This window comes from Pseudomonas paraveronii (assembly GCF_963681955.1).
Taxonomy (GTDB): Bacteria; Pseudomonadota; Gammaproteobacteria; order Pseudomonadales; family Pseudomonadaceae; genus Aquipseudomonas; species Aquipseudomonas paraveronii.
The window spans coordinates 3,083,561-3,141,231 of sequence record NZ_OY817130.1 but is presented as its reverse complement, the minus strand read 5'-3'; the positions used below and the strand labels follow the sequence as shown (position 1 = coordinate 3,141,231).

Genomic DNA, 57,671 nt, shown 5'->3' with positions numbered 1-57,671 from the left:
CCGTGCGTCTCGGCCGGTGCTTGCTCACCCTCTTGAGCGACGAGCAAGGCCTGGGATTCAGTCAATGTGCCGCAACGAACCAGCAGTTCGAGCAGCGCGGCGTTGTCTTCCGGCAACGCGTCGAGATGCGCGCGACACGCTTGGACAGTCGCTTGCGGTGCGAGGATCTGTATGAGCGCGTCATCGCGAACAAAATCAAAGGCGCCGTCGATGACCTCCCGGGAGGCGTCGCTGGCCAGCGCGAGTTCAAACCCCAGGTAGTTGGTTTCCGGGTCCATTGACGCTATCGGCGGCAACGCCTCGAACAGTGTGACGGTATGCAGCAAACGCCCCAACGTGCTCAGGTAACGCAGGAACGCCAAGGGGTCCATGCCGTTACGCAACACATCCGGACCAAAGCGCAGGGACAAATGCCAGTGGCCGGGACTGTCCCCCCGGTCATCCGCCGCAGGCCTATGTTGAGGCGCAGGCGAAGCAGTCGGTACCGAGCCTTCCAGGTACAGAGCGAGCCGCTCACCCAGGCGTTGGCCCTGGACCTGCAACGGTTCGTCCAATCGATCAAGGTTGCCATCCTCGGCCAGCAGGTCGATCAATTGGCCAATATGGTCACGGGCGTCGAGAAACAACGCACTCAACGCCTCGTCGACGCGCACTTCCAGGCTGCGTACCCGATCCAGGACGCTTTCGGCGACATGGGTGAATTCAACGATGGGCATCAAGCCAAACAAGCCGGCCGAGCCTTTGATGGTGTGGGCCACACGGAACAGGCCGTTGATGGTATCCAGGTCCTGGGGCGACTTCTCGATCTGCAGCAGCGCATCTTCCATTTGCAACAAAAGCTCGCGACTCTCCGCAATGAAGGTCTGCAGCACGTCATCCATGTTCATACGATCATGCTCCAAGCGACTGAGCGAAAGGCGGATTGGCGAAGTAGTCGTCAAGACCGCTGAGCCGTATTGCTTCGGTCACGGCCACACTCGGGTTGCTCAGCAACAGCTGCGTGCTCCCTTTGAGCGACTCGCGTTTGATGAGGATCAACAATTGCAAACCGGCGCTGTCCAGTTCATCGACATTGGACAAGTCCAACTCGACTTCATGGGCCAGCGGAAACAACGACAACAACAGGTCTTTTTGTTCAGTGGCTGTGTAGATCGTCAGGGGGCCTTCCATGACCTGGATTCGACGCAGCATCGGGACGGTGCTTTTCATGGAAACCTCCTGGTCAGCGGTCGCTGGCCATCGCTATGGCAGGATCAACTTGGAGACGGCGGTGAGCATTTGCGCCGGCTGAAAGGGCTTGACCATCCACGCCTTGGCACCGGAAGCCTGGCCTTGCTGCTTCATCGCATCACTGGCTTCGGTGGTCAGCATGATGACCGGGGTGAACTTGTAGGCCGGCAGCAGTTTGGCGGCCTTGACGAAGCTGAAGCCGTCCATGTTCGGCATGTTCACGTCACTGACAATCAGGTGGATTTTGCGTCCATCCAGCTTGCTCAGTGCATCTCTGCCATCACAGCCTTCGATCACGTCGTAACCCGCGCCTTTGAGCGTGATGCTCACCACCTGCCGGATGGAGGCCGAGTCGTCGACAATCAGAATGGTTTTGCTCATCGGAAAAGCTCCTCTAGAAAAAGGTGATTTCGCTGGAATCAGCCTTGGCGTGCGTCTTACCGCCATGGATCGAGTGTTGCTCCGGCATGGTGTAGGCCGTTGAGAGCTCTTGCAGCCAACGATCACTGACCATCGGGGTCAGGGCATGCCCGCTCAGGCTCGATGCCTGGCGCTCGTCCAATTGCTGCTGCAGCTTGTCCAGGTCGCGGGTAATCAGCGTCAACATCTGGCTGACGCGGTCCTGAAACTGCAGGGCGACCAGCACCTGGGCAATCTCGTCGGCGACGTTGGCGCTCTGCTGCTGCAAGTCATGGCTGTTGCGCACGATGGTTTGGGCGGTACCGCGAAAATGTTCGATGACCTGCGAGACCACGCGCTCCGAATCCGCGAGGGTCAAGGTGTCTTGTTCGGCGTGGTGGCGGGACATTTGCACTGTGCGGGCGATGGCCGCGTTGACGGTATTGACGGTGTCACTGATCTTGCGCCCGGTCTCGCCGGACATGCTCGACAACTTGCGCACTTCATCGGCAACTACCGCAAAACCTCGCCCTGCCTCACCGGCTCGGGCGGCTTCGATGGCAGCGTTGAGGGCAAGCAGGTTGGTTTGGCTGGCGATGTCACCGACGAACTTGGCCATCTGCTGAAGTTGCTCGGTGAAGCCGGAGAGTTGCAGGACTTCTTTGAGTTCGTTCTCTTTATTCGAGAGCGCGGAGCGCAGGGCCAGAACGATGGAGTTGAGGTCATGCTGGCCGACTTCCAGCAAGTCGACCAATTGTTGGGAAGCGTCTTGCCCGCCGTTGCTGGCTACGCTGTTGCTGATGTTTGATGACAGCGTGCCAAAACGTTCGCTGAGCTTGAGGATGGAGGTTTCGCTGATCAGTCGAGCCGCTTCTATCTGTCTGGACCAGATCGGAAGTACGCTCAGACACACATCTGCCAAGCCGTTATCGACGGCCAATGTCGCCGAGGCCTCTGCCGGTTGATCGAGCTGCTGGCGCAGTCGGACCCAGTGCGCCTGGTAGCACCTGTTTGCCCAAAGGCCCAGGCCGATACACAACGCCAACAACACGCTCCCCGCCCCTACCGCCCACGCGCTGAAACCATTGCTGTAAGCGACCGCCAGCCCACCGAGCAGACCGGCCAAGGCCACGGGAAACAGTGTCAAAGCAGCCGAGGGGGGTGTGGTCTGTTCGTTCACGGTCTGTCTCCCAGTCAAAGCATCTCATCACCGGTTGATCGGCAGTTGGATTGCTTGAGGAGGATGATGGCCCAGTAATGGCACTCCAGCCATCAGACCATCCCTATTCTGGGGTAGGGATACCGGGAACCCGGGTAGGAAAATCCCTACCCGAGGGTGCTGACTACGAAATCCCCAGGGTCATGGCGAAGCGAACAATGTCCGCCGTAGAGCTGAAGCCCATTTTTTCCATGAGCCGAGTCTTGTGGGTACTGACCGTCTTGTTGCTGATGACCAACTGCTCGGCAATCTGGTTGACGCTCATGCCATGAGCCAGCAAGCGCAGAATCTGGAACTCGCGATCGGACAGGCTTTCAACGTAGGTCTGTTGCTTCAAGCCGCTGCTCTGCAGGGCAATCTGCTCCGCCAGCCCAGGGTCCAGGTAACGTTGACCGCTGACCACGCGGCGCATGGCAATCAACAGGGTCTCGGGGTCGCGGTCCTTGGTCAGGTAGCCGAGCGCACCGGCGCGCAGTGCGCGTTGCGCGATGTGGATTTCGTTATGCATGCTCAACACCAGGATCGGCAGATTCGGGTACTGGGCATGCAGGCGGGCAATCAGAATTTCGCCGCTGATACCTGGCATATTCATGTCGAGTAGCAGCAGGTCGATCTCGACCTGGCGCAACAGTTCGATCACTTGCGCTCCACTCTCGGCCTCGGCCACCACTTGGACGTCGGCGACCAGCATGAACAACTGCTTGAGCCCTTCGCGCATGATGGTGTGGTCATCGGCAATCAGCATGCGAATCATCAATACGTATCCTTGTGCATCGGAATGAACGCCTGCACCGTAGTGCCCTGTCCGGGATGGCTGAAAATGATGACTTTGCCGCCCAACATCAGGCCGCGTTCACGCATCCCCGCCAACCCCAAGGTCTGGCGGGTGACTGCGTCCGGGTCAAACCCCTTGCCGTTATCCTGGACCTCCAGCAGCCAGTGCGTTTCCTGCGGGCTCAGGGTGACGCTGACCTGTGTCGCTTCGGCGTAGCGCGCAATATTGGTCAACGACTCCTGCACGATGCGAAACGCGGCGGTGGCGTGCGTATCGGGGAGCGTCAGGGGAATCAAAGGCAGGTGCAACACGCAGGGAACCTGGGTCAAGGTGACGAATTCGGTTGTCAGCCATTCAAGGCCGGAGACCAGTCCCAGGTTCAAGGCGGACGGCCGCAGACTGGTAGAGACATCGCGCACGACCTGGATCGTCTTATCGGTCAGCACCATCAGCCGCTCGACCTGCGGGGTCAGCTCAGGTGTAGAGGCGCCGAACTGAAACCTCAGCAGCGATATCCCCATGCGCAGTGCCGTCAGGTGCTGGCCCAGCTCGTCATGGATCTCCCTGGCGATCAGTTTGCGCTCCTCTTCCCGCGCCGTTTCGCGGCGGGTCGACAGATCGCGCAATTGTGCATTGGAATTGGCCAGGCGCCGCTCGGCAGCGCGCAGTTTGGAAATGTCGCGCCCCACCGCCAGCACACTCACGACCCGCTGGCCGTCGACCTCCGGCACAAAGTGGATCAGCACCACTTTGGGTGCGGCCTTCAACCCCGAGAGCAGAAACTCTTGCTCGGTCGCTTTATTTTCCTGAATCACTTGGGCCACCAATTCGCGAAACAGCTGAGATTGGTGGTTCAGGGGCGCCACCGCATCCATGGGCATTCCCATCAGTTCCGGCCAGGCCCCGCCCACCCATTTGCGCAGTTGCGCATTGACGTAGAGCACCTCGCCATGAGCACTCAGACGAGCGATAGCATCCGGGCTGTTTTCGACCAGCGCGCTGATATCGTGCTGGCGTCCGAGTTCTTTCTGCCTGGCCCTTGTCAACAGGGTAATGTCGCGACTGATCACCAATATCTGCGGAGCCACACGTCCCGAATCCGCTACCGGCACCAGCGTAAAGTGCAGTTGACGAACTTCGTTGCGAAGCATCACGCCCTCATCGGACTCAACCACCCGCCCGGCGCTCGTGCATTGCTCGCACAGCGCCTGGATTTTTTGCGCGCTCAACCGACCAAAGATCGGCTCCAGGGGCTCACCGATAACATCGGCATGAGCTTTGCCCAGCGCGCGTAACAACGCGGGGTTGACCTCGACACAGCGCAGGCAACCGACCGCCGTCATTTCCAGCAGGCAAAGCATGTCCAGGGTATGGTCGAAAATGTCACGATAACGACGCTCGCGCTCGCGGAGTAACGACTCTGATTGCCAGCGTTCGATCGCAATCGCCGCAATGTGACACGTCTGGCGCACGCGCAGCATGTCGCTCTCATCCGGCCCGGTGCCGGGAGACTGGGACAACTCGAAAGTACCGAGGAGGTGTCCTTGCTTGTCCACAATCGGTTCGGACCAGCCGGCAGCAGACGCCTTACTCACCACAGCGCCAGTGCCGAGCTGCACCCTGCAGGACCGGTGGGGCAAGGCCAATTGCAGATAACCCACAAGGAGCCCCAGCGTTTCCTCCAGGGGGGCACCCATCGACATTTTTTCGAAAATGCCCAAGCGCGCATCTTCCAGGACTTGTTGCTTGCGCAACTCCGTAATGTCATGGGCCAGCGCCAGCACGCCGACCACCTCGCCTGTCGGACTGCGCTCGGCCGTCAGGCTGACCGCACAACTGACAGACTCGGTACTGTCCGCGAAGGTCCAACTGTCCAGGAATTGCGCCGTTTCGCCCGTCGCGACGACATGGCGCAGTTGGTTGAGATACTCACCCGCGTCCGCGCCAGGGCTGGCGCCTATCGACTCGTCATAAGACATACCGGTCAAGAGCAAAAATGTCGGGTTGACGTAAGTGCGCAGCAGGTTGCGATCGTAACGAACAATGATGTTGGGAGAGTTTTCTGCGAGGGTGAGAAATTTGAGTTCGCTGCCCATCAGCGTTTCGCGAAGCTGCCAGTTTTCGGTGATGTCCTCCAGTTGGGACACAAAGCAGGTCGGCTGCCCTTGATCGTCGCGTACCAACCCCACGGTCAACCGCACCCACACCACCCGTCCGTCGCGGTGGATATAGCGTTTATGCAATGTAGCCCCAGACCTTGCACCGCGCTTGAGTTCGTCGATCAACTGCTTGCCGACCTCGCGGTCTTCGGGGTGGGTCAGAGCCATGAACGTGGTGGTTTGCAACTGCGCTTCGCTATACCCAAGCAGCCTGCAAATGACGCCATTGGCCCGTAGCCAACGACCGTCCAGCGACACCAGCGCCAGGCCGGTGCCGGAGGAATCGAAAATCGACCTGAGCGGAATCTGCGAGTAGCTTTCGGTATCGGATTGCGCGGCCAACGGTCCCTGGCGGGCAATGACCTCGACAATAAAATAATCCTCGCGCCACAGCGTCAAGGTGATGTCCAGCCCGCACGCCTCCCTGCTCTGCGCCGAAAAACCAGCTCGCGTTTTCGCCGCTGCCTGTTCCAGCGCCGCGTAAAAAACGCCATGGTCTTCAGACCGCAGGAGGGCGATAAACTCGCCGCCCGCGGCCGGAGAAACACCATTTTGAATGTGCAGATGTGAGAACGCGCGATTGCCAGCGACAACCCGAGCGGCTCGGTCCAGCGCCACAACCGCAACTGACAGACAGCCGAGCACGCTCTCGAGGGTTCGCAACGTATCGTCGTCAACCATTGCCAGTGTGTCGCGAGCCATACGTCCTTGTACCTCGGTCTTTGACAGTGCTTAAGAATATTTGAAAGGCGTGCAAAACGCCTGGCAACCTTCTACACAGCGCTGGAAGTCGGAAACGACTGAACATTGATCTTTCTAGGAGAATAGAACCCTTCAATCGCGATTAACCGCCAACTTGTATATATCGTTTTGAGTGTGGCCTCAGACTCACTACTGGTTCTTTGCTCGAACTGTAGCTCAATCTCAAGCTTCAAAGAACTACGGCACGATAGAAGAGAAGGCAACCGACGCGAGCGACAGCCGGCACTGCTCGCCGAAGAGTGCCACGGCAGGCCGCCGACGCGCAGACTTTTGAGCGATCGAGCGAATGAAAAAAAATGATATCACAATGATATCATCGTCTGATACCTTTGAGCAGAACCAAGCAATTGCGAGGGTCATCGCGCCGATCTCAATCGTCGATGAACATCGTCAATAGAAATGAAAAAAACGGGTTAATACCCTGGTAGGACTGGCGAAGGGCCGCGGCTACAGAGTCGTTGTTGCGCGCGCTTTATATAACGCCCTTCCTCCACTGGCCGACGAGCGATTATATAAATCATCAGTGCAAGATGACTGCCATTACTTAGCGCCCCTGTAGAACTGAACTATTTTGCCACTGGCCGACGACTGACCGGTTGTGTGCTCAAGTTGATCTTGGCCTGGGCCGATAGGGTTGTGAGAAGGATCGATGCTTACTGATTCAGGGAGGAACTTATGTCGTCATACGGCAACTTGCAGCCCCCTTCCTCAGGCGGGTGCTTTTCTCCGCTTACCGCTCATACCCGCCGCCGGCGGTGTGTGAGCCCCGCTATTGCGCGACTCGCGCCCCGAGCCTGCGTCAGAACGACGGGCGATGGCCAATGAAGTAGCGACCATCCCCAGCAGACGAGTCAACGTCAATCAACCCGCCGACAACCAGGAAACGCGCCCGGCGTGCACCCGGGCAGACCGCTGTTTATTCGTTGAACGATAGCAATCCCGGCAATTCAGCCGACCGCACCGCACATGGAGAGGCCTTTCAATGAAATGGTTCTACGATTTAAGAATAGCCACCAAGCTCATCACGTCGTTTTTGCTGGTGTTGGTGCTGACGGCCCTGACGGGCGGGTTCGCCATCATCCAGTTGGGCCTGGTCAACGAGACTGCCACTGAGATGCGCGACAACTGGTTGCCCTCAGTGCGGGTTGCCTCCGGCATGCGTTTTTTTGTCGCCAACTATCGGATCAAGGAACTGCGCCATCTGATGGCCGACAGTCCGGCGGAACAGACGCAATATGAACAGGAGGCCGTCGATGCCCGCAAGGAAGTCGATACCCGCATGGCGCGCTATGAAAAAGAGCTGATCGCAGGCCCGGCTGATCAGGCGTTGCTCGATACATTCAAGAACGATTGGAACAACTACCTCAATACCAGCAAGAACCTGTTGGCCGAGTCCCGACTGGGTGCGAAGGAACAGACCAACGCCATTCTCAAAGGGGACTCGAAACGCGACTTCGAACAAGTCGCCAGCGACCTGGTAAAAATTATCGACTTCAACGACGCCGGGGCGACGGCCGCCAATCAACGCGGTAACGAAATCTATGCGAATGCGCGACTGTCAATCATCGCCGCAGTACTCGTGGCCCTGCTGGTGGGCATCGCGCTGGCGTTGTTTATTTCACGCATCATTTCCAACCCGCTGAGAAGGGCCGTGGATGTCGCCAGCCAACTGGCCGAAGGTAACCTGGCCGTGAAGATCGAAGGGGGCTCCAGGGACGAAACCGGGCAGGTGCTCACGGCGATGCAGGCAATGGTCGGCAAGCTTTCGCAGATTATCGGTGAGGTGCGCAATGCCGCCGACGGTCTGGCCAGCGCGTCGGACGAAGTCAGCGCTACAGCCCAGTCCATCAGCCAGACCACCAGCCAACAAGCTGCAAGCGTCGAAGAAACCAGCGCGTCTATCGAACAAATGAGTGCCAGCATCAACCAGAACACCGAGAACGCCAAGATAACCGACGGCATGGCCAGCAAGGCGGCCAAGGAAGCCGGGGACGGAGGCGACTCGGTTCAGCAGACGGTCCAGGCGATGAAAAAAATCGCGCAACGCATCAGCATCATCGATGACATCGCCTACCAGACCAACTTGCTGGCCTTGAACGCAGCGATTGAAGCGGCGCGAGCCGGCGAACATGGCAAGGGCTTCGCAGTGGTAGCGGCCGAAGTGCGCAAACTGGCCGAGCGCAGCCAGGTGGCCGCGCTGGAAATAGGCGAGCTATCCACCAGCAGTGTCGAAATGGCCGAACGGGCGGGCCGTCTGCTTGGCGAGATGCTGCCTTCGATCAACAAGACCTCCGATCTGGTCCAGGAGATCACGGCCGCCTCCGAAGAACAGGCAGCCGGCGTGTCGCAGATCAATTCGGCAATGAACCAACTCAACCAGGTCACGCAGCAAAATGCCTCCAGCAGCGAGGAGCTCGCTTCTACCGCCGAAGAAATGAGTACCCAGGCCGAACAGTTGCAGCAGTCCATGAGCTTTTTCACACTGGAGGCGGGTGATCGGGCATCGAACGTCACACTTGCCAAGCCTAGCCCGGCAAGCAGCGTATCGCGCGCGGTGGCGCGGGCACCGCGAGCGGTCCAGCAGAAAAACTTCCTCAAGAGCGCAGGCCCCGACGAAAGCGAGTTCACGCGATTTTAAGCGCCAACCGGACGCGATGCTTTTTCATGCAGGAGAGCGACATGGGCGCGTTAACCAATACCCGACAAACGACTGCGATTCAAAAGCAGGAGGCGCAGTACCTGACGCTCCTGCTCGGCGGCGAAATGTTCGCCATAGATATCCTGGGTATCAAGGAAATCATCGAGTACGGGCACGTGACCCCGGTGCCGATGATGCCCGACTTCGTGCGCGGCGTGCTCAATCTGCGAGGTGCCGTGGTGCCGGTGCTGGACCTCAAGGCACGGTTCGGGCAGCCGTGCACGAAGGTGACTCGACGCAGCTGCGTAGTGATCCTCGAAGCCAGCAGTGAAGACCGCCAGCCCCAGGATATCGGGCTTCTGGTGGACAGTGTGTCAGAGGTACTGGCAATTCCGGCGGACGAGATCGAGCCCCCTCCCAGCTTTGGCGCGCGCATTCGCCCTGACTTTATCAGCGGCATGGCAAAGGTCGCCGGCAAGTTCGTCATCGTGTTGCAGGTGGACAAGGTGTTATCCGTGGATGAAATATCTCAACTGGCGGACGCCGGCGACAGCCCCACCCTCCAGGACCAGTGAGCCACGAACAAGGAGTTCGGATTGAAACAGATCAATCTTGAAGATCGCGAATTCACCCAGTTCCAGTCCTGGCTCTATGGCGCGGCGGGCATCCACTTGTCCCCCATGAAAAAGGCCCTGGTTGCCGGACGTCTGTTCAAGCGCCTGCAGTTCCATGAGCTGGAAAGCTACGGCGCGTATTTCAAAATGATAATGGGCAAGGAGAACCCCGACGAGCTGCAGTTTGCCCTGGACCTGTTGACCACCAACGAAACGTATTTCTTTCGTGAACCCAAGCACTTCGAGTTCCTGCGCGAGCGGGTATTGCCCTTCGCATCGCCAGGCAAGACCTTCAGGGTGTGGAGCGCGGCCAGCTCCTCCGGCGAAGAACCTTACAGCCTGGCGATGACCCTTGCCGAACACCTGCGCAGCACGCCCTGGGAGGTCATCGGATCGGATATCAGCACCCAGGTCCTGGCCAAGGCCCGGAACGGGCATTACCCGATGGAACGCGCGAACAGACTGCCGCTACCCTTGCTCAGTCGATACTGCCTCAAGGGCATTGGCCGGCAGGAAGGCACCTTCCTGATCGACAAAACCCTGCGCCACCGGGTCAGTTTCGTTCAAGTCAACCTGATCGAGACCCTGCCCAAACTGGGCGAATTCGATGTGATTTTCCTGCGCAACGTGATGATTTACTTTGATCAGGAGACCAAGCGAAAAGTGGTCAGCCGCCTCCTCCCATTTCTGCGACGGGGCGGCTATTTCATGATCAGTCATTCGGAAAGCCTGAACGGCGTCAGCGATGCGCTCAAGCTGGTGGTGCCTTCGATTTATCAAAAGCCATGAGCTTCAACTGAAGTTGCGTGGTGGCACTGAGGTGATAGCCCGATCGCACGCAAATTTTCATTCTATTCGCTAATGCGCGCCTTCGGGTTGTCACGGTCACGCAGCACATTCTGCGTGTCCAAAGCCTCATCGAGGGTGCGCTGAAGCTCTTCATCATTCCAGGGCTTGCTGATGTAGCGGAAAATATACCCGTCGCTGATTGCCTGGGTGATCATGCTCATGTCGGCATAACCGGTCAGCAGGATATTCATGCACGCCGGATCGCGCTTATGCACCTCCCGCAGTAGGGTCGGACCGTCCATAAACGGCATGCGCGCGTCGCAGATAATCATGTCTATAGGGTGCAGTTCGAAAAGCCTCAGCGCCTGCGCCCCACTGGTGGCCAGCAGCAAGTCGTAAGGCTTGCCGCGCAGCAAGCGGCGCAGGCTGTTGAGGATACTTTCTTCGTCGTCCACCAGCATGACGGTGTGGCGTTTTTCGCTCAAGGAAGTGGTGTCCATGATCAGCTACCTTCAACAGCAGAGGCCAATTGGGCCTGTACCAGGGGCTGGCGCAATGGCAACCATGCGTGAAAGCAACTACCCCTGCCCGGCTCACTTCTGACGGTGAGCCTTCCATGGTGTTTGACCATAATGCTGTACGACAGCGACAGGCCAAGACCCGATCCCATGCCCACCGGTTTGGTTGTGAAGAACGGTTCGAATATCCGGTTCTGGATTTCCAGCGGGATGCCATGACCGTTGTCGGTGATCTCGACGAAAACGCCGCCGTCTTCCCTGCCACTGCTGATGATGATTTCGCCGTCGGCGCCGACGGCATGGCTGGCATTGATGAGCAGGTTCAGGAAAACCTGATTGATCTGTGATCCCATGCACTCGATGGGTTCGATATCGCCGTAGTTCTTGATGACCTGAGCCTTGAACTTGATCTCGTTCCAGATAACGTTGAGGGTGCTATCCAGCCCCTTGTGCAGATCGGCCAACTGCCATTCGTAACTGTCGACATGGGAGAACTCGCGCAGGTCCTTGACTATACGAGTGACGCGGTCCAGCCCGTCGACCGATTCGGTGAGCAATTCGTCGATGTCCTGACGCATGAAATTGTAATCCGCCTTGTCCCGCATGGCCGCGATCTCAGGATGAGCATGGGCATGCGTTTCGTCACTGGCCTGCTCATAGGCATCGAGCAGCGCGAAAATATCCACGAGGTAACGGCGCAGGCTGTTGACGTTGGAGCAAACAAAGCCAATCGGGTTATTGATCTCGTGGGCCACCCCCGCAGCCAGTTGCCCTATCGCCGCCATCTTCTCGGACTGCAGCAACTGCGCCTGGGCGTCTTCGAGCCGTGCGATAAGCAGTGCCTGGGCGCTCTTTTCCTCTTCTAGCAACTCGTTAAGGTGCGTCAGTTCGAGTTGGCGGGCCGCGGTGTCGGTCGTATCACTGATCGCTAGGCCTACACCCAGACTGCCGCCATCGGCGTCCTGCACGGGGAAGAAGGTGCAGTTCTGATACATGTGCCGGACCATGCCGCTGATGGGCCGGGTGCTTTCGAAATTGAATAGGTGCGGCCGTTGCTGCCAGGAGGTAAAAGCAAAGTTTTGCAGCGTGAAGACACTGTTGATCTTCTGCCGGGTCCAGACCTCCGGCAGCTCCGGAAACGCTTCGAACAGCGTGCGACCCACCAGCTCCTGGGCACTGCGGCCGCTATTGATGGACATAAAGTTGTTAGAGAACAGCACCTTGCAGTCCTGATCGACGAGCAGCACGCCCATATTGATCGCCTTGAGCATCGACTCAAGGGTTTCCCGGGAAATTGCCTTGTTGTCTGTCATGAAGACGCCCTTTTCAAAGCTCGTAAAGCAAACGATCGATCGCCCGAATGACAACACCGGCTGTGCGTTCGGTGATGCAGATCAGCAGGTCGCACGAGAATTGATGAGCCTGAACCTCGAAGCGGATTTCTAACACCATCGCAAGGTGTTCGTTCAGGTTCAATTCATCCAGTGCGTTCGTGGGCTCTTCTCTGTGGACCAGAATCGACGGCGCGTCATAGCTCACTTGTATCGCCACCTGCCTGGCCAGGCCACTGATGCAGGCGCCGGACAGGATGTTGGTGACATCTAACATGAGCTCTTCCTGCTGCGCAGGGCCGTCGTCGTTATAGCCCAGCAGCTCGGCCAGCTTATCGGCCCCCATTGAGCCAAAGCACACGAACACCTCGCCGCGTAACTCACCCAGAAAAGACTGGCGGGTGACAATCATGAAGCGTCGGCGAAGATGCTCCGGAATCGACAGTTTGTTCTGTTCGCGGATCAGCGGGTGAATGAACGGAACCGAAAGCGTAACCATGGTGTTGGTCAGCAGGGCCAGTCGCTCGGCGGCCTGCCCCATGGCAATATTCATCAGTTCCTGCAGGGCATCACGTTGGTCTTCGGTGAGCGCGGCCAAGGTTTCCATCACAGCACTCCTATGAGGTGCAATGCATCGAGTACAGCTTCAGCCGTAACGGGCTTGGCGACGAATGCAGCAGCGCCCAGCTCGAATACTCGCTGCCTGGCCAGCGGCTGGATGTCTGCGCTGATCACTACGACCACCACGTTGGCGTCTTCACGCTTGAGGGCTTCTAGCGTCTGGAAGCCGTCCATGACCGGCATGGTCAGGTCGAGAAACAGCAGCTCCACCAAACCGGCGTGATACGCCTCCATCACCTCGGCACCATTACAGGCCTGGCGAATATCTTCGGTCAGTGATTCTGGCAGGGATCGCAAGACCAGCTTGCGGGACATGGATGAGTCATCGGCGATTAGCACTTTCATGGCGCACTCCACATTTATGAAGTGTCCCGCAGCCTCGGTCGAGGCCGCAGAAACTAAGATTCGTCAGAATCTTTTAACCACTCTAGCCTGAAGAATATCAAAGAGCCATCAGCCAATGCGGATACTGCCCGATTGATTTGAGACGCATGTAGGGCATTCCCTACAAGATGCCTGGCCAAGCCCGAAAACGCGCTATCCCAAACCTCTGACCGCCTCGATCATCTTGACCAGGACGGCCTGCGCATCGCCGTACACCATGTTGCAGTTTTCTGCGTAAAACAGCTGATTCTGAATACCGGCATAACCCTTGCCCTCCCCGCGCTTGACCACATACACGTGATGAGCCTTGTCCACATCAAGGATCGGCATGCCATAGATGGGCGATGCTTTGTCGTTGCGCGCGGCGGGGTTGACCACGTCGTTGGCGCCGATCACTAGCACCACATCGGTGTCGGCGAAATCGCTATTGATGTCATCCAACTGGAATATCAGGTCGTAAGGCACGCCGGCCTCGGCCAGTAACACGTCCATTTGTCCCGGCATACGCCCCGCTACCGGGTGTACCGCGAATCGCACAAGCACGCCGTGGGCTTGCAACAACTTCACGAACTCGTAGAGCTTTTGTTGCCCCTGCGCGACGGCCAGGCCATAGCCGGGCACGATGATGACTTTATTGGCGTAACGCATGGCGACGCCTGCATCACTCGCCGCCGTCGGCTTGAGCTCACCCACGATCGCTGCGCCTTTACGAACCGGCTGATCGCCAAAACGTGCAAACAGCACATGCGCGACCGTGCGGTTCATGGCTTTGGCCATCAGCAATGTGAGCAGTACGCCAGCGGCGCCAACCAGCATGCCGGCGATCATCATGGCCGGAACCTGCAACACAAAGCCTTCAAGGCCGACCGCCAGTCCGGTGAAGGCGTTGTAGATGGAGATAACCACCGGCATGTCGGCACCGCCGATGGGCAACGTCATCAGCACCCCAAACAACAACGCACAGCCGAAGAACACACCGATCAACCACAGGACGTCGTTTAACGAACCGTGTGCGGCCTGCATGACGACCATCAGCCAAGCGCCTACACCGAGCGTCACCAGCATCAGCAGCGCGTTGATCAGTTGCAGGCCTTTCATGCGCAATGGCTTGTTGATGCGGCCATCCAACTTGGCCCAGGCAATCAAGGAACCCGATAACGAGATAGCGCCGATCAACGCGCCAAACAACGTGCCGGCCAATGCGCAAAGGTCGAACACTCGATTCCCGAACAACTCCATGGCGGCGATCGCGGCGGCGGCGCCCCCGCCCATGCCGTTGTATATCGCGACCATCTGCGGCATAGCGGTCATTGCCGCCTTGCGCCCGCTCCACCACGCTGCACCACCGCCCAACAGCAGCGCGCCGAGCGCGAGGCTGACGTTGACAGGCAAATGTGGACGGGCCGCCTCACTCACGGAGAATGCATAGAGAAAACTCACGATGACGGCCGCCGCCATGCCCCAACCGGCGACATGAATGCCACCGGCCGCCGTGACGGGCGAAGACATGCGCCACAACCCGAAAATCAGTAGAAAAGCCGCGAAGAAATACACCAGCCCGATCAGCCACTGCGACGTCATAATCAACATGATCAAACCTCAAGCCTTTTCAGGTTTCCGGGTGGCAGAGTGATGAGCTTTACGCCGCTTGGGCTCCGGCGCGCTGGTCTGGAACATCGCCAGCATCCGGCCAGTGACGGCATAGCCGCCTGCGGCATTCCCCGCCCCCAGCAACACCGCGACAAAACCGGCCGCTTGTTCCGGCACGCTTGCGGCATCGAGCAGACCGATAAGCCCGCCGATCACCACGATGCCATGGATGAAATTCGAGCCCGACATTAACGGCGTGTGCAAAATGGCCGGGACCCGCCCGATGATGACCCAGCCGGCAAACGCGGCGAGCATGAAAATATAAAGCCCGACGAAGCCAACACTGTTCATGAGGCCTTCTCCTGGGTTGCGGCATCCGTTGGGTTCAGCGAATGCATGAGTTTGCCGGCGTGGGTGAGTACCGTTTGCGCCAGAATCTGATCGTCCCAGTCGATGCTGATGACGTTGTTCTTCAACATCAGCGCCAACAGGTTGAATTGATTTTTCGCATACAGCAGGCTGGCGTCCTGGCTCAAGGATGAGGGCAGATTCAACGGCGCCATCAGGGTTACCTGACCGATCGTGACGGTCTGTCCGGGCACGCAGCCTTCGCAATTGCCGCCGCCTTCGGCGCCAAGATCGACGATCACCGCGCCAGGCTTCATCCCGGCAAGCTGTGCGGCACTGACCAGGCGCGGCGAGGGCCGCCCCGGCACTGCGGCGGTGGTAATGACCAGGTCCGCTTGTTGGATATGCTCAGTCAAGACTTGAGCGACTTGCGTTTTTTCTGCGTCGCTCAACTCCCGCGCATAACCGCCTTTGCCTCGCGCATCGACCCCCACATCGACAAAGTTGGCGCCCAGGGATCTGGCCTGCTCCGCGGTTTCCGGGCGCACATCGTAGCCCTCTACCACGGCGCCCAAGCGATGCGCGGTCGCGATGGCCTCCAGCCCCGCCACGCCCAATCCCAGGACCAACACCCGCGCCGGCCCCACGATACCCGCCGCCGTGGTGACTTTTGGCAGGATGCGAGACATCTGCACCGAGCCCAGTTGGACCGCATAGTACCCAGACAACGCCGATTGACTGGACAGCGCATCCATCGACTGGGCTCGCGTGATGCGCGGCAGGCGCTCCATGGCAAAACACGTGACTTGGCGCTCCAATAAACGTTGCACCAAGGCCGGATTCTTCTGCGCATACACAAAACACAGGAGTACTGACCCAGGCTTCATCTTGCCTACGACCTCAAGCGAAGGCGCCTGCACCGCGAGAAGCACATCGGCCTCATGCAGCCACTGTCCGCCGCTGGACACGAACAACACGTCCGAATACGCCGCGTCCGGCAAAAAACTCGCTTCACCCGCCCCCGACTGCATATGAAGTTTTGCCCCTAAAGCACTTAACTTCGCGCAGAGGCCAGGCACGAGTGCCACACGGCGTTCGTGCGGGTGGGTTTCTTTCAGCACAGCCACATTGACGTACATTGCGCGCTCCATTGAAGGCGCCCGCGTATCGCCGGGCACCCGGAATGTAAAAAAGACAAGGCTTCAGACGGGCGCTTGAGCCGACACGTAACGCACGAGTTTTTTATTGACGAACTGCTGGATCCCCATGTCGCCCAGCTCGCGTCCATAGCCTGAGTCCTTGATGCCGCCAAAGGGCAACTCGGCATCGCTCCAGCTAATGTTGTTGATAAACATCATCCCGGTCTCAACGCGACTGGCCACACGACGCCCCCTGTCCAGGTCGCGTGTGAACACCGAGCCGCCCAGGCCAAAGTCGGAGTCGTTTGCCAAGGCGATTGCAGCGTCTTCGTCCTTGACCCGGAAAAACAGCGCCACCGGGCCGAAGAACTCATCCCGGAACGCCGGGTTTTCAGGGGCGATATCGGTGAGAATGGTCGGCGTCATAAAGGCGCCGGGGCGATCGATACGTGTGCCCCCCAGCAGAATCCTGGCACCGTGATCGGTCGCCGTGCGAACCTGCCCGAGCAACTGCACTAATGCCGCTTCCGAAGACAGCGGGCCCAGGGTCGTCGCTTCTTCCATGGGATCGCCGGGTTTCAGCGCCGCGAGCCCGGCCTGAAAGCCCTTCAGGAAGGCATCGGCGACCTTATCCACGACAATGAAGCGTTTTGCCGCGCAACAGGTCTGCCCGCAGTTATACATCCGCCCCCAGATCGCCCATTTGACGGCCAACTCCAGGTCAGCGTCTTCCAGCACAATGAACGCGTCGCTGCCGCCCAGTTCCATGGAGGACGGCTTCAGGTTCTGTCCGGCCCAGGCCGCCAGGCTGCGGCCGGCGGCGACACTGCCGGTCAGTGCAACCCCACGAACACGCGGGTCATCGACCACCTGTCTGGACTGTTCATGGGAGATCGACAGGTTGGTATAGAGCCCGGCAGGCGCGCCGGCTTCGAGCAGGACTTGCTCAAAGGCCATCGCACATTGAGGCACGCAACCGGCATGCTTGATCACCAGCACGTTGCCTGCCATCAAATGCGGGCCGGCCACGCGAGCCAACTGATAGAAAGGAAAGTTCCACGGTTCGACACCGAAGATCACGCCGATGGGACTGCTCTCCATATGCGCCTCACCTTGGGTCGGGTCAAGCGTTTGCGGGGCCAGGAAGCGTTCAGCGTTTTTAGCGTAGTACGCCATGATGTCGGCGCTGAATTTGACTTCGCCTCGGGCCTCGTTGATTCGCTTGCCCATTTCCAGCGTGATCTTGCGGGCCAGGGCATCGAAGCGCTGATGCATCAATTCACCGGCCTTCGCGATGATCGAGGCGCGCTGGGCATACGTTGTATTTTTCCACGATGCGTAGCACTGCGCTGCGGCCGCCAGTTTGTGCTCCAGTTGCGCAGCCGTCAGGGTATCGAATTGAGCGAGCAACTCGCCGTTGTATGGATTGATAGTCGTATAAGCCATAACGGTTGCCTTCCAATGAGATTGAGTTATCCAACGTCTAACCGGCCACGTTCAGTCGCCGTCTCCATGAACCGGCATTACGTTGGCCTGAATGCATACGAGTGGCTAGCGTCGGAAACTACTTACGTCTCAACCCTTGAGCCCAGGCTAGGGCCTGAAGAGCGGGCACGCTAACGGTGCCATGAGCGCACTTCGATGGTGCAAAGAGCGGTGATGTGAACCGAAAGGCAGCCTGAAGAAGACGCTTGGCGTGAAAGGCCGGCGCGCTCGCAATCAACCGAGGGATTTAGATCTGTCGGGGCTCGGTAAATACTTACATAGATCAATTAAGCCGCCTTACAAACTGCATAGGATTGCGCATCAGGCAATACGACTTTGTGTCTTGTCAGGAGGGGGAATCATGCAAGCCAAGCAATCCATGTCGGAAGAAGTGTTGCCACGTCAGACATCAGGCCCGGCATCGACCTACTGTCCTATCTCCGCTGAACGGTTGTCCGGCATCGATCAGAAACTTCGCCAGACAGCGCAATTGGTTTCACTCATTGTCGGCCAGCTTGAGGCCTGTGAATTCGACCCCGCGACACCGGCGCGCAGGGTGCTTGAACAATTGGATGCCACGGTGGAGAAACTGTTGAGTCGATTCGGGCTCGACCAACCCTCCCCCGCGACAGATTTTGATCGCCATGCAGCTGTGGATTTCCCCATACAGGCGCTCTTCAAGGCATTGGCTCAAGACTTTTTGCCGTTGGCCACCGCGCAGCGCCGCAACCTGCGGATCGTGCCGTGTTCGTCGTGGGTCAGGAGCCTTCCCGATTGCCTCAGGCAACTGTTGAGCGGCCTGATAGCCAACATCATGGACAGTGCCAGTACGCTACGCCTGACGCTGGGCTGCAGGCGCCACCCGGAGTGGCTGAGCATCGAGCTGTGGTTTTCGGGCTGCAAAAGCCGCGACGCCGCGTTGCATATCGTGTCGATGCCGGTCTACGAGGGTTCACTGCCGAGTTCATCTGGCAAGCCCAACCCTCGCCCGATAGCGGAACTCAGCGCGATGCTGGGTTTACAGTTACAGGTCAAAACCTCGCACGAGCGAGGTACGCTCATCTCCATCAGCGTGCCGTTATCCCCATCAGTCGCTCAGCCCTGCGCGCGCAGACAACAGAACGCGCGAGCACTGAGCATGGCTCGCACTTGCCTGCTGTTGATCGTGGAACCGGACGCGCTGCTAGGCGATATGCTCAGTTGCGAATTGGGTTCGCTGGGCTATCGAACAGCAGCGGTCCGCGATAGCGTCGCCGCGTTGGAATGGATCGCGCGTTCGGGCATTCAACCGGACCTGATCCTGACCGAGCATGTGCTCGACCGGTCCTTGGACGGCGTTCAACTCGTGCAAAAGATACGCGATCAATTCAGGCGAACTACACCCGCTGTCATATTGACCGCCGAGACGAAAAAGCAGGTTTCCCATTCAGCCCTGACCGCCGACTGCATGCTCCTTCGCAAACCTGTGAGCCTGAACCTGTTGCGCATCACCCTCGCCAGTGCATTGAGTACACACGCCGCAGTACACGCTGTTCACGCCATGCCCTCTGCGCGCCAACCCGTCATTTACGTGGTGGACGACGACGCCACGCTGCGCAACGACGTGCGCACGGTATTCGAGTCAGAAGGTTACCGGGTGCGCGACTACGGCGGTGCCGAGCAGTTTCTCGACAGCTATACCGCTGATCAACCGGGCTGCCTGATCATTGATGCGCGCCCCTCGGGCATCAGCGGGCTTGAGGTGGTGGCCCGTCTTAAAGCACAGGGCGACGAGTTGCCCATTCTGATGATCAGTAGCAACAGCCGCGTTGCCGATGTCGTCGATGCGATGAAGGCAGGGGTATGCGACTTCATTGAGAAGCCATTTCGTTATCAGCAGCTGTTAACCAGCGTGAAAAAAGCATTGGTCAGTCAAGTCGCCACCGAGAGTACCCAGGTCCTTCGCAAGGCTGCGATTGACCATATCAGCCATCTCACCGCCCGCCAGCGGCAGATTCTGGCGATGGTCCTGGACGGTCATCCGAGCAAAAACATTGCTGCCAACCTAGGGATCAGTCAACGGACAGTGGAAAAGCACCGAGCGCAGATCATGAGCAGGACCGAAGCCAAATCGATTCCCGAACTCGCCCGTATCGCCCTGGCAGCCGGCGAAAAAACCCTCTCGGCGGCTGCCAATGACAAACGCAACGGGCTCATCGGCGGGTAATCGCGGACGGTTATGTCGAACCCGGCGATTCAAGGCCGCTGGGCGACACCATCAGATTGTCGACAACCTTCTGCACACCCGCCGTGCCCGATGCCGTCAACCGCGCCATATCCCGCTCCGGGAGCGATCCGACAACGCCCGAGAGCGTGACTTCCCCGCCCTCCACACGCACGTCGATAGCGTGGGCGTCGATGATGGCCTTGCGTCGAAACGCTGATTCGATATCGGTCTTGATGGTTTGCGCAGAAGCGTGCGTCTTGACCACGATATCGTTACTGATCCCCTTGATCCCCTGCAGATAGCGCACCGCATATCCGGCCGTCTGGCGCTGATGCTCAGAGTCCACTTCTCCGCTGAGCACCAGCCAGCCATCGGCCACGCTGACTTTGACGCGGTGGTCTGCCAGCGAGGTGTTCCATTGCAATGCTGCAACGGCTGCCGCGACGAGATCGCTGTCGGTCCGCACATGACTGGACGGCAGCACGACATCGATCTGGTTGAGCAGATCCACGACACCTGCGACATGTGCGACAGCCTGTTCCGCGTGCCACCGCTCGGCATGACTGGCAACGTTGCCGGTGAGCGTGACGATGCCATCGGCCACTTGAACTAAAATCTGCCCGGCCTTGAGTGCCAGGTCCCAATTCAGTTCTTCGATCACTCGCTGCCTTAGCTTTTCATCGGTATTCATAAAAAAGCTCCAGAGTTTTTCAAAAGTCTCAGTCAGCCAAAGCGTATCGGGTTGCGATGATCTTCAGCAGGTCGGAAAGTACCCATCCCTGGGGAGGGAGCCGCCATTCAAGCCCCGCGCTTTTTGCACTAGACAGGCAGAGGCTGTTCGATCGCCGGCAGTTCGACACTGTCCCGATACTCCGGCACCGACACCGACCAGCCCAGTTCCTGGCTGATGCGCCGGCGCAGCACGTCCGAGGCGTTCGGCTCGCCGTGTACGACGTAGGTGTGTTTCGGCGCCCGCTTGAAGCCACGCAGCCATTGCATGATTTCATCGGCATCGGCATGCGCGGACAGGGTTTGCATGGGCACCACCTCGGCGTTGATCGGCACGTCCTGGCCGTGGATACGCACCGACGGCGCCCCCGCGACAATCTGCGCGCCACGTGTACCGCCGGCCTGAAAGCCCGGCACCAACAGGGTGTTGAGCGGGTTGGGCGCCAGCGCCTTGAGGTGGTGCAGCACCCGCCCGCCGGTGGCCATGCCGCTGGCGGCAATGATGATCGCGGGGGTGCGCTGCTGGTCCAGGTCAATCGACTGTTGCACGGAGCACACAAAGTGCGTGCCATCACACATACCCTGGCAGTCCTCCAGCGACAACCGATGCTCAGAACGAAAGCGCTGGTACAGGCGAGTGACCTCGGTGGCCATCGGGCTGTTGAGGTAAATCGGCAGGTCCGGGATCGCGTGCTGTTGCTTGAGTCGATACAGGTGATACATCAGCAGTTGCGCGCGCCCCACCGCAAACGACGGCACCAGGGTGATGCCGCGCCGCAGCGCGGTGCGGTTGATCACGTCCGCCAGTTGCTGTTCGGGAGGCTCAACGGGGTGTCGACGATCGCCGTAGGTCGATTCCACCAGCAGGTAATCGGTCTGCTCGATGGTTTCCGGGGCGAACATCAAGGGATCGTTCGGCCGCCCCAGGTCGCCGGAACACACCAGCGTGACGCCATCGGCAACCACTTCGACAGTCGCTGCGCCGAGAATATGCCCGGCGTCACGCAGCAGGATGGTCAAGCCCGGCGCGATCGCGACCCGGTGGTGCAGCTCGATCGGCCGCAGCAGCTTCAACGCTCGCTCGGCGTCCTGTTCGGTATAGAGCGGCAGCGCCGGGTCGTGCTTGGAAAAGCCATGCCGGTTGGCGAACTCGGCCTCTTCTTCCTGCAAGCGGCCACTGTCGCGCAGCAGGATTTTCGCCAACTCGCAGGTGGCCGGCGTGGCATACACCGGCCCGCGATAGCCGTTGCGCACCAGTACCGGCAGGTAACCGCTGTGGTCCAGGTGGGCGTGGGTCAACACGATGGCGTGCAGGTCTTGAACCGGCAGGTGGAAGGCGTCCCAGTTGTGCAGGCGCAACTGCTTATAGCCCTGGAACAGGCCGCAATCGATCAGTACGTGCACGTCTCGATGCTCCAACAAGTACTTACTGCCGGTGACCGTGCCGGCCGCGCCCAGAAATGTCATACGCATGGTTGTGTCCTTGATATCTCATGGAATCGGTGGTTTCAGTCAACCCAGGGTGATGGCTTGACGATCATCAAACTGCAGGAGGTGCGGTTCAGCACGCTCTCGGCGGTGCTGCCAATCAGCCGGTCAAGCCTGTCGCGATAGACCGTGCCAAGCACCACCACGTCGAAGGCGTTGCGCCGGGCGAACAAGCTGATCACTTTGTGCGGAATCCCGGTCAGCACATGCTGGTGTTTCTGCTCGACGCCATAGCGTTCGGCGAGTGCGTCGAAGGCCTCCGCCTGCGCGTCGTTGACCGCCTCGCCCAAACTACTCTCCAGGCTCTGGGTCGGCACACTCACGTGGGTATCGCCCACCACCGACCAGTTGCTGACATTGAGCAGGTGCAGTTGCGCATCGCAAGCCAGTGCCAATGTCGACGCCAGTTCGACGACGCGCTCGTTCAGCCCGTATGTCAGTTCTTCAAGGTGCGACAAGTCGATGGCCGCGAGGACTTTCAACGGTTTGGGATGCCTGGCGTCGGTGACCAGGTGCAGGCAGGCCGGACAATCGCGCAACAACAGCCAATCCAAGGGTTGATGGAAGGTCCGGTCAAGCGCCGACACATGCTCGACGTCCTTGATCACCAGGTCGGCATGAAACTCGTTCACATACGCCAGCACCTGCGCCAGGCCGGGTTTGGCCCACATCACTTCACAACTGACCTGCAGCCCCGCGCGCCGTTGAAAGCGCACTTGCTGCTCCAGCCAGTGGCGATGGACCTGCAGGTAGCCCTCCCTGGCCTGGGCCATCGCGTCATGGTCAAGCAACCCCGCCATCACCAGCGACGTGACGTAGTCAAACGCAACAATGTGCAACAACGCACCGGTAGCCTTGGCCAGTGCCTGGGCCCGGTCAAAGGCCGGGGTGCGCGTCATCTCGGAGGGTGCAATCAATAAAACACGTTTGAGTGGCAGCATTAGATACCTCGGCCTGAGCGCGTGTAACCGCCTGACTGCACCCGACTTCCTTGCGAGCAGAGTGGCCCCCTGCGTTGTGACTGAAAAGCATCGGTCGAGTATCTGACGCCACGAAAAGTGCAATCTGATCTTTGTCAACTAATGGCCGGCTTTCACTCAATGAGCGAATCACTCAGGCCTTGTTGATATAGCTCAATAATTTTTCGCGGTGCGGGCGTAGAAACCAGTGAGCGGCCATGTAAGGCCCTCCCTAAGCCACGCATTCGACTGAGGACACCAACATGAGCGACTTGAGTTTGCGCAAAGCCATCATGGAAGAGCTTGAATTCCAACCGCAGATCGATGCAGCCAGCATCGGTGTCGCCGTGGAAAACGGCGTTGTCACGCTCACCGGACATGTCAGTAGTTACGAACAGAAGGTCTGCGCCGAGCGCGCGGTAAAAGGCATCAAAGGCGTGCGTGCAGTGGCCGAGGAGATTCAGGTGCGGCTGCACAAAGGCGCCGGTACCGCAGACGACACCATCGCCTCCCGTGCCCTGAGCATCATCAACTGGAGCGCCGACGTACCGGCGAATGCCGTTAAAGTCATCGTTCAGAACGGCTGGATCACCCTTGAAGGCGAAGTCGACTGGCAGTACCAGAAGGAAGCCGTAGAGAAGGCCGTGCGCAAGTTGTCCGGCGTACTCGGGGTGGATAATCGGCTGACCCTGAGCCCCCGGGTAGACATCGTCGATATCCGCAAGCACATCGAAGATGCGCTCAAACGCAATGCTGAAGTGGACGCCAAGGATATTCACGTCAGGGTCGACGGTGACGTTGTCAGGCTCGACGGCAAGGTTCACCTATGGAGTGAGCGCAAAATCGTGGAACGGGCGGCCTGGTCGGTGCCGGGTGTCATGCGGGTGGAGGATCACCTGTTGCTCGCCTGAAATGATGAATGTCCCAGGCAGCCAACCGGGGCATTCAACGGCGGCATATGCGTTGCGGGCCTTCTTTTTGAGTCAATGTTATGAAAAAAAACCATCAGTGGAACCTGTCTTACTTTCTGACCGCGTTTGTCGTGTTCACCGTCGTACAGTTTCTGTGGGCGGAACACCGCACGGTGCAAAGCATCCCGTACAGTCAGTTTCTGCAACTGTTGAACGAGCAGAAGGTCAGCGACTTGCAAGTCGAGAAAGACCAGATCAGCGGCAAGCTGCAAGTGCCGATCGACGGCCACAACCTGTTCACAACGGTGCGGATCGATCCGGCGTTGGCCACGAACCTGGCCCAGTCGGGCACCCGCTTCACCGGGGTCAATGACAATACCTTTTTGAGCGGCCTGCTGGGTTGGCTGCTGCCCTTTATCCTGATCATGGTGGTCTGGCACTTTGTGTTTCGCGGCGTCGCGGAAAAACAGGGCTTGGGCGGGCTGATGAACATCGGCAAGTCCCGGGCCAAGGTGTTTGTTCAACGGGACACGGGGATCACCTTTGCGGATGTCGCGGGCATCGATGAAGCCAAGGCCGAACTGGTGGAGATCGTCTCGTTCCTCAAGGACAAGGCCAAGTACTCGCGCTTGGGCGCGCATATTCCCAAAGGCACGCTGCTGGTGGGCCCGCCGGGCACCGGCAAGACCCTGGTGGCCAAAGCCATCGCCGGCGAAGCCGGGGTGCCGTTTTTCTCGATCTCGGGCTCGGAATTCGTCGAGATGTTCGTCGGCGTTGGCGCCGCACGGGTCCACGACCTGTTCGAACAGGCGCGCGCGGCCGCGCCGTGCATCATTTTTATCGATGAGCTGGATGCCCTGGGCAAAATGCGTGGCGTCGGCGTAATGGGGGGCAATGACGAAAAGGAACAGACCCTCAACCAGCTCCTGGCCGAACTGGACGGCTTCGACCCCCGCGAGGGCGTGGTGCTGCTGGCCGCGACCAATCGCCCGGAAGTGCTCGACCCGGCGCTGCTGCGCGCAGGGCGGATCGACCGCCAGGTGTTGATCGATCGCCCTGACCGCAAGGGACGGCAGGCGATCCTCAAGGTTCACCTGCAAAAAATCACCGTGGCCCCGGCCCTCGACAGCGAGCGCATTGCCGACATCACCACCGGCTTCACCGGCGCCGACCTGGCGAACCTGGTCAACGAAGCGGCGATCGTCGCCACTCGCCGTGGCGCCGACACCGTCGGCCTGGACGATTTCACCGCGGCCGTGGAACGCCTGATCGCGGGCATCGAACGCAAGAGCAGCGTGCTGCGCCCCGAAGAACGTCAGGTGGTGGCGTACCACGAGATGGGCCACGCGCTGGCGGCGAGTCACCTACCGGCCATGGACCCGGTACACAAGGTGTCCATCGTGCCGCGTGCCATTGGCTCCTTGGGTTACACTTTGCAGCGCCCAACGGAAGACCACTTCCTGATCAGTTGCCAGATGCTCAAGGACCGCATCGTCGTGCTGATGGCCGGCCGCGCCGCCGAGTTTTTGATGTATGGCCAGACCTCCACCGGCGCCGCCGATGACCTGGCCCGCGCAACCGATATCGCCCGGCAGTTGATCACCCGCTTCGGCATGAGCGCCGAGCTGGGGCAGTCGGTGCTGGAGCGACAAAGCATGACCTACCTGGGTGAGCAGATGCAGAGCACGGGGCAAAAAGATTATTCGGAACAGACGGCCAGAGAAGTCGACCTATGTATACGCGCCCTGCTCGACGAGGCCTACGCACGCGCCAAAACCCTACTCCAGGCGCATCGCGCCGACCTCGAGGCCGGCGCGCGTCTATTGATGGAAAAGGAAAGCCTGACGCCAGAGGACTTCCCCGCGCTGTTGCCAATGAAACCCGTACCGGTCGCCGCAGGTTGAGCGTCGCCCTGAAACCACCCACTGAGGATCGCCATGCTGGCCGTCACGCTGATTAACACGCTGGTGGTCATCATCGCCGTGATCATTCATTACGAATTCCTGTTGCGCCTGAACGACTTGCTACCGCGCCTCAAGGTCAAGAGCCGTTTAAGGATGATGATTGGCGTATTCGGCGCCCTGCTGGCTCACGCGATCGAAGTCTGGTGCTTCGCCTTGACCTACTACCTGATGATCCGCGATGGCGAATGGGGCAGCCTGTCAGGCAACTTCGATGGTTCGTTCATGGACTGTGTGTACTTTTCGTTCACGACCTACACCACCATCGGTTTCGGTGACATCTCCCCCATGGGCAACCTCAAGTTCCTGACCGGCGTGCAAGCGCTGACCGGTCTGGTGCTGATCAGCTGGACGGCGTCGTTTCTGTTTATCGAAATGCAGAAATACTGGAAGAACAAGTAACGCCGTCCATCAGCCCCTAGGTGGCCGGTGTCCATTGCCAGTTCAGTACCTCGGGCAGGTCTTCGCCCTGTTCGATCAGGTACAGCTTGTGTTTCTCCATCGTCGACCAGTACCGCGCCTGTGCAATGTGGCGCTGTTCGCACAGCCGAGGTACACGCTCGATGACGTCCAATGCCAAGCGGTAGCGATCCAGGTTGTTGATCACCGCCATATCGAACGGAGTGGTGGTGGCGCCCTCCTCGATGAAGCCACGCACATGAAAGTTGTCATGATTGGTGCGCTTGTACAGCAGCCGATGCACCAGCGCCGGGTAGCCGTGGAAGGCAAAGATCACCGGTTTGTCGGTGGTGAACAACCCATCGAAGGCCGCATCCGCCAGCCCATGGGGATGCTGCGATGACGACTGCAGCACCATCAGGTCCACCACGTTGATCACCCGGACCCGCAGATCCGGCACGTACTCGCGCAGCAATGTCACGGCGGCCAGGGTTTCCAGGGTCGGTACGTCGCCGGCACAGGCCATGACCACGTCTGGGTCCTGATCATCACGGCAGGCCCAGTCCCAGCGACCGATGCCCGCCAGGCAATGTTGCACCGCCGCGTCGATATCCAGCCACTGCCACTCCGGCTGCTTGCCCACCACGATGACATTGATGTAGTTGCGGCTGCGCAGGCAGTGATCCGCCACCGACAGCAGGCAGTTGGCATCCGGCGGCAGGTAGATGCGCGCCACGTCGGACTTTTTGTTCGCCACCAGGTCGATGAAGCCGGGGTCTTGATGAGAGAACCCGTTGTGGTCCTGGCGCCAGACATGGGACGTCAGCAGCAGGTTGAGCGAAGCCACCGGCTTGCGCCAGGGTACGCTGGCGGCGGTTTTCAACCATTTGGCATGCTGGTTGACCATCGAATCGACGATATGGATGAACGCTTCATAACACGACAGCAGGCCATGGCGCCCGGTGAGCAGATAGCCTTCGAGCCAGCCCTCACAGACGTGCTCGCTGAGAATCTCCATGACCCGGCCATCTGCGGCCAGGTTCAGGTCGTCGGCCTCCAATGGGTCCATCCACGCCTTGGCGCTGACCTCGTACACGGCGTCCAGGCGATTGGAGGCGGTTTCATCCGGGCCGAACAGGCGGAAGTTGCTGGCGCCCTGCGCGTTTTTCATCACGTCGCGCAAAAAACTCCCCAGTACCCGAGTCGCCTCGGCGCGCAGGGAACCGGGGGCCTGCAGTGCTACCGCGTAGTCGGCAAAGCGTGGCAAGTCGAGCATGCGTAATAACAGCCCGCCATTGGCGTGGGGGTTGGCGCTCATGCGGCGGTGCCCGGTGGGCGCCAGCGCGGCGATTTGCGGGAGCAAGGCGCCGTCGGCATCGAACAGTTCGTCGGGGCGGTAGCTGTTCAGCCACTCCTCCAACTGCAGCACATGCCCCGGCACCTGAAAGTTGGCCAACGGCACTTGATGGGCGCGCCAGGTGCCTTCGACCCGACAGCCATCGACAAACTTGGGCCCGGTCCAGCCTTTGGGCGTGCGCAATACCAGCACCGGCCACAACTGGCGTTCCGGCGCCTCGGCGCGCCGGGGCTGGCGCGCCGCCTGCTGAATCTCGCGGATTTTCAGCAGCATGGTGTGAAGGGTCCGGGCAAGCTCCTGATGCACCTGCGCCGGGTCATCGCCTTCGACGAAGTACGGATCGTAGCCATAGCCATACAACAGGGCTGACAGCTCATCTTCGCTGATCCTGGAGAGTACCGTGGGGTTGGCGATCTTGTAGCCGTTGAGGTGCAGGATCGGCAGCACCGCTCCGTCGCGCGCGGGGTTGATGAATTTATTGGAGTGCCAACTGGCGGCCAGCGGGCCGGTTTCGGCTTCGCCGTCGCCGATCACGCAGGCGACGATCAGGTCCGGGTTATCGAAGACCGCGCCATAGGCGTGGGCCAGGCAGTAACCCAGTTCGCCGCCTTCATGGATCGACCCCGGGATCTGGGCCGAGACGTGGCTGGAAATCCCGTAGGGCCAGGAAAACTGCCGAAACAGCCGCAACAGCCCATTGGCATTGCGCTCCACCGAGGGATAACACTCGGTGTAGGTGCCTTCCAGGTAAGTCTGCGCGACCACCGCCGGGCCGCCGTGTCCGGGACCGGCGACGAAGAGCATGTTCAAGTCGTACTGGTTGATCAGCCGATTGAGGTGCGTATAGAGCAGATTCAGCCCCGGCGTGGTGCCCCAATGCCCCAACAGGCGCGGTTTGATGTGCGCCAGGGTCAGGGGGGTCTGTAACAACGGGTTGCTCTTGAGGTAGATCTGCCCGACTGCCAGGTAATTGGACGCCCGCCAATACGCGTCCACCCCGTCCAGCTCCTCTGCACTCAAAAAATCGCTCATACGCCCCTCCGCCAAGGTTCGACCAGTGGATTATCCTTCGTCGATTCTGGGTGCCTCAAATGCGCGGGGCTTGATGTACATCAAGTCTTCAGGCCGACGCTTAAGCTCAATTGATCCCGTGCGAAGGCGCGGGAGGCGCACGTTCTTCGTGCGTCTATTATTCACTCGGCCGCAACGTCACGGTTCTGGGCTTGAAACCCTCGGCCGACCTGGCATCACCGCTCGAACACCTGGAGATCTGTTATGCGTGCGATGGTTCTGAACACCCCCGGCCAGCCGCTGCAACTAGAGGAGCGCCCGGTCCCGACACCCGGCGCCGGGCAGCTGTTGATCAAGGTCCTGGCCTGTGGCGTGTGCCGCACCGACCTGCACCTGGTGGACGGTGAGTTGCCGCAAGCGCAACTGCCACGGGTGCCGGGCCATGAAATCGTCGGTGAAGTGACGGCCGTGGGCGCCGCTGTCGACGCTCATTGGATCGGCCGCCGCGTGGGGGTGCCGTGGCTCGGCTGGACCTGCGGCGAATGCGCTTTCTGTCGATCAGGCCGGGAAAACCTCTGCGACCGGGCGCAGTTCACCGGGTGCAATCTGGACGGCGGCTACGCTGAATACACGGTGGCGGACGCACGCTTTTGCCTGCCGATTCCCGACATGTTGTCAGACGTTCAAGCCGCGCCCCTGCTGTGTGCCGGCCTGATCGGTTTTCGCGCCTTGCAAATGGCCGCAGACGCCCCCCACCTGGGGCTTTATGGCTTCGGTGCGGCCGCCCATCTGGCGATTCAAGTCGCGCTGGGCCGAGGCCAACAGGTGTACGCGTTCACCCGCCCGGGTGACAGTGAAGGCCAAGCGTATGCGCGCTCATTGGGCGCCGTGTGGGCCGGCCCTTCGGACCAGCCGCCCCCGCACCTGCTGGATGCCAGCCTGATATTCGCCCCCGTGGGAGCGCTTGTACCGCTGGCATTGGCCGCCACGGTCAAGGGCGGCTGTGTGATTTGCGCCGGCATTCACATGAGCGACATTCCGGCCTTCCCCTATCGACTGCTATGGGGCGAGCGTAGCGTGCGTTCAGTGGCTAACTTGACCCGACAGGACGGTACGGCGTTTTTTCAAGCCGTGCAGCAGACACCTGTCCACTGCGACATCACCCGCTTCGCCCTGGAAGATGCCAATCAGGCGCTGGCACACCTGCGCAGCGGGCAATTCAACGGTGCGATCGTGCTGACCCCTTAACGCGCAGCAGCGGTTGTTTGCGCGTCGCGCTGGTCAGCATATGGATCGCTCTCTCGTTGGCTTCGTCGGCGGTGCTCTAACCCTTGACGTCGCTTACCGGCTGCCGGATCGCCAAAATGCTGCCCGGCACCGAATACAGCGCCCGTTCGGTATTGCTGCCGATCAGTCGGTCGAGCCCGACCCGGTGAGCAGTCCCCATGACCACCACGTCGGCCTGGAATTGCTCGACAAACTCCTGAATCACCGGCACTGGCTGCCCCATCACAAAGTGCCGTCTTTCCGGCGGCACGCCATAACGGTCGGCCAAGGTCACGAATGCCTGGTGCAGCGAATGGCGCAGCTCTTCGGCGAAATCCACGTTCCAACCGCCCATGGCCATCGGCGCATCGCCGTTGAATGCCGCGGACAGGTCATAGGCGTACAACAGATGCAGCGGTGCATCGCATTGCAAGGCCATGGAGTGGGCGCACTGAATGATGGTGTCATTCAGACCGCTGATCTGCGTGCCGGGGTCGAACGGATCGACGGCCGCCACCACGCGATGGGGCAAACCGTAGCGCGCCTGACTCACCAGATGCAGGGGTGTCGGGCACTCGCGCAGCAGGTGGCAATCGAGCGGGGTGATGAATATGCGCTTGAGAACCGGCTCCAGCTTCACGTCCTTGATCACCAGGTCCGGGTTCAGATCGGCGATCGTGCGCAGGATCTCCAGCACAGGGTGGGTGGTGAAGTGCAGTTCAACCGTCACCTTCAGCCCATTACCGCCCAGGCGCTGGACTTCGTCGACCAGCCAATCGCGATAGCGGTGCAGATAGTCCTGAAAAGCCGACTCATCGACGCGTTCTTCCCACAAATGAATGATCGGCGCAGGTTCGATAAACGCCCTGATATCGAGCGCCGCGCCGCACGCCTTGGCCAGGGCCACTGCGCGCAGCAGCGCCGGGGAGTGATACAGCGAGCGGTCGGTGATCAGCAACAGACGTCGGTATTGGCTCATTTCGCACCTCTTCAGGCACCGGTTGCCCCTGGCGCCAGGTTCAATCCTGCATCAGCTGCGCGTCGGTTTGATCGCCCACATGCTGCATGGCGCGTGGTGCAGCAGACTTTCGGCGGTAGTGCCCAACAGCTTGTTCAAGCCCCAGTGCTGCACGGTGCCCATGACCATGATGTCGCTCTGGTGATCGCGGGCGAAGTCGCAAATATTGAAGAGCGGCGTGCCTTCGATAAAGTGCCGATGTTCGACAGGAATTCCCTGGCGCTCGGCCAGCGCGGCAAATGCCTCATGCTGGGCTTCATTCAGCGCCTCATAGAGCCCGGAGGCCAGAGGGACCGCGCCAAAGCCCATGTCTTTGGCATACACCGCAGCCCAGTCGTACACATGCAGCAACTCGAGCTGAGCCTGACATTGCGCAGCCAGCTTGACCGCTGCTTCGACAATCTGGTCGTTGAAGATCTGGTCCTGGTCCTCACTGCGCAACACATCGACAATCGCCAGCACCTTGCGTGGCAGCGGGTGGCGCGAGTCGGTGACCAGATGCACCGGCACCGGGCAGTCGCGCAGCAGTTGCCAATCCAGCGGTGTGAAGAACACCCGTTTCAAGGCGGGCTCTTCCTCAGCATCCTTGATGATCAGGGCCAACGACATCTCGTTGACGAAATGCAGGATTTCCTCATAAGGATGATGCACCCACACCACCTCGCTGGTGACCTCGACCCCGTGTTGGCGCATCACGTCTGCCTGCTCGGTGAGCCAATGGCGATGAGTGTCCAGGTACGCTTCCCGCGCCCGGTTGATCTGTTCGGGCGCGAACAGCCCGGCGATCGCCAGGGCCTGCAAATAGTCGAAGGCCACGATATGCAACGGCAACTGCATCGCGCGCGCCAGGGCGGCGGCACGATCGAACGCGGGTGTGCGGGTCATGGACGAAGGGGCAATCAACAGTAAACGCTGAGTCTGCGACATTGGGGCACCTCGGCACGCGGCCATCTGATTCCGTGGATAGGTTTTCAGAATGAGCCTTCCGGGCCGGCGACTACTTGATCTTTATCAGTGGGTGCCCGCAAAAGTTGATTTTCATCAACAGCCATCCGGCCCCTTGCCCCTAGCCTGCATCAAGGCTTGCAGCGTCACCTGCGCCGTCGGAGGGCACCATGATCGAAGATGAGCAGCAAGTATTGGTGAGGGCGTTGGATGCGGCGACTAACCCGGTGTTGATCACTGAGAGATCGGGTTGCATTGTGTGGATCAATAAAGCGTTCAGCCTGTTGAGCGGCTATTCCAAACTGGAGCTGGTCGGTAAAACCCCGCACCTGCTGTCGTCGGGACGCCAGACCACCACGTTCTACCGGGAGATGTGGATGACCATCTTGGCAGGCCTGACCTGGCAGGGCGAGATGGTCGAACGCCGCAAGGATGGCTCCGACTGTACGATCAATCAGGTCATTACCCCGGTGCTTGATCCCCAGGGTGTGGTAACGCATTTCATCGCCATCCTGCACAATTTCAAGGTAATGGATGAAGAACGCGCACGTATGCAACAGGGTCGAGGTGTTGGCCGATAAGCTTGTCGGCGCGATCAACCAGCCCTTCATGATCGACGCGCACCGCCTGAACGCGCACATCAGCGTCGGCATCAGCCTATATCCAGTGGATGGGGCGAGTGTCGAGCAACTGCTCGCGCGGGCCGACGACGCGATGTACCAGGCTAAACGTCACGGCGGCAGTGCTTGTCGTTTCAGCCTGCTGAACCTGCCTACCGACTGAAAGAAGCGCACGCCAAGGCATGGCCACCGCCCGAAACGCCCGCCCCACGGTATGTGCCGTGGGCATACCCCATTCTGAAACGTCATAATCCTGGGTTTGGCGGCGTGGTAATCTCCTACGACTATGAATAGGCATTGATCATCAGTCGACAATCGCCAGAACCAGGAAAGATCATGCCAAAAGTGTCCCACTCAGCTCTGCGTCGTAATTTCCGTGAATTGCTTGCTGCGCCACTGTGCGTTGAGACAGCCTCTGTGTTCGACCCGATGTCTGCGCGTATCGCCGCTGACTTGGGTTTCGAGGTCGGCATCCTGGGGGGCTCGGTCGCTTCGCTGCAGGTACTGGCGGCACCCGATTTTGCGTTGATCACCTTGAGTGAGTTCGTTGAACAGGCAACCCGGATCGGCCGCGTCGCGCAGTTGCCGTTCATTGCGGATGCCGACCACGGCTATGGCAATGCCCTGAATGTCATGCGCACCGTCGAGGAACTTGAGCGCGCCGGCGTGGCGGCCCTGACGATTGAAGACACCCTGCTGCCGGCACAATTCGGGCGTAAATCGACCGATCTGATTTCCATCGAGGAAGGCATCGGCAAGGTCAGGGCAGCCCTTGAGGCGCGTGTCGACCCCCAACTGTCGATCATCGCCCGGACTAACGCAGCGGTGTTGCCGACCGAGGCCGTGATCGAACGCACCCTGGCCTATGAAAAAGCCGGCGCCGATGGCATCTGCATGGTCGGTATCAGCGACTTCGAGCACCTTGAGCAGATTGCCGAAAAACTCACGGTGCCCTTGATGCTGGTGACCTACGGCAATCCGAAACTCAATGACAGCCAACGCCTGGCAAGCCTGGGCGTGCGCATCGTGGTCGCCGGCCATGGCGCCTACTTCGCGGCGATCAAGGCCACCTACGATAGCCTTCGCGCCCAGCGCCAGCTCACTCACAGCACCTCGAACCTCAGTGCCACCGAGCTTACCCATACCTACACCCTGCCAGAGAGCTACGTGGCCTGGGCCAAAGAGTTCATGGATGTAGAAGAGTGAGACTGACCCAGGGCACGCGTCTAGCCGACCCAGCCGACAGCGGCTTTCGGAACGACCTCCGACTCATCCAGCTTTGATGCAAACATGCTCACCGCCTGCACCGCATCGCTAGTGCTGGTGCGGATTTGCAGGATCACCGAACCCGCCTGGTCGGCCAGGCTGACACCCCGTTGCGCGCCTTCCTGGGTCGTGCTCATGCTGGCTACCGCATCGCGGGTTTCCGACAGAATCAGGCCGATCATCTCGGCAATCTCTGCGGTGGAACGGCTGGTGCGCCCCGCCAGTTGTCTGACCTCGTCGGCCACCACGGCAAAACCACGGCCCTGATCGCCTGCGCGCGCGGCCTCAATGGCAGCGTTGAGCGCCAGCAGGTTGGTCTGGTCGGCGATACCGCGAATGGTATTGACGATGGCGGTGATCTGCTCGGAGCGATCGCCCAACTGCCCCACCAGCCGTGCGGAGGCGCCGATGTTCTCGGCAATCCGGCGCATTTCACTGGCGGTTTCGTGGATCACCTGGGTGCCGTGCTCGGCGAATCGCTCGGTTTCCGAGGAAATATGGTAGGCGCGGGAAGCTCCGCGTGAATCCTCCTCGAACTTCTCGACACGCTCGCTGATGTCGCTGGCGAACTTGACGATTTTGATCAGCTTGCCGTCGCCGTCATACACCGGGTTGTAGCTCGCCTCCAACCACACCACGCGGCCGTGCTTGCCAATGCGTTTGAATTGCCCGGTGAAGAATTCGCCATTGTTCAAGCGGCGCCAGAAGTCGGCGTACTCAGGGCTGTTGACCTGGGCCGGTTCGCAAAACATACGGTGATGTTTGCCTTTGAGTTCCGTCAGTGAATACCCCATGACCGTGAGGAAATTCTCGTTGGCGTCGAGTACTTGCCCGTTCAAGTCAAACTCGATCACGGCCATCGCACGGTCCAGCGCGGCCAGCTTGCTGTGGGTCGCCGCCTCCTGTTCGACTTTGCGCGTGACGTCGAGGGCGTACTTGACCACTTTCGATACCTGGCCGCGCGCATCCAGCACCGGGTTGTAACTGGCCTCCAGCCAAATGATCTTGCCGTGGGCGTCCACGCGTTTGAAGGTGCCCGACACGAACTTCCCGGCCCTGAGTTCCTGCCAGAACTCAGCATAGGCTGGGCTGCTGGTCAGCGCCGGCGGGCAAAAATCACGGTGGGTCTTGCCGGCCAATTGAGCCGCGCTGTAACCCAGGGTTTTCATAAAGTTGTCGTTGGCGCGCAATACCTTGCCGTTCAGGTCGAACTCGACCACGGCCATGGAGCGTTCAAGCGCGGCAATCAATCCTTGGTATTCAGTGACTTCGGCCCTCCTGGCCGCCAGTTCTGTTTTTAGTGCTTGATTGAACATGACGTAGCCTCAGCCGTGCGTGGAGTCGGGGTTGCTCTCCCGCGCTATCGGCCAATAAATACGTGACTTGACAGACAAAAAATAAATATTACTTGACGTCAAATACTCGTCGCGCCACGAGCCTTGCAAGGCCAAAGGGTACTGATCCGCGCGCCCCCTGTGTTTAAATTGGCGACCCCTTTCCCTGCCAAGAGAACGTCATGGCCAACCACGACCTGTGCTTCACCCCTGACCCGGATGCCGACTCTATTTCCTCCGACGTGATCGGCTTCAACGGCATCCTGGTCTCCACCCAAATCCCGACCCGCACCGATGGCAGCCTGGAACTGGGCGACATAACCCTGCAAAGCGAATGCACCCTGCAAGCCCTGAAAGTCGCCCTTGAACGCGCCGGCAGTTCCATGGACCGGGTGATGCACCTGACCATCTACCTCACCGACATGGCCGACCGCGCAGCGTTCAATGAGGTCTACACACGCTTCTTCGCCAAGCCGTGGCCGGTGCGCGCCGCGGTTGGCGTGGCGGCCCTGGCAGTGGAAGGCATGCGCGTGGAAGTCACCGCAATGGCGGCCAAAGCCTGAATCCGCGCCGATACATGGCCTTGCACCCTGCAGGCCAAGCCCTGCGGTAGGTGCCGGTCAGGCGTTTCACGGCTACAATGCGCGCTTCGACCGTGACAAGCCTGACTAAAAAAACTATGTCCTTGCCCAAGCATCACCTGGAATTGCTCAGCCCTGCCCGCGATGTCGCCATCGCGCGCGAGGCCATCCTGCATGGCGCCGACGCCATCTACATCGGCGGCCCAAGTTTCGGCGCCCGCCACAATGCCTGTAACGAGGTGAGCGATATCGCGCAGTTGGTCGAATTCGCCCGGCGCTACCACGCGCGCGTCTTCACCACCCTCAACACCATCCTGCATGACAACGAACTGGAACCCGCGCGCAAGCTGATCCATCAGCTCTACGACGCCGGTGTCGATGCGTTGATCGTGCAAGACCTGGGCGTGATGGAGCTGGATATCCCGCCGATCGAGCTGCACGCCAGTACCCAGACCGACATCCGCACCCTGGGCCGCGCCAAATTTCTCGACCAGGCCGGCTTCTCCCAGTTGGTATTGGCCCGTGAGCTGAACCTGCAGGAAATCCGCGCCATCGCCGATGAGACCGATGCCGCCATCGAGTTCTTCATCCACGGCGCCCTGTGCGTGGCGTTCTCCGGGCAGTGCAATATCTCCCACGCGCAGAACGGCCGCAGCGCCAACCGCGGCGACTGCTCCCAGGCGTGCCGCCTGCCGTACACCTTGAAAGACGATCAAGGCCGCGTCGTCGCCTTTGAAAAGCACCTGCTGTCGATGAAAGACAACAACCAGAGCGCCAACCTGCGTGACCTGGTCGATGCCGGTGTGCGCTCGTTCAAGATCGAAGGTCGCTACAAGGACATGGGCTATGTGAAGAACATCACGGCCTATTACCGCCAGCGCCTGGATGAGATCCTCGAAGACCGCCCGGACCTGGCCCGCGCCTCCAGCGGCCGGACTGCGCATTTCTTCCTGCCCGACCCGGAAAAAACCTTCCACCGAGGCAGCACCGACTACTTCGTCAGCGACCGCAAGATCGACATCGGCGCCTTCGACACCCCGACCTTCACCGGCCTGCCGGTGGGCGTGGTGGAAAAAACCGGCAAACGCGACCTGCAAGTGGTCACCCATGAGCCGCTGTCCAACGGCGACGGCCTGAATGTGCTGGTCAAGCGTGAAGTGGTGGGTTTCCGCGCCAATATCGCCGAGGCCAAGGGCGAGTTCGAGGAAGACGGCGAGAAGCGCTACCGCTACCGCGTCGAGCCCAACGAAATGCCGGCCGGGCTGCATCAGTTGCGCCCGAACCACCCGCTGAATCGCAACCTCGACCACAACTGGCAACAGGCGCTGCTCAAGACCTCTGCCGAACGCCGTATCGGCCTGTCGTGGGTTGCCCGTCTGCGCGAAGAGCGCCTGGAACTGACCGCCACCAGCGAAGAAGGCATCAGCGCCAGCGTCGCCCTGCCCGGCCCGTTCGGCGTGGCCAACAAGCCGGAACAGGCGCTGGACACCCTGCGCGATTTGCTCGGCCAACTGGGCACCACCGAATACCACGCCACCGCCATCGAGCTGGATGCACCGCAGGCGTTCTTCATCCCCAACTCGCAGCTCAAGGCCGTGCGCCGCGAAGTGATCGAAGCCCTGACGGCGGCCCGCATCAACGCTCACCCACGCGGTGGGCGCAAGGCGCAGACCAACCCGCCGCCGGTGTACCCGGAGGCGCACCTGTCGTTCCTGGCCAACGTGTATAACCAGAAGGCCCGGGACTTCTACCATCGGCACGGGGTGAAACTGATCGACGCGGCCTTCGAAGCCCACGAAGAAACCGGTGAAGTGCCGGTGATGATCACCAAGCACTGCCTGCGCTTCTCGTTCAACCTTTGCCCCAAACAGGCCAAGGGCGTGACCGGCGTGAAGACCAAAGTCGCGCCGATGCAGTTGATCCATGGCGATGAAGTGCTGACCTTGAAGTTCGACTGCAAGCCTTGCGAAATGCATGTGGTCGGCAAGATCAAGGGGCACATCCTGGGTCTGCCGCAGCCTGGCAGTGTGGTCGGCTACATCAGCCCGGACGACCTGCTCAAGACGATCCCGCGCGCGCCGCATTGATCGAACAAATGCGCCGCCGCTGACCGACTGAATGCGCGCACACCCAATGTGGGAGGGGGCTTGCCCCCTCCCACATGAGCCCTGCGCCGGGTCAAATCAGTGGTGCAAGGCCTTGGCCGCGCCCAACAGCCCCTGAAACTTGCGATAACGCGCCTCCAGCACCGGCTGTTGCGCCCCATCCGGCACGTACCGAGCCTTGACCGGCATACCCGCCGCGAGCAAGTCCGCGCCCTGCCCGATGGCCAGGAACCCCAGCTTCGCCGCACCGATACACGCGCTCAATTCACTGCCATGCAGGGTGAAGATTTCCCGCTGCAGGATGTTGGCCAACAACTGCGCCCAATACGCACTGCGCGCCCCGCCGCCCACCAGCGCACAGGCAGTGACGTCGGCGCCGCTCGATTGCACTGCGCGCAACGCGTCCAGCAGGCCAAAGCCCACGCCTTCCATCACCGCATACCCGAGCATCGCCGGGTTACAGTCGTGGCCCAGGTTCATGAAGCCGCCGCGCAGCAAGGGGTCGTTATGCGGCGTGCGTTCGCCGGCCAGGTAAGGCAGGAACAACGGGGTGGACAGCGGCACCGATTGGCCGATAGGCAACTGGGCCTGGACCTGATCCAACAGCGCCTGTTCATCCGGCATGCCCGTCAGGCGCGTGACCCAACGCAAACAACTGGCGCCGGCCAGCATCGCGCCCATGGTGTACCAACGCTCAGGCAACGCATGGCAGAAGCTGTGCACCGCAGTGGCCGGGTTGCCCGCCGCATGGTCGGTGATGGCGACAATCGCCGCGCTGGTGCCCAGCGTGATGAAACCGTCACCGGCGTTGATCGCACCGATGCCCACGGCCGCAACCGGGTTATCGCCACCGCCGCCGGCAATCACCACCTCGGCGCGCAAACCCAGTTCGCGGGCGGTCAAAAACGCACTCGCCGCACCGCCCTCCACCAGCCTGGGCATCTGCTCCGGTGTAAGGCCGGTGGCCCGTAGCATGGGGCTAAACCATTGACGATTGGCCACGTCCAACCACAGCGTTCCGGCCGCATCGGACATCTCGCTGATGCGCTCCCCGCTCAAGCGCAGGCGCAGATAGTCCTTGGGCGACAGCACGCAATCGATGGCCTTGAACACCTCGGGCTCATGCTGTTGCAGCCAGAGCAGTTTCGGCGCGGTCAACCCGGCCATCGGCAAGCTGCCGGTGACGTCGGCGAACCCTGGGCCGAGCTGTGCCGCTTCGGCTACCGCGCGCGAGTCGTCCCACAGAATTGCCGGGTATAACACGCGGTCGTCGTCTCCCAGCAATACCGCGCCGTGCATTTGCCCGGACAGGCCGATGCACGCCACGCGGGCAAACGATTCATGCGCGCGCAACACATCCAGCGCCTGCAAACAGGCTTGCCACCAGTCTTGCGGCGCCTGTTCGGACCAGCCGGCATGCCGACGCGAGACGCTCAAGCGCACGCCGGCCTGAGCCAGCACGGCGCCGCGGGTGTCCATCAGGATGGCTTTGAGTTCCGAGGTGCCCAGGTCGATGCCGAGGGAAACAGCACTGTTCATACGCATGTCATTCCAATCAATCACAGCCACAGGAGTTACGTATTTGCAGGGTCGGCTCCAGACGCACACTGCGGGTCGGCGCGGCGGGCGCTGCCATGCGTTGCAGTAACAGGTTGACCGCCTGAGCACCGAGCGCCTGGACCGGCTGGGCGATCAATGTCAGGCGCGGCACAAAGAAATCGGCCCAATCAAAATCATCGAAGCCCACCAGCGCCATCTGCGCCGGCACTTCGATATGTGCATCGCGCAAGGCCTGCATCGCGCCGAGGGTCATCAGGTTGTTGCCAGCCATGATCGCGGTCGGCGGCGCTGCCAGACCGAGTAACTGCACCGTGGCCTGGCGTGCCGGCTCGGTGTTGGAGCCGCCGTTGACCAGCAGTTGCGCATCGAACGCCAGCCCTGCGGCCGCCAATGCCGCGCGATAACCGGCGACCCGTTCATCCGTGGTGCTGAACCCCGCGCGCCCGGCGATAAAGCCGATTCGGCGATGCCCATGGGCGATCAGGTGAGCAATCAGCGCTTGGGTCGGCTGGGTATTCTCCACCCCGACCTGATCGAATTGCTCACTCATCATCCGGTCCACCAGCACCGCCGGAATCTCACTGGCCCGCAGATACTCCAGGGCCAGCGAGCCGTTCGAGGGCGCCAACACAATGCCGTCGACGCGCCGATGATGCAGCGCCGTGACCACCCGCAGCTCCTGCTCCGGGTCATCGTGGGTATCGACGAACAGCATCATGTAGCCGTGCTTGGCGCACTCGGTTTCGATCGCGTGCACGGTTTCGCTGAAGTAGTGGTTGGACAGCGCCGAGATCGCCACGCCAATCGTGCTGGTGCTCGACCGCGCCAGCGAACGCGCCAGGGTGTTGGGGATATACCCCAGTTCCTGGATCGCGCGCTGCACCGCTTGCACCGTGGCCGGGCTGACCTTGCGGGTGCCGTTCAACACATGGGACACCGTTGACGTCGACACCCCCGCTCTGCTTGCGACGTCATCCATGGTGACCACGGCGCTGTTCCTCTCAGTGACTCAGTGTTTACTCGACCAACCGCTGTACGTCGCGACGCTGTCGCGGGTGATCAGTTTTGGCGTGAGCAGCGTAACCGTTTCGGCGGGCGCCTTGTCGTTGAGAAGGTCATTACCGATGTTCACCGCCGTCTGCGCCATGGCCCATGGGTCCTGGCTGGACGACGCCTGGATCTGGGTGTCGGTCTTCAGTGCATGCTCGATATCCGGTGCGCCATCCACCGAGGTGATGATGATACCGCTGCGTTTAAGCTGCTTGGCCGCCAAGTCGCTGCCGATGGCCTGGGGGTCGTTGATCGCGAACAGACCGTCGATTTTTGCAAAACGCGTGAGGTAGCCCTGCATCACGTTCAGGCCGCCTTCACGCGAGCCTTTGCCGTCCTGGTCGTCGGACAGTACCTTGATCTGCGGCGCAGCAGCCAAGGCGGCCTTGCAACCCTTGACGCGGTCGGTCACGGCGGTCACTTGCGGGCCGTTCTGGATAATCACGTTGCCTTTGCCCGCGAGCTTGTCCACCAGGAATTGGCAGGCCAGTTTGCCGGCTTCGACGTTGTCGGTCTGCACGGTCGCGTTGACCCCCTTGGCGTCCACATCCACCGCCACGACGATAATGCCGGCGTCACGGGCTTTCTTGATCGCCGAGGCCATGGCGGACGGGTCGACGGCGTTGATCAGAATCAGGTCGACCTTGGACGAGATGAAGTTGTCGATCTGCGAAAACTGCTTGCTCAAGTCATAGTCGGCCGACACCGACGTGACCTTGACGCTGGGGTTCAGCTCCTTGGCCCGGGCCGTGGCGCCGTCGGCCAGGGTCACGAAATACGGGTTGCCCAGCGAGCCCATGCTGATGCCCAGGGCCTTCAATTCACGCGCTTCCACGGCCTGGGACATCAGGGCAGCCAAGGCAATGACGGGAACGATGTGTTTTAGGTTCATGCGGGTCTCTCTTGTGATTGTTGTAGGAGTGAACTCAGGTCCGTGCACCGGACTGGCGATAGCGATCCAGCGCCACCGCGCCGATGATCACGATGCCCTTGATGATGTACTGCCAGATATCCGAGACGCCCAACAGCACCAGGCCATTGGTCAGTACCGCAATGATCAGTGCGCCGATCAGCGTGCCGCCGATGGTGCCGACGCCGCCGGTAAAGCTGGTGCCGCCGAGGATCACTGCGGCGATCGCATCCAGTTCGTAGGATTGCCCCAGTTGCAGGCCGTTGGCGGCGAACAGGCGTGAAGCACTCATCACCGCGCCAAGCCCGGCCAGCGCCCCGGACATCGCGTAGACAAACAGCAGCACCTTCCACACCTTGATCCCGGAGAGCCGCGCCGCTTCCGGGTTGCCGCCCACCGAATAGATCTGCACGCCCATCACCGTGCGCCGCAGGATGAACCACGACAGCGCCACCACGGCCACCGCGATGACCACCAGCCACGGCACGCCGAGGATCGAGTCGTTGCCGATAAAAGCAAACGGCAGGTCGGGGTTGAACACGGTCTTGTCGTCGGCCAGCAAACGTGCGAGGCCGCGCATGGCGGTCAGCGCGCCGAGGGTGACGATAAACGGCGGCAAGCGCATGAACGCAATCAACCCGCCGTTGACCAGGCCCAGCAACAGACCAAAGCCAATCCCGGCGGCAATCCCGAACATGCCGAACTGCGGCGACATCGAGGCCTGCAACGCCACCACGGCCGAAGCCGCGAGGATCGCGCCGACGGACAGGTCGATGCCGGCGGTCAGGATCACAAAGGTCATGCCCGCCGCCAGCACCACGTTGACCGAGGCCTGTTGCGTAATGATCGACAGGTTCTGCACCGTCAGGAAGTTTTCACTGGCCAGGGCAAAGCCCACCAGCAACAGGACCAGCACCGGCAGCATGCCGACGCTGCGCATCAGTTCCCTGAGCCGCTCGGTCTTGCCGATTACGGGGAGGGTCATTGTGTTGTTCGAATCAGCCATGGGCAGCCACCTGATCGCCACCGGTGGCGAGGTCAATAATACGTTCCTGGGAAATGACGTGGCCCGAAGCCCCGCCGACTTCGGCCACCAACTGGCCTTCGCGCATGATCAGCACGCGGTCGCAGGTGCCGATGATTTCCGGCAACTCGCTGGAAATCACCACGATGCCCACGCCGGCCTGCGCCAGTTGATTGATGATGCGGTAGATCTCGGATTTGGAACCGATGTCCACGCCGCGCGTGGGTTCGTCGAGGATCAGCACATGCGGCTTGACCTCCAGCAACCGCGCCAGCAAGACCTTCTGCTGATTACCGCCGGACAGCGCGCCGACATTGACCTTGCCGGACGCCACGCGAATCGACAGCGATTTGATCGCGTCGTTCGAGCGCTGCGCAGCATGCCCGCGATTGAGCACGCCACCGGCATGCGCGTCCGGCACACAGGCACAGACATTGATGTTGTCGGCCACGCTCATGTCCAGGAACAGGCCCTGGGCCTTGCGGTCTTCGGTGAGGTACACCACGCCGGCGCGAATCGCGTCGGCCGGGGTACGCAGTTGCGTGACTGTCTTGCCCACCACTTCCAGGGTGCCGGCGGTGCGCGGGTCGGCGCCGAAGATCAGCCGCGCCAGTTCGGTGCGCCCTGCCCCCACCAGGCCGGCGATACCCAGCACTTCACCGGCGTGCAGGTCGAAGCTGCAGTTGCGCACGCGTTTGCCGTCGGCCATGTCGCGCACGCGCATCACCACCGCGCCGGGGTCATAGGCCGCGTGCTCCTTCTTGTAGAAACCGGAGAGGTCGCGGCCCACCATCATCTTCACCAGCACCTCGGCCGACAGCGCGTCGCGGGTCAGTTCGCCGATGTACTGGCCGTCGCGCAGCACCGAAACCCGGTCCGACAGTTCGTAGATCTCGGCCATGCGATGGCTGATATAGATGATCGCCAAGCCCTGGCCGCGCAACTGTTTGATCAGCGCGAACAGGCGGTCGGTCTCGCGCGACGAAAGCGGCGTGGTGGGCTCGTCCATGACCAGGATCTTGGCGTGGGCATGCAGGGCGCGGGCGATTTCCACCAACTGGCGTTCGGCAATCGACAGGCTGCTGACCCGCGTCGCCGCGGTGAACTCGGCGCCCAGGCGTTGCAGCACCTCCACGCAACCGGCCAGCATGCCCTGGCGGTCGATGGTCCAGCCACGGCGCAGTTCACGGCCCAGGTAGATGTTCTCGGCCACGCTCAGGTTCGGGCACAGGCTCAGTTCCTGGTAAATCACGGCGATGCCGAGGGCTTTGGCGGTGGCGGGATCGAACGTTGCGACAGGCTGGCCGGCAATGCGGATGGTGCCGCCCGGGTCGGCCTGGTAAGCGCCGGAGAGGATTTTCATCAGGGTGGATTTGCCGGCGCCGTTCTCCCCCATCAAGGCGTGGATTTCGCCGGGGTAGACTTTCAGGCCGACATTCTTGAGCACACGCAAACCGTTGAAGGTTTTGCTGATGCCCTGCATCTCAAGCAAGGGTTCGAGGCTCATGAATGAGCTCCTGATTTTATTATTGTTGTATTCGCGCTCCTTGGATCAGAGCCGATTGCCACCGACTCTAATCAGATACATTTACTTACGCAAGCGCTTGCGCAGCCCGTTTGTCGCCTGATGAAACGTTTCATCAGGCGAATTCTCAGCGATTTCAGCGTTCGTAGCGTTTAGGCAGCATGCGCACCAAGGTGTTGTCCCGCACCCAGTAGTGGTGGAACAACCCGGCGGCGGCATGCAGGCCAATCAGCCAATACCCGGCGCTGCCCAACCATTCATGCCAGTGCTTGAACTGCCTGGCCAGGTCCGGGTCCGCCGCGACCAGGGTCGGCAAGGAGAACTCGAAATACGGTATCGGCTTGCCCGCGGCGTTGAGCATCAGCCAGGCCAGCAGCGGCGTGACGATCATCAGCCCATACAGCGCCAGGTGCATCAGGTGCGACGCACCCGTCTGCCAGGCCGGCGGGCGCGGCACAATCGGTGGACGCGGCATCAGGCGCCCCAGCAGGCGCAGCCACACCAGCAGGAAAATCCCGATACCAAACAGCGCGTGGGCGCCGAGGAACAGCCCCCTGAGTACGTGCCCGCGAGGCAACAGGCCTTTGATTTCAATGCAACCGTATACGCCGACAAACAACGCCAGCATCAACCAGTGCAGAATCATCGACAGCCTTGCATAGCGCGGTGTCATCAGGTTTTCGGTCATAGAAAAGGAGCCTTGTGCAAGGGGCGGTGGCCGGACCCGGCCTTGAAGAGTCGCCGTCACCCTGCCCGCGTAGCCTTAAGACAATCTGAAGATGGCTGAAACGATCATTTTCACCACCTTCAGACTTCGTTAAGAAATGCCCTCGATACTCCTCCCAACTTCACTTGGGAGGCATAACGCCAATGCCCGGTATCGATTGGAACATTCCCTTGCCCCTGTTATTCGGCCAAGCCGACAGTGCGCCGCTGTCCCTTGCCCGCGCCCTGCCCCAAGACCCTCAGCGCGCTGCCTTCGAGGCCTTCATCCAACAGCGCTTTCGCATTGCCCACGGTGCCGATATCCGTCATTTCATGCCGCAGCTGTTTGGCGTCAGTCAGGCCAACGGTGAACTGTGTGCCGTCGCCGGTGTGCGCCTGGCAAGCGACGAGCCGCTGTTCCTGGAGCGTTACCTGGACCATCCGATCGAACCGCTGATCAGCGCGGCCGCCGCGCAACCGGTAGACCGCCGGGCGATCGCCGAAGTCGGCAACCTGGCCGCCAGCGATACCGGCAGTGCGCGCCTGAGCATCATCGCCATCACCTGGCTGCTGGCCATGGCCGGCCTGGAGTGGGTGGCGTTCACCGGCAATATCGGCCTGGTCAATAGTTTCCATCGTCTCGGTTTGAAGCCCGTCACCCTGTGCGCCGCCGACCCGCAGCGCCTGGGCGATGAACGCCATCACTGGGGCAGTTATTACGAAAGCCAACCCTGGGTGCATGTCGGCAATATCCGCGCCGGCTTCATCCATTTGCGCAACATGGGCCTGTTCTCGCGCCTGGGGTTGCCTGCCACGATTGAGGACGCCAGCCATGTCGCCTGAAACCCGCCGTTTCCACGCTGTTCTTCGCGGCTATGCCGAGCGCAATGACGGCACCGTCGCCCTGTGGGGAGACACGTTGAAGATGGATTACACCGCGCTGTTCGCCGAGGTGACCTATCGGCAGGAACGCCTGCGCGCTGAAGGCGTGAAGGTGGTGGCCCTGGCCCTGGACAATGGCGTCGAGGCCATGCTGTGGGACCTGGCGATCCTGTTCGAAGGCTTGACCTGCCTGACTCTGCCGCCGTTCTTCAGCCCTGCCCAGCGCGCCCACTGCCTGGAACAGAGTCACGCCGAGCGCGTGATCGCCGAACCGTACCTGGAAGCCGAATTGCACGCCGGCGGTTACCGCAAAACCGGCGACTTCTGGTGCCGCGCGTTCGAAGGCCGCCCTTCGATGCCTCTGGGCACCGCCAAAGTGACCTTTACCTCGGGCACCACCGGCACGCCCAAAGGCGTGTGCCTGAGCGCCGACAGCGTGCTGCGGGTGGCCCGCGAGTTGTATCAGGCCAGCCATGCCAGCGACCCGCGCCATCACCTGTCATTATTGCCGCTTGCCATCCTGCTCGAGAACCTGGGGTGCTACGCCGCGCTGTATGCCGGCGCCACCTTGAGCTTGCCCAGCCAGAAGAGCCTGGGCATCCAGGGCGCCAGTGCAGTGGATGCCGCGCAATTGCTCGGCTGCCTGGCGGTGCGCCAGCCCCACAGCCTGATCCTGGTCCCGCAGTTGCTGTTGATGCTGGTCATCGCCGCCGAGCAGAAGGCGTTCAACCCGCAAGGTTTGCGCTTTGCTGCCGTGGGCGGTGCACGGGTCTCCAAGGCCTTGCTGCTACGGGCGCAGCAACTGGGCGTGCCGGTGTTCGAAGGTTACGGGCTCTCTGAATGCGCCTCGGTGGTGTGCCTCAATCGGCCCGGTGCGCAACGGCCAGGCAGTGTCGGCCAACCGCTGCCCCATGTGGAGATCCGCCTCGCCGAGGACGGCGAAGTGCTGATCAAGGGCTCGACCTTGCTCGGTTACCTGGGGCAGACCGAACAGCCCGAGCAGTGGTGGCCCAGCGGCGACCTGGGCGCGTTCGATGACGACGGTTTTCTCTACCTCAAAGGCCGCAAGAAACATCAGTTCGTCACCAGTTACGGGCGCAACGTCAACCCGGACTGGGTTGAGGCCGAGCTGACCCAGGGCGGCGCCATCGCCCAGGCCTTCGTCTACGGAGAAGCCCTGCCGGAGAACCACGCGCTGCTATGGCCGCATCGCGCCGACTGCACCGACGCCCAACTGGCCGCCGCCGTGGCCCTGGCCAACAGCAGCCTACCCGACTACGCGCAGGTGCATCGCTGGACGCGCCTGGAAGAACCGTTTACCGCCGCCAATGGCTTGCTCACCGCCAATGGCCGGCCACGGCGTGACGCCATCGTCGCGCGCTATCAATCCCGACTTGCCCCTGCACTCAACGAGGAAACCTCATCGTGAACTTTTTCGACACCCTGCAAGACGCTACCCAACAGGAACGCCAGGCACTGTTCAGCCTGCCGATCATCCGTGATGCACTGGAAGGCAAGGTCAGCCTGGAAAGCTACCGTGAATTCCTGGCCCAGGCCTACTACCACGTGCGGCACACCGTGCCATTGATGATGGCTTGCGGTGCGCGCCTGCCCTCGCGCCTGGAGTGGCTGCGCAAGGCGGTCTGCGAGTACATCGAGGAAGAATATGGCCACGAGCAATGGGTGCTCGATGACATCGCTGCCTGTGGTGGCGACCGAGACGCGGTCCGTGACGGCCGCCCTGGCTTGCCTATCGAGTTGATGGTCAGCTACCTCTATGACCTGATCGCCCGTGACAACCCCGTCGGCCTGTTTGGCATGGTCAATGTGCTGGAAGGCACCAGCATCGCCCTGGCCACCCACGCGGCCGGTAGTATCCGTGACCGCCTGCAACTACCAGAGACGGCATTCAGCTACCTGAGTTCCCACGGTTCCCTGGACATTGGGCACATGGAGACGTATCGCCGCTTGATGAACAGCCTGGACGACCCCGCCGACCAGGCCGCCGTGATCCACGCATCCAAGGTGGTGTACGCCCTCTACACCGACATGTTCCGCAACCTGCCGCGTATCGGGGAGGCCCCCCATGCAACTGTCTGACGCCCGTGTGGTGCTGACCGGCGCCAGCGGTGGCATTGGCCTGGCGATCGCCACCGCGCTGTGCGCCAGTGGCGCGCACGTCCTGGCCGTGGCGCGTCATCGCGCACCGCTGGAAGCCTTGTTGGCCCAGTACCCGGAGCAACTGTGCTGGGTGGGTGCCGACCTGACCTTCCTCAACGACCGACGCAAGGTGCTGGCCGCCGCCCAAGCCATCGGCGGCGTCAACCTGCTGATCAACGCTGCCGGCGTCAACCACTTCGCCATGCTGGAACAGCTGGACGAAAACGAAATCAACGGCATGCTCGCGTTGAACATCACCGCGCCGATCTGCCTGACCAAGCTGCTGCTGCCCATGCTCAAGCAAGCCGCGAGCGCGATGGTGGTGAATGTCGGCTCGACTTACGGTTCGATCGGTTACCCCGGTTATGCCACCTACTGCGCCACCAAGTTCGCCCTGCGCGGGTTTTCCGAAGCCTTGCGCCGGGAACTGGCCGACACCCGCGTCGGTGTGTTGTATGTCGCGCCGCGCGCCACCCAAACCCGCATGAACAGCCCGGCGGCGCAGGCCTTGAACGATGCGCTCAAGTCCAACGTCGACGAACCGCACAGCGTGGCTACCGCCGTGATCAAAGCGATTGCCAACGACCGCCGCGATCTTTACCTGGGCTGGCCGGAGCGCTTCTTTGTGCGCCTCAACAGCCTGCTGCCGAATCTGGTCGACCGTGGTTTGCGTAAACAACTGCCACTGGTACGCCGCCTGAGCGATAAACCCGTTAAAAAGGACCTGAACCCATGAAACGCCTCTTCGCCGCGCTGCTGCTCACCGCCCTGAGCCCGCTCACCTGGGCGCTGGACGCCGCCGACCAGCAACGGCTGACCGATATCCAGACGCGCTGGGCGCACATTCAATACAGCCTGCCCGAGGAACAGCGCGCCCAAGCCTTTGAGCAGCTTGCCTCCCAGGCGACGGCCTTCACCCAGACGCGTCCTCAGGCGGCCGAGGCCTGGATTTGGTCCGGGATTGTCAGCAGCAGCTGGGCCGGTGCCCAGGGCGGGCTTGGCGCGTTGAGCAAGGTCAAGGCGGCCAAGGTCGACCTGGAAAAAGCCCTCGCCCTCGACCCCAAGGCCCTGCAAGGCTCTGCCTATACCAGCCTGGCCGCACTGTATGATCGGGTGCCCGGCTGGCCGATCGGCTTTGGGGATGCCGACAAGGCTGAACAGTTACTCAAACAGGCCTTGCAACTGAACCCGACGGGCATAGATAGTCTGTACTTCTGGGGTGATCACCTGTACCGGCAAAAACGCTACGGCGAAGCCCGTGATGCCCTGCAAAAAGCGCTGCTGGCCGCCCCACGACCTGGCCGGGAAACCGCCGATGCCGGACGGCGCAAAGAAATCGAAAGCGTGCTGGCAGACATCAACAAAAAACTCAACTGACAGGAGTCCGCGTGCGCCTATTACTGATCGAGGATGACGAAGCATTGGGTGAAGGTATTCACCAGGCGCTGGTACGTGAGGGCTACACCGTTGATTGGCTCAAAGATGGCAGCAGTGCATTACATGCACTGCTCAGCGAAACCTTTGACGTGGCGGTGCTCGATCTCGGGCTGCCGCGCATGGATGGGCTGGAGGTGCTGCGCCGCCTGCGTGACAGCGGCTCGAACCTGCCGGTGCTGATCCTCACGGCGCGCGATGCTACCGAAGACCGTATCGCCGGGCTCGACGCCGGCGCCGACGATTACCTGATCAAGCCCTTCGACCTGGCCGAGCTCAAGGCGCGCCTGCGCGCGTTACTGCGTCGCAGCGCCGGCCGTGCGCGGGTCATGATCGAACACGCCGGCATCTGCCTGGACCCGAGCACGCAACAAGTCAGCTACCACGGCGAACCGGTGTTGCTCACCCCCAAGGAATATCAGCTGCTGCACGAACTGCTGTCGCCACCTGGCCGCGTCATGACCCGTGACCAGTTGATGCAGTTGCTCTACGGCTGGAACGAAGAAGCTGAAAGCAACACCCTGGAGGTGCATATCCATCACCTGCGCAAGAAATTCTCCAGCGAGCTGATCCGCACCGTTCGCGGCGTCGGCTACCTGGTGGAGGAGCGCGGATGACTTCTATTCGGCGGCGTACCCTGACCCTGATCATTGGCCTGCTGCTCGCCGGGCTGTTGTTGATCAGCGTGCTCAACCTGCATGACAGCAACCACGAAATCGCCGAAGTCTATGACGCACAACTGGCACAGAACGCCCGCCTGCTCCAGGGCGTGATGAGCATGCCGTTGGCCAGCCAAGACCAGGAAGACCTGTACCGCGCCTTCAACAAAGCCTTGGGCGAAGCAGTGCCCAAGGTCGATGGGCACCCCTATGAAAGCAAAGTCGCCTTCCAGGTGTGGAACCCCAAGGGCGAACTGCTGGTGTTTACCGCCAGCGCCCCCTCATTTGTCCCGGCGCCCACCCAGCCCGGCTTCAGCAACGTCGACGACCTGAACGGCCGTCAATGGCGCGGCTTCGTCCTCAAGGACAAGGACAACGGCCTGCGGATCTGGGTGGGCGAACGCGACGATGTGCGCACCGACCTGGTGCAGCGCATCGTGCGGCATACCTTGTGGCCCAACGTACTGGGTAGCCTGATTCTCGCCGCGATGGTCTGGCTGGCAATCGGCTGGGGTCTAAAGCCCCTGGCCGATATGGCCGCCACCCTGCGCGCGCGGCATTCCGGCTCCCTCGAACCGATGCAACTGACCCCGCTGCCCACGGAGCTTGAGCCGATGCAGGCGGCGCTGAACCGCATGCTGGCGCAGATCCAGGAAATGCTCGGCCGCGAGCGACGCTTCATTGCCGATGCAGCCCATGAAATGCGCACGCCACTGGCGGTATTGCGCGTGCATGCCCAGAACCTGCTGGAAGCCGGCACCGAAACCGAACGGCGCGAATCCCTGGCCTTTCTGATCGCTGGCGTCGACCGCACCAGCCGTCTGGTCAACCAACTGCTGACCATGGCGCGCCTGGAACCCGGCGCCGGGCAACCGCCGATACAGGCCATCGACCTGGCGACCACGGTGCGCGAAACCCTGATTCAGTTGACGCCGTGGCTGCTGAGCAAAGGCCTCGAACTGGTATTCGACGTCGAGGAGGGTCCACACCCCGTAAATACCGATGCCGCCGCGATCAATATCGCCCTGACCAACCTGGTGACCAACGCCGCGAATTTCTCCCCGGATCAGGGCGTGATCACCGTGGGCTTGCGCAAAAACGCCCAGCGTTTCGCGCTCACCGTCGACGATCAAGGCCCCGGCATCGACGAGAGCCAGCGCGAACGGCTGTTCGAGCGTTTCTACAGCCGTGGTAATGCCCAAGGCGCAGGCCTGGGCCTGACCATCGTACAAACCATCGCCCATCGCCTGGGAGGCCAGGTGCGCCTGGAAAACCTGGCGGCCGGCGGCCTGCGGGCGACCCTGGAAATCCCGGGTTGACGCGACGCTAGCCGACCAGTGTGCCCAGCCACATCGCACCGACCAGCAGGACCTGCCCGGCAATCACATAGGCCGCAAATCGACGACCGCCGCTGACCCCGGCCACCAGGCACTTGCTCAGCGCGTTGCAACTGACCGCCAGCAACACCGGGATGGCCGCAGACGCCAGGGAAAGCTGGCCGCTGGTAGCCAGGGCGGCAATCGAGGCGATGGACGCGTGGGCGTCGGCAAAACCACTCAGGGTGGCGGTCAACATCACGCCGACCTGGCCGAAGTGATAAAGCATCAGCGACGACAAGAAGGTAATGCCGCTCAGGGTCAAGACCATGATCAGCGCCAGCTTGAGGTCGAATGCGCCGCCCACCCGGATCGCTTGGCTGGCACCTGCCGGCGGCGCGCGCAGCATCAGGCACGCACCGTACAACGCGGTGGTGGCAAACCCGGCGAGCAGCGGCCAGGCCATTTGCGACAGCAGCGTCGGTTCCACGGTGCCGAGGATCAGCGCCACTTGGGTCACCGTCGCAATATTCGAGAGAATGGCCGCCGCCGCCAGGGTGCGCAGGTGCTCCGGCTCTTTGACGGCAATGTGGCCCATGGCGGCAACGGTCACGGTACTGGAAGCGAACCCCGAAGCAATGGCACCCACAACATAGCCATAACGCGGCCCCAGCGCGCGCACCGCCACATGCCCTACCGCGCCGACCGCCATCAATAACACCGTCAAGGTGCAGATGGTGCGCGGGTTCAGTGCCCCATAGGGGCCGATAGTGCGATCCGGCGCCAGCGGCAAGACCACCAGCGCAACGACCAGCAGCAATAGGCCATCGCGCATTTCTACATCGGTCAATTGGCTGCGGGCAAAGTTGTGCAGCTTGTCACGGTAGGCCAGCAGGCCGGCCATGACCACGCCAATGGCGATGGCCAGTTCGGGTGCGACCCCACACCAGGCGCCCAGCACCAGCACCGTGAGCAACGCGACTTCGCTGGTGATCCCCGGGTCTTTGTCGCGGCTCTTCCAGTAAGCGGTGCTGACGATCACGGCCAGGCACCCGGCGATCAGCCCGAGCAACAGGCCGCCACCGACTTGCTGCGCGACGTAACCCAGTAACGCAGTGATGGAATAGGTGCGCAGACCGGCAAAAGCGCGCAGCTCACCCTCGCCCTTGTGGCGCTCGCGCTCAAGGCCGATCAGCATGCCGATGCCCAGTGCCGCCGCGGCGCCTGCCAGCCCCAGGGTCTGCGTCATTTACAGGCGCCTTCAGGGCGTGATCGCGACTTTCAGCACACCGTCGCGCTGATGGGCAAACAGCTCATAGGCTGCCTCGATATCGTCGAGTTTGAAACGGTGCGTGACCAGCGGCGACAGATCCACCCCGCCGCTGGCCACCACGGCCAGCAAGCGGCGCATGCGTTCCTTGCCACCGGGGCACAGGGTCGACACGATGCTGTAGTCACCCAGTCCGGCGCCAAATGCATCATAGGGAATGCGCAGGTCGCTGGAGTACACCCCCAGACTCGATACCCGGCCCCCGGGACGCAGTACGCGCAATGCCGACTCGAATGTACCCTGGGTGCCCAAGGCTTCGATGGCCACATCGACCCCGCGGCCATCGGTCAGCGCGAGGATCTGCTCGACCACATCGCCTTTCTTGAAGTCGACGATATGGGTAGCCCCCAGGCCGCGGGCGACGTTCATGCGCTCGCTGACGCCGTCGACGCCGATGATCATCGACGCGCCTTTGAGCCGGGCGCCGGCCACCGCGCACAGGCCGATCGGCCCGAGGGCGAATACCACGACGGTATCGCCGATGCTCACCTCGCCGCGCTCGGCACCGGAAAAGCCGGTGGACATGATGTCCGGACACATGAGCACTTGTTCGTCGCTCAGGCCATCGGGGATCGGGCACAGGTTGGCCAGCGCATCGGGGACCAGCACGTATTCGGCCTGGCAGCCGTCGAGGGTATTGCCGAATTTCCAGCCGCCCGCTGCGCGAAAGCCATGGCGGGTGTCGGGGCCGTCCTGGGAACCGCACCCGCACAGGCAGGCATAACTTTGCCCGCTGGGCGTGATGGCGCCAGCAATGACGCGCTGGCCCTCAACGAAACCGCGCACCTGGGAACCCAGCCGCTCGATCACGCCCACCGGTTCGTGGCCCACGGTCAACCCTTTGGCCACCGGGTATTCACCACGCAGGATATGCACGTCGGTACCGCAGATGGTCGTGGTGGTGATGCGCACCAGGGCGTCCAGCGGGCCGACTTCGGGGATGGGTTTGTCGTCGAGGACGATGCGGTTTTTTTCAACGAAGACAGCTGCTTTCATGGTTGCCATGGCGTGACCTCCTGCGTCTGGAAAAGCCTGAATGGCACTCAGACTGCACCGCGGTGACGCCGCGCAAGTTGATCATGATCAACAATCCCCTGATTGATCGCGGCACCCGACCGGATGTCGCTGACATTGCCCGGGCTCAAGGCGACTTGATACAAGTCAAACCGGCGCCAGCGCCCGGCGCCATGATCAGAGGCAAGCATCACTGCCCGATGCTATCTGCTGGTTACCCAAGGGAGATTGCCCATGTCTGCTCAAGCACGTTACTTGTTGCTGGTTTCGCCGCTGATGGAACACAGCCCCGCCTTCGACCGGGCCGCCGCCCTGGCCAAGGCTGAAGGTGCCGCGCTGCACATCCTCGCCTTCGACTATCTGGAGGGCCTGGCCACCGCCGGTCTGGTCAACGAGCAAGCCCTGGAACAGATGCGTATTGGCTACGTTGAGCGCCATCACCAGTGGCTGGAAGATCAGGCCAGGCCCTTGCGCAAGCTCGGCCTGACCGTCACCACCGAAGTGGCCTGGGTGGAGAGCCCGCTGCAGGAGATCCTGATTCGTCTTAAAGAAGAGCCCATGGCGTTGGTGATCAAGGCGCTGGAGCATGAGTCACTGCTGTCGCGCTTGATGTTTACGCCGTTGGACGTCCACCTGATTCGCGAATGCCCGGTGCCACTGCATTTTGTCAGCGGGGCCCTGCACGCGTTACCGCGCAAAATCGTAGCGGCCGTCGACCCGTTCCATCACGACGAGCATTACGACAGCCTTAACGACCGCATCTTGCATGAAGCCGTCAAATTGGCGACAGCGTGTGATGCCGAGGTAGAAGTGATCTACGCCCATGACTTGTCCGACCTGGGGGCCCAGGAGTATGGGTTTGGCAGCGGCGCCGGGTTTTTCTCTTCTGTGGCCGCCAAACGGCTGTTCGACGAACAGGGCAAGGCCTTCAATGACCTGGCCGCACGCAACGGTATTCCGCCGGCACAGCGCCATATGATCCTGGGTAACCCGGCCAAAGTGCTCTCCAGCTATGCCGATGCCTACAACGTCGATGTGATCGTCATGGGCCGGGTCGGTCATCGCGGCCTGTCGCGCCTGCTCGGCAGCACCGCCGAAACGCTACTGTATAAAATGCCATGCAGTGTCTGGATGGTTAAACCGGAAGTGCTCGACTGAGCGTCATCGGATCGCACACGCGGCAGTTGGCAGCCCCTCGCTGTAGCATTCGCAGCGAGGGGCATGCAAAAAACATTCATCTGGAGGGCGGCGCGAGACTCATTGCACGCGAAAGCGATCAGCGGCTCGACTATATAAAATTTGCAGCTATCTTTCTCCGATGTTTGGATGTTTAGTAATCGGAATATATGTGTGCAAGAGGCTTTTGCAATGAAGTCAACACCCAGCCTTGTACAAGTTCAACATTTAAAAACAACCTGCGCCAGTTGCAGCGTTTTAGAGCTGTGCTTGCCCATAGGCCTGACCGATCTCGAAGTGGGTCGCCTGGACACACTGATTCCACAACGCGTCAAAGTGAAAAAAGGTGCTTCGCTGTATCGCACCGCAGATCCGTTGCGCTCGCTCTACGCCGTGCGTACCGGGTTTTTCAAGACGTGCATACTGTCCATGGACGGCCGTGAACAAGTCACCGGCTTTCAAATGGCCGGGGAGATGCTCGGCCTCGACGCCATCAGCGCCGACGCCCATGCCTGCAATGCCATTGCTCTGGAAGACAGTGAGGTGTGCCCTCTGCACTTCAATCAACTTGAGCGACTGGCCGGTCAAATACCGTCATTGCAACATAACTTGAACAAAATCATGAGCCGCGAAATAGTGCGTGATCACGGCATGCTAATGCAGATGGGCAATATGAACGCCGACGAGCGGCTTTGTGCATTTGTCTTGAATATATCGATGCGGATGAGTACGCGTGGCTATTCACCGCGATCATTTGTATTGCGCATGAGACGCGAAGAAATTGGCTCTTACCTGGGGCTGCGACTGGAGACGGTGTGCCGCAGTATTGCGCAGTTGCGCAAACTGGGCCTGGTGCATATCAGCGCACGCAATGTCGAGATTCTCGACATGGCGAAACTCAAGACGTTTATCGCCGGCTGTCACCGCCATGGTGCCGAGTAACAGGGCTTCATCTGATCCACATCAGATTTACCGGTGAGCAAAGGCGTAGAACCGACGCAATAGGGCGCTGTTCCTGCCGCCCCAACCTGGAGGTCTTACCATGCCCACCATTGCAGAGCACAACCGGCAAGCCGCTCCCGCCTATGCGGCAGTCCCGCACGAACACTGGATCGAAGCGGTTGATGACGGCCGCCATGTGCTGATCCGTCCGTTGAGAACCGACGACCGGGACCGCGAATATAACTTCATCAAGAATTTGTCCCGAGAGTCTCGGCACGCGCGCTTCCTCGGTGAAATCAACGAGCCCGGCAAGACCCTGCTCGATCAATTGATGGACGTCGACAATCAGCAACGTGTGGCATTTATTGCTCTGGTGCATGACAACGGCAAGCTGATCGAGATCGGCGTCGCGCGCTATGCCGCAGCCAAGGAGCATGAATGCGAATGCGCGGTTACCGTGGCTAACCCTTGGCAGCACCTGGGGCTAGGGCGCATTTTGATGCAGCACCTGATGACCGCCGCGCGAAAAAACGGCTTCACGTTGATGTACACGGTCGATGAAGCGACCAACGCCCCGTTACGTGAACTGAACCATGCCCTGGGCTTCCACACCGTAACCGACCCCGATGACCCTACCCAGGTGATCAGCAGCGTGGTGCTCTGAGCATCACAGCCCGGTAAAAAGGGCGGCCAGCCGCCCTTGCCTTTTATTACTGCGCCGGTCGGCGCCGAACGCCTGTCCGGCAGCGCTCAAGGTGGAAACACCGGGTAACCGTCTTTTGGCTGAGTGAAGGAATCAAGACAGCCTGCGTCGCTACACAAGGTTAACGCCACGGGCGCTGCACAAGCCCTGGCGTAATCTCGTAACCTCAGGCGACAGACCTCATGATCAGTGTTTCCAATCACATCACCGCGCCACCCCAACCACTCGACCCATCCCACCTGCCACTCGCCAGACATAAACGCGAAGCCCCTGCCCCAACTGAGCCGACAGGCGACGCTCGCACCGAAGGCGATCGTGAGTTGGCGGCCGAATATAGCTTTGCGCTGTTCCATGCCGCCAATGGCGAAAGAAACAGCAAAATCAGTGCTATCCCGCCCAATTCCACATTCGGTCAGTGGTGGGGGCGTTTACATGACGCCTTCCAATCACCCGACGTCCTTCAGTGGATCAGGGATAAAGGCATTGACCCTACGTCGATAACGCTCAAACCGGAATCAGGCCAAATCTCCTTCAGGCTCAAGCGGTCGCTTGACCCCGAACAGAAGCTAAACACCGTTGGGCAGGACGACAGGCGCTGGGCGTCGATCAGCGCCCCTATTCTCAAGGCCGCGCGAGTCATCAACGCGGGCCATGCCGACACCACCATCACGCCTCCGGCAACCGTTCTCGACCAGCCTGTTTCAAGGTGGATCGTGGGACGCTTTTATCAAGAACGGGAGGACCTCACGGCGCCCGCCATGCGCAGGCGTGCAGAAGAAATAGGTCGAGAGCAACGTTTTACACCGCTGGACCCAAACACCTCCGAAGGCTTGATGAGTGCGCGTAGCGAGGACGCACTGCAAGACCAGAAAGCGGTATCGGGCGATATCATCAACCGCTATGAGGCGGTCAGCGAGCTGCGCCACCTGGCAACGTCCGCGGACAGTGGCGCGAAGTCGGCTGGGGAAATCCAGAATGAACTGAAGAAGAGGACGATCTCTCTGTCTTCGGCAAGCACCTACCAACCCATCGGTGCCAGCCAATCGAACAGGGTCAGCCTCGTGCAATTCCTGGAAGATCATGGCTGGCATATTCCCACCGATCACGAACAGTTGGAGAACCTC

Annotated in this window: 52 protein-coding genes and 1 pseudogene (2 of these 53 running past the window's edge); 24 read left to right on the top strand and 29 right to left on the bottom strand. The window is 60.9% G+C overall.

Translation table 11 applies throughout. The features are described from left to right. The 6 genes from U5A08_RS14295 to U5A08_RS14270 all read right to left on the bottom strand — a co-directional run. A protein-coding gene (locus U5A08_RS14295; RefSeq protein WP_321852088.1) for a chemotaxis protein CheA crosses the window boundary here: on the bottom strand, positions 1–887 show its 5' end (the start). It extends 1,249 nt beyond the left edge of the window; the window shows 887 of its 2,136 coding nt (coding positions 1–887); its start codon is at positions 885–887; the stop codon falls past the left edge of the window. 4 nt (positions 888–891) lie between these two features. After that, entirely contained in the window at positions 892–1,209 is a 318-nt protein-coding gene (locus tag U5A08_RS14290; RefSeq protein WP_247396047.1) for an STAS domain-containing protein, read from the bottom strand. A gap of 33 nt (positions 1,210–1,242) precedes the next feature. Then, on the bottom strand, positions 1,243–1,611 hold the full coding sequence (locus U5A08_RS14285; protein WP_247396048.1) for a response regulator: 369 nt from the start codon (positions 1,609–1,611) through the stop codon (positions 1,243–1,245). 13 nt (positions 1,612–1,624) lie between these two features. Further along, entirely contained in the window at positions 1,625–2,542 is a 918-nt protein-coding gene (locus U5A08_RS14280) for a methyl-accepting chemotaxis protein (protein ID WP_373423756.1), read from the bottom strand. 430 nt (positions 2,543–2,972) lie between these two features. After that, positions 2,973–3,602 (bottom strand): response regulator, encoded by a 630-nt coding sequence (locus tag U5A08_RS14275; RefSeq protein ID WP_253395801.1) that lies wholly within the window; start codon positions 3,600–3,602, stop codon positions 2,973–2,975. Continuing rightward, on the bottom strand, positions 3,602–6,484 hold the full coding sequence (locus tag U5A08_RS14270) for a sensor histidine kinase (protein ID WP_321852084.1): 2,883 nt from the start codon (positions 6,482–6,484) through the stop codon (positions 3,602–3,604). The genes U5A08_RS14275 and U5A08_RS14270 overlap by 1 nt, the downstream gene beginning before the upstream one ends. 1,042 nt (positions 6,485–7,526) lie before the next feature. On the opposite strand from U5A08_RS14270, the gene U5A08_RS14265 reads away from it, so the two are divergent. The 3 genes from U5A08_RS14265 to U5A08_RS14255 are packed head-to-tail and all read left to right on the top strand — an operon-like array spanning position 7,527 to position 10,585. Beyond that, positions 7,527–9,182, top strand: coding sequence for a methyl-accepting chemotaxis protein (locus U5A08_RS14265; RefSeq protein WP_321852082.1), 1,656 nt, complete (start codon positions 7,527–7,529; stop codon positions 9,180–9,182). Positions 9,183–9,223: 41 nt separating this feature from the next. Further along, positions 9,224–9,757: a chemotaxis protein CheW gene (locus U5A08_RS14260; RefSeq protein ID WP_253395795.1), complete on the top strand. Its 534-nt coding sequence runs from the start codon at positions 9,224–9,226 to the stop codon at positions 9,755–9,757. Positions 9,758–9,778: 21 nt separating this feature from the next. Beyond that, on the top strand, positions 9,779–10,585 hold the full coding sequence (locus U5A08_RS14255; RefSeq protein ID WP_321852080.1) for a CheR family methyltransferase: 807 nt from the start codon (positions 9,779–9,781) through the stop codon (positions 10,583–10,585). Positions 10,586–10,677: 92 nt separating this feature from the next. Here U5A08_RS14255 and U5A08_RS14250 read toward each other — a convergent pair. The 8 genes and pseudogenes from U5A08_RS14250 to U5A08_RS14215 form a co-directional block, all read right to left on the bottom strand. Further along, a pseudogene (locus U5A08_RS14250) lies at positions 10,678–11,085 on the bottom strand (response regulator); the annotation flags it as partial. A 2-nt stretch (positions 11,086–11,087) separates the two neighbouring features. Beyond that, positions 11,088–12,416, bottom strand: a complete 1,329-nt coding sequence (locus tag U5A08_RS14245) for an ATP-binding protein (RefSeq protein WP_321852079.1) — start codon at positions 12,414–12,416, stop codon at positions 11,088–11,090. A gap of 13 nt (positions 12,417–12,429) precedes the next feature. Further along, positions 12,430–13,041, bottom strand: coding sequence for a chemotaxis protein CheC (locus tag U5A08_RS14240; RefSeq protein ID WP_253395789.1), 612 nt, complete (start codon positions 13,039–13,041; stop codon positions 12,430–12,432). Next, entirely contained in the window at positions 13,041–13,400 is a 360-nt protein-coding gene (locus U5A08_RS14235; RefSeq protein ID WP_247396059.1) for a response regulator, read from the bottom strand. Before U5A08_RS14235 ends, U5A08_RS14240 begins: the two co-directional genes overlap by 1 nt. Before the next feature lie 192 nt (positions 13,401–13,592). Beyond that, on the bottom strand, positions 13,593–15,029 hold the full coding sequence (locus U5A08_RS14230) for an NAD(P)(+) transhydrogenase (Re/Si-specific) subunit beta (RefSeq protein WP_253395787.1): 1,437 nt from the start codon (positions 15,027–15,029) through the stop codon (positions 13,593–13,595). 9 nt (positions 15,030–15,038) lie between these two features. After that, positions 15,039–15,380, bottom strand: a complete 342-nt coding sequence (locus U5A08_RS14225; RefSeq protein WP_247396064.1) for an NAD(P) transhydrogenase subunit alpha part 2 — start codon at positions 15,378–15,380, stop codon at positions 15,039–15,041. Then, positions 15,377–16,516, bottom strand: a complete 1,140-nt coding sequence (locus U5A08_RS14220; protein ID WP_321852074.1) for an NAD(P) transhydrogenase subunit alpha — start codon at positions 16,514–16,516, stop codon at positions 15,377–15,379. The genes U5A08_RS14225 and U5A08_RS14220 overlap by 4 nt, the downstream gene beginning before the upstream one ends. A gap of 63 nt (positions 16,517–16,579) precedes the next feature. Next, a complete protein-coding gene (locus U5A08_RS14215; protein WP_321852072.1) occupies positions 16,580–17,962 on the bottom strand; it encodes an NAD-dependent succinate-semialdehyde dehydrogenase in 1,383 nt (460 codons plus the stop codon). 400 nt (positions 17,963–18,362) lie between these two features. Here U5A08_RS14215 and U5A08_RS14210 point away from each other — a divergent pair, with 400 nt between their 5' ends. Then, entirely contained in the window at positions 18,363–20,207 is a 1,845-nt protein-coding gene (locus U5A08_RS14210) for a response regulator (protein ID WP_321852070.1), read from the top strand. 10 nt (positions 20,208–20,217) lie between these two features. On the opposite strand, the gene U5A08_RS14205 is transcribed toward U5A08_RS14210, so the two are convergent. From U5A08_RS14205 to U5A08_RS14195, 3 genes are all read right to left on the bottom strand, one after another. Next, a complete protein-coding gene (locus U5A08_RS14205) occupies positions 20,218–20,898 on the bottom strand; it encodes a BON domain-containing protein (RefSeq protein ID WP_321852068.1) in 681 nt (226 codons plus the stop codon). Between the two features lie 128 nt (positions 20,899–21,026). Next, positions 21,027–22,409 carry an MBL fold metallo-hydrolase RNA specificity domain-containing protein gene (locus U5A08_RS14200; protein WP_253395776.1) on the bottom strand — a complete coding sequence of 461 codons (1,383 nt, stop codon included), beginning with the start codon at positions 22,407–22,409 and terminating at the stop codon, positions 21,027–21,029. Positions 22,410–22,444: 35 nt separating this feature from the next. Continuing rightward, positions 22,445–23,365, bottom strand: a complete 921-nt coding sequence (locus U5A08_RS14195; protein ID WP_321852066.1) for a universal stress protein — start codon at positions 23,363–23,365, stop codon at positions 22,445–22,447. A 281-nt stretch (positions 23,366–23,646) separates the two neighbouring features. Between U5A08_RS14195 and U5A08_RS14190 the strand changes: the two genes are divergently transcribed. From U5A08_RS14190 to U5A08_RS14180, 3 genes are all read left to right on the top strand, one after another. Then, positions 23,647–24,294 (top strand): BON domain-containing protein, encoded by a 648-nt coding sequence (locus tag U5A08_RS14190; protein WP_253395772.1) that lies wholly within the window; start codon positions 23,647–23,649, stop codon positions 24,292–24,294. Between the two features lie 80 nt (positions 24,295–24,374). After that, positions 24,375–26,198, top strand: coding sequence for an ATP-dependent zinc metalloprotease FtsH (ftsH, locus tag U5A08_RS14185; RefSeq protein ID WP_253395771.1), 1,824 nt, complete (start codon positions 24,375–24,377; stop codon positions 26,196–26,198). A 33-nt stretch (positions 26,199–26,231) separates the two neighbouring features. After that, positions 26,232–26,657 (top strand): potassium channel family protein, encoded by a 426-nt coding sequence (locus U5A08_RS14180; RefSeq protein WP_321852063.1) that lies wholly within the window; start codon positions 26,232–26,234, stop codon positions 26,655–26,657. A 16-nt stretch (positions 26,658–26,673) separates the two neighbouring features. On the opposite strand, the gene U5A08_RS14175 is transcribed toward U5A08_RS14180, so the two are convergent. After that, positions 26,674–29,043, bottom strand: coding sequence for a phosphoketolase family protein (locus U5A08_RS14175; RefSeq protein WP_321852061.1), 2,370 nt, complete (start codon positions 29,041–29,043; stop codon positions 26,674–26,676). Between the two features lie 243 nt (positions 29,044–29,286). Here U5A08_RS14175 and U5A08_RS14170 point away from each other — a divergent pair, with 243 nt between their 5' ends. Next, a complete protein-coding gene (locus U5A08_RS14170; RefSeq protein ID WP_321852060.1) occupies positions 29,287–30,270 on the top strand; it encodes a zinc-dependent alcohol dehydrogenase family protein in 984 nt (327 codons plus the stop codon). A gap of 76 nt (positions 30,271–30,346) precedes the next feature. Here the strand turns inward: U5A08_RS14170 and U5A08_RS14165 are convergent, their stop codons facing one another. Together U5A08_RS14165 and U5A08_RS14160 are read right to left on the bottom strand one after the other, a co-directional pair. Continuing rightward, positions 30,347–31,267 (bottom strand): universal stress protein, encoded by a 921-nt coding sequence (locus tag U5A08_RS14165; protein WP_321852059.1) that lies wholly within the window; start codon positions 31,265–31,267, stop codon positions 30,347–30,349. 51 nt (positions 31,268–31,318) lie between these two features. After that, the gene (locus U5A08_RS14160; RefSeq protein WP_253395759.1) at positions 31,319–32,233 is read right to left on the bottom strand and encodes a universal stress protein; all 915 of its coding nucleotides are present in this window, start codon (positions 32,231–32,233) and stop codon (positions 31,319–31,321) included. Positions 32,234–32,421: 188 nt separating this feature from the next. Between U5A08_RS14160 and U5A08_RS14155 the strand changes: the two genes are divergently transcribed. The 3 genes from U5A08_RS14155 (at position 32,422) to U5A08_RS14145 (ending at position 34,077) form a co-directional block, all read left to right on the top strand. Continuing rightward, positions 32,422–32,832 carry a PAS domain-containing protein gene (locus tag U5A08_RS14155; RefSeq protein ID WP_321852057.1) on the top strand — a complete coding sequence of 137 codons (411 nt, stop codon included), beginning with the start codon at positions 32,422–32,424 and terminating at the stop codon, positions 32,830–32,832. After that, positions 32,822–33,034 (top strand): diguanylate cyclase domain-containing protein, encoded by a 213-nt coding sequence (locus U5A08_RS14150; RefSeq protein ID WP_321852055.1) that lies wholly within the window; start codon positions 32,822–32,824, stop codon positions 33,032–33,034. The genes U5A08_RS14155 and U5A08_RS14150 overlap by 11 nt, the downstream gene beginning before the upstream one ends. 173 nt (positions 33,035–33,207) lie before the next feature. Then, a complete protein-coding gene (locus tag U5A08_RS14145) occupies positions 33,208–34,077 on the top strand; it encodes an isocitrate lyase/PEP mutase family protein (protein ID WP_253395754.1) in 870 nt (289 codons plus the stop codon). Positions 34,078–34,097: 20 nt separating this feature from the next. Here U5A08_RS14145 and U5A08_RS14140 read toward each other — a convergent pair whose 3' ends face one another. After that, positions 34,098–35,453 (bottom strand): methyl-accepting chemotaxis protein, encoded by a 1,356-nt coding sequence (locus U5A08_RS14140; RefSeq protein ID WP_321852053.1) that lies wholly within the window; start codon positions 35,451–35,453, stop codon positions 34,098–34,100. Positions 35,454–35,653: 200 nt separating this feature from the next. Here U5A08_RS14140 and U5A08_RS14135 point away from each other — a divergent pair, with 200 nt between their 5' ends. After that, complete coding sequence (locus U5A08_RS14135; protein WP_253395750.1) at positions 35,654–36,034, top strand: RidA family protein; 381 nt, start codon at positions 35,654–35,656, stop codon at positions 36,032–36,034. Positions 36,035–36,150: 116 nt separating this feature from the next. Beyond that, positions 36,151–38,139, top strand: a complete 1,989-nt coding sequence (locus tag U5A08_RS14130) for a peptidase U32 family protein (RefSeq protein WP_321852052.1) — start codon at positions 36,151–36,153, stop codon at positions 38,137–38,139. A 96-nt stretch (positions 38,140–38,235) separates the two neighbouring features. On the opposite strand, the gene xylB is transcribed toward U5A08_RS14130, so the two are convergent. From xylB to U5A08_RS14100, 6 genes are all read right to left on the bottom strand, one after another. Further along, positions 38,236–39,696, bottom strand: coding sequence for a xylulokinase (gene xylB / locus U5A08_RS14125; protein ID WP_321852050.1), 1,461 nt, complete (start codon positions 39,694–39,696; stop codon positions 38,236–38,238). A gap of 16 nt (positions 39,697–39,712) precedes the next feature. Then, positions 39,713–40,705 (bottom strand): LacI family DNA-binding transcriptional regulator, encoded by a 993-nt coding sequence (locus tag U5A08_RS14120; RefSeq protein ID WP_253395740.1) that lies wholly within the window; start codon positions 40,703–40,705, stop codon positions 39,713–39,715. 21 nt (positions 40,706–40,726) lie between these two features. After that, positions 40,727–41,659 carry an ABC transporter substrate-binding protein gene (locus U5A08_RS14115; protein WP_321852047.1) on the bottom strand — a complete coding sequence of 311 codons (933 nt, stop codon included), beginning with the start codon at positions 41,657–41,659 and terminating at the stop codon, positions 40,727–40,729. A 34-nt stretch (positions 41,660–41,693) separates the two neighbouring features. Further along, the gene (locus tag U5A08_RS14110) at positions 41,694–42,662 is read right to left on the bottom strand and encodes an ABC transporter permease subunit (protein ID WP_321852224.1); all 969 of its coding nucleotides are present in this window, start codon (positions 42,660–42,662) and stop codon (positions 41,694–41,696) included. Positions 42,663–42,675: 13 nt separating this feature from the next. Then, complete coding sequence (locus U5A08_RS14105) at positions 42,676–44,208, bottom strand: sugar ABC transporter ATP-binding protein (protein WP_276193047.1); 1,533 nt, start codon at positions 44,206–44,208, stop codon at positions 42,676–42,678. Positions 44,209–44,362: 154 nt separating this feature from the next. Then, a complete protein-coding gene (locus tag U5A08_RS14100) occupies positions 44,363–44,914 on the bottom strand; it encodes a cytochrome b (protein ID WP_321852045.1) in 552 nt (183 codons plus the stop codon). Between the two features lie 182 nt (positions 44,915–45,096). Between U5A08_RS14100 and U5A08_RS14095 the strand changes: the two genes are divergently transcribed. From U5A08_RS14095 to U5A08_RS14065, 7 genes are read left to right on the top strand one after another with little or no spacing between them, the layout of a single operon-like run. Beyond that, positions 45,097–45,774, top strand: coding sequence for a thermostable hemolysin (locus U5A08_RS14095; RefSeq protein ID WP_253395734.1), 678 nt, complete (start codon positions 45,097–45,099; stop codon positions 45,772–45,774). After that, positions 45,764–47,242 (top strand): AMP-binding protein, encoded by a 1,479-nt coding sequence (locus tag U5A08_RS14090; protein ID WP_321852043.1) that lies wholly within the window; start codon positions 45,764–45,766, stop codon positions 47,240–47,242. Before U5A08_RS14095 ends, U5A08_RS14090 begins: the two co-directional genes overlap by 11 nt. After that, positions 47,239–47,913: an iron-containing redox enzyme family protein gene (locus tag U5A08_RS14085; RefSeq protein WP_247406426.1), complete on the top strand. Its 675-nt coding sequence runs from the start codon at positions 47,239–47,241 to the stop codon at positions 47,911–47,913. Before U5A08_RS14090 ends, U5A08_RS14085 begins: the two co-directional genes overlap by 4 nt. Next, positions 47,900–48,709 carry an SDR family oxidoreductase gene (locus tag U5A08_RS14080; protein ID WP_253395732.1) on the top strand — a complete coding sequence of 270 codons (810 nt, stop codon included), beginning with the start codon at positions 47,900–47,902 and terminating at the stop codon, positions 48,707–48,709. Before U5A08_RS14085 ends, U5A08_RS14080 begins: the two co-directional genes overlap by 14 nt. Further along, on the top strand, positions 48,706–49,350 hold the full coding sequence (locus U5A08_RS14075) for a tetratricopeptide repeat protein (protein WP_253395731.1): 645 nt from the start codon (positions 48,706–48,708) through the stop codon (positions 49,348–49,350). Before U5A08_RS14080 ends, U5A08_RS14075 begins: the two co-directional genes overlap by 4 nt. Positions 49,351–49,361: 11 nt before the next feature. Beyond that, the gene (locus U5A08_RS14070) at positions 49,362–50,024 is read left to right on the top strand and encodes a response regulator (protein WP_017845733.1); all 663 of its coding nucleotides are present in this window, start codon (positions 49,362–49,364) and stop codon (positions 50,022–50,024) included. Then, positions 50,021–51,385: a sensor histidine kinase gene (locus U5A08_RS14065; RefSeq protein ID WP_253395730.1), complete on the top strand. Its 1,365-nt coding sequence runs from the start codon at positions 50,021–50,023 to the stop codon at positions 51,383–51,385. Before U5A08_RS14070 ends, U5A08_RS14065 begins: the two co-directional genes overlap by 4 nt. A gap of 7 nt (positions 51,386–51,392) precedes the next feature. Here the strand turns inward: U5A08_RS14065 and U5A08_RS14060 are convergent, their stop codons facing one another. Continuing rightward, positions 51,393–52,631: an MgtC/SapB family protein gene (locus tag U5A08_RS14060; RefSeq protein ID WP_253395729.1), complete on the bottom strand. Its 1,239-nt coding sequence runs from the start codon at positions 52,629–52,631 to the stop codon at positions 51,393–51,395. Between the two features lie 12 nt (positions 52,632–52,643). Then, entirely contained in the window at positions 52,644–53,717 is a 1,074-nt protein-coding gene (locus tag U5A08_RS14055) for an NAD(P)-dependent alcohol dehydrogenase (RefSeq protein WP_253395728.1), read from the bottom strand. Between the two features lie 243 nt (positions 53,718–53,960). Between U5A08_RS14055 and U5A08_RS14050 the strand changes: the two genes are divergently transcribed. From U5A08_RS14050 to U5A08_RS14035, 4 genes are all read left to right on the top strand, one after another. Beyond that, complete coding sequence (locus U5A08_RS14050; protein ID WP_253395727.1) at positions 53,961–54,884, top strand: universal stress protein; 924 nt, start codon at positions 53,961–53,963, stop codon at positions 54,882–54,884. Positions 54,885–55,094: 210 nt separating this feature from the next. Next, a complete protein-coding gene (locus U5A08_RS14045; RefSeq protein ID WP_321852036.1) occupies positions 55,095–55,844 on the top strand; it encodes a helix-turn-helix domain-containing protein in 750 nt (249 codons plus the stop codon). 100 nt (positions 55,845–55,944) lie between these two features. After that, the gene (locus U5A08_RS14040; RefSeq protein WP_321852034.1) at positions 55,945–56,508 is read left to right on the top strand and encodes a GNAT family N-acetyltransferase; all 564 of its coding nucleotides are present in this window, start codon (positions 55,945–55,947) and stop codon (positions 56,506–56,508) included. Positions 56,509–56,729: 221 nt separating this feature from the next. After that, positions 56,730–57,671, top strand: the 5' end (the start) of a protein-coding gene (locus tag U5A08_RS14035) for a glycosyltransferase family 32 protein (RefSeq protein WP_321852032.1). 4,056 nt of this gene lie beyond the right edge of the window; the window shows 942 of its 4,998 coding nt (coding positions 1–942); it begins with the start codon at positions 56,730–56,732; its stop codon lies off the right edge, out of view.

Bases quoted from the DNA above. Each gene is read 5' to 3' on its own strand.
- U5A08_RS14290 (WP_247396047.1), bottom strand. From the start codon at position 1,209: ATGAAAAGCACCGTCCCGATGCTGCGTCGAATCCAGGTCATGGAAGGC.
- U5A08_RS14285 (WP_247396048.1), bottom strand. From the start codon at position 1,611: ATGAGCAAAACCATTCTGATTGTCGACGACTCGGCCTCCATCCGGCAG.
- U5A08_RS14275 (WP_253395801.1), bottom strand. From the start codon at position 3,602: ATGATTCGCATGCTGATTGCCGATGACCACACCATCATGCGCGAAGGG.
- U5A08_RS14270 (WP_321852084.1), bottom strand. From the start codon at position 6,484: ATGGCTCGCGACACACTGGCAATGGTTGACGACGATACGTTGCGAACC.
- U5A08_RS14265 (WP_321852082.1), top strand. From the start codon at position 7,527: ATGAAATGGTTCTACGATTTAAGAATAGCCACCAAGCTCATCACGTCG.
- U5A08_RS14260 (WP_253395795.1), top strand. From the start codon at position 9,224: ATGGGCGCGTTAACCAATACCCGACAAACGACTGCGATTCAAAAGCAG.
- U5A08_RS14245 (WP_321852079.1), bottom strand. From the start codon at position 12,416: ATGACAGACAACAAGGCAATTTCCCGGGAAACCCTTGAGTCGATGCTC.
- U5A08_RS14240 (WP_253395789.1), bottom strand. From the start codon at position 13,041: ATGGAAACCTTGGCCGCGCTCACCGAAGACCAACGTGATGCCCTGCAG.
- U5A08_RS14235 (WP_247396059.1), bottom strand. From the start codon at position 13,400: ATGAAAGTGCTAATCGCCGATGACTCATCCATGTCCCGCAAGCTGGTC.
- U5A08_RS14230 (WP_253395787.1), bottom strand. From the start codon at position 15,029: ATGTTGATTATGACGTCGCAGTGGCTGATCGGGCTGGTGTATTTCTTC.
- U5A08_RS14225 (WP_247396064.1), bottom strand. From the start codon at position 15,380: ATGAACAGTGTTGGCTTCGTCGGGCTTTATATTTTCATGCTCGCCGCG.
- U5A08_RS14220 (WP_321852074.1), bottom strand. From the start codon at position 16,516: ATGTACGTCAATGTGGCTGTGCTGAAAGAAACCCACCCGCACGAACGC.
- U5A08_RS14215 (WP_321852072.1), bottom strand. From the start codon at position 17,962: ATGGCTTATACGACTATCAATCCATACAACGGCGAGTTGCTCGCTCAA.
- U5A08_RS14210 (WP_321852070.1), top strand. From the start codon at position 18,363: ATGCAAGCCAAGCAATCCATGTCGGAAGAAGTGTTGCCACGTCAGACA.
- U5A08_RS14205 (WP_321852068.1), bottom strand. From the start codon at position 20,898: ATGAATACCGATGAAAAGCTAAGGCAGCGAGTGATCGAAGAACTGAAT.
- U5A08_RS14200 (WP_253395776.1), bottom strand. From the start codon at position 22,409: ATGCGTATGACATTTCTGGGCGCGGCCGGCACGGTCACCGGCAGTAAG.
- U5A08_RS14195 (WP_321852066.1), bottom strand. From the start codon at position 23,365: ATGCTGCCACTCAAACGTGTTTTATTGATTGCACCCTCCGAGATGACG.
- U5A08_RS14190 (WP_253395772.1), top strand. From the start codon at position 23,647: ATGAGCGACTTGAGTTTGCGCAAAGCCATCATGGAAGAGCTTGAATTC.
- ftsH (WP_253395771.1), top strand. From the start codon at position 24,375: ATGAAAAAAAACCATCAGTGGAACCTGTCTTACTTTCTGACCGCGTTT.
- U5A08_RS14180 (WP_321852063.1), top strand. From the start codon at position 26,232: ATGCTGGCCGTCACGCTGATTAACACGCTGGTGGTCATCATCGCCGTG.
- U5A08_RS14175 (WP_321852061.1), bottom strand. From the start codon at position 29,043: ATGAGCGATTTTTTGAGTGCAGAGGAGCTGGACGGGGTGGACGCGTAT.
- U5A08_RS14170 (WP_321852060.1), top strand. From the start codon at position 29,287: ATGCGTGCGATGGTTCTGAACACCCCCGGCCAGCCGCTGCAACTAGAG.
- U5A08_RS14165 (WP_321852059.1), bottom strand. From the start codon at position 31,267: ATGAGCCAATACCGACGTCTGTTGCTGATCACCGACCGCTCGCTGTAT.
- U5A08_RS14160 (WP_253395759.1), bottom strand. From the start codon at position 32,233: ATGTCGCAGACTCAGCGTTTACTGTTGATTGCCCCTTCGTCCATGACC.
- U5A08_RS14155 (WP_321852057.1), top strand. From the start codon at position 32,422: ATGATCGAAGATGAGCAGCAAGTATTGGTGAGGGCGTTGGATGCGGCG.
- U5A08_RS14145 (WP_253395754.1), top strand. From the start codon at position 33,208: ATGCCAAAAGTGTCCCACTCAGCTCTGCGTCGTAATTTCCGTGAATTG.
- U5A08_RS14140 (WP_321852053.1), bottom strand. From the start codon at position 35,453: ATGTTCAATCAAGCACTAAAAACAGAACTGGCGGCCAGGAGGGCCGAA.
- U5A08_RS14135 (WP_253395750.1), top strand. From the start codon at position 35,654: ATGGCCAACCACGACCTGTGCTTCACCCCTGACCCGGATGCCGACTCT.
- U5A08_RS14130 (WP_321852052.1), top strand. From the start codon at position 36,151: ATGTCCTTGCCCAAGCATCACCTGGAATTGCTCAGCCCTGCCCGCGAT.
- xylB (WP_321852050.1), bottom strand. From the start codon at position 39,696: ATGAACAGTGCTGTTTCCCTCGGCATCGACCTGGGCACCTCGGAACTC.
- U5A08_RS14115 (WP_321852047.1), bottom strand. From the start codon at position 41,659: ATGAACCTAAAACACATCGTTCCCGTCATTGCCTTGGCTGCCCTGATG.
- U5A08_RS14110 (WP_321852224.1), bottom strand. From the start codon at position 42,662: ATGACCCTCCCCGTAATCGGCAAGACCGAGCGGCTCAGGGAACTGATG.
- U5A08_RS14105 (WP_276193047.1), bottom strand. From the start codon at position 44,208: ATGAGCCTCGAACCCTTGCTTGAGATGCAGGGCATCAGCAAAACCTTC.
- U5A08_RS14100 (WP_321852045.1), bottom strand. From the start codon at position 44,914: ATGACCGAAAACCTGATGACACCGCGCTATGCAAGGCTGTCGATGATT.
- U5A08_RS14095 (WP_253395734.1), top strand. From the start codon at position 45,097: ATGCCCGGTATCGATTGGAACATTCCCTTGCCCCTGTTATTCGGCCAA.
- U5A08_RS14090 (WP_321852043.1), top strand. From the start codon at position 45,764: ATGTCGCCTGAAACCCGCCGTTTCCACGCTGTTCTTCGCGGCTATGCC.
- U5A08_RS14080 (WP_253395732.1), top strand. From the start codon at position 47,900: ATGCAACTGTCTGACGCCCGTGTGGTGCTGACCGGCGCCAGCGGTGGC.
- U5A08_RS14075 (WP_253395731.1), top strand. From the start codon at position 48,706: ATGAAACGCCTCTTCGCCGCGCTGCTGCTCACCGCCCTGAGCCCGCTC.
- U5A08_RS14065 (WP_253395730.1), top strand. From the start codon at position 50,021: ATGACTTCTATTCGGCGGCGTACCCTGACCCTGATCATTGGCCTGCTG.
- U5A08_RS14060 (WP_253395729.1), bottom strand. From the start codon at position 52,631: ATGACGCAGACCCTGGGGCTGGCAGGCGCCGCGGCGGCACTGGGCATC.
- U5A08_RS14055 (WP_253395728.1), bottom strand. From the start codon at position 53,717: ATGGCAACCATGAAAGCAGCTGTCTTCGTTGAAAAAAACCGCATCGTC.
- U5A08_RS14050 (WP_253395727.1), top strand. From the start codon at position 53,961: ATGTCTGCTCAAGCACGTTACTTGTTGCTGGTTTCGCCGCTGATGGAA.
- U5A08_RS14045 (WP_321852036.1), top strand. From the start codon at position 55,095: ATGAAGTCAACACCCAGCCTTGTACAAGTTCAACATTTAAAAACAACC.
- U5A08_RS14040 (WP_321852034.1), top strand. From the start codon at position 55,945: ATGCCCACCATTGCAGAGCACAACCGGCAAGCCGCTCCCGCCTATGCG.